56 protein-coding genes, 3 tRNA genes and 1 pseudogene (1 of these 60 only partly in view) are annotated in these 55,773 nt (G+C 68.9%); 31 read left to right on the top strand and 29 right to left on the bottom strand.

The window, feature by feature from the left end:
• Both Ahu01nite_RS15255 and Ahu01nite_RS15250 read right to left on the bottom strand, forming a co-directional pair.
• On the bottom strand, window positions 1-2,442 hold the 5' portion of the coding sequence (locus Ahu01nite_RS15255; RefSeq protein ID WP_203837170.1) for a polynucleotide kinase-phosphatase. 21 nt of this gene lie to the left of the window's left edge; only the first 2,442 of its 2,463 coding nucleotides appear in the window; it begins with the start codon at window positions 2,440-2,442; its stop codon lies off the left edge, out of view.
• Window positions 2,439-3,842, bottom strand: a complete 1,404-nt coding sequence (locus Ahu01nite_RS15250) for a 3' terminal RNA ribose 2'-O-methyltransferase Hen1 (RefSeq protein ID WP_203837169.1) — start codon at window positions 3,840-3,842, stop codon at window positions 2,439-2,441. The genes Ahu01nite_RS15255 and Ahu01nite_RS15250 overlap by 4 nt, the downstream gene beginning before the upstream one ends.
• 97 nt (window positions 3,843-3,939) lie before the next feature.
• On the opposite strand from Ahu01nite_RS15250, the gene Ahu01nite_RS15245 reads away from it, so the two are divergent.
• Entirely contained in the window at window positions 3,940-4,422 is a 483-nt protein-coding gene (locus tag Ahu01nite_RS15245; RefSeq protein ID WP_203837168.1) for a SigE family RNA polymerase sigma factor, read from the top strand.
• Complete coding sequence (locus Ahu01nite_RS15240) at window positions 4,419-5,315, top strand: LCP family protein (RefSeq protein WP_203837167.1); 897 nt, start codon at window positions 4,419-4,421, stop codon at window positions 5,313-5,315. The genes Ahu01nite_RS15245 and Ahu01nite_RS15240 overlap by 4 nt, the downstream gene beginning before the upstream one ends.
• Here Ahu01nite_RS15240 and Ahu01nite_RS15235 read toward each other — a convergent pair.
• Window positions 5,218-6,753, bottom strand: a complete 1,536-nt coding sequence (locus Ahu01nite_RS15235; protein WP_203837166.1) for a COG1361 family protein — start codon at window positions 6,751-6,753, stop codon at window positions 5,218-5,220. The two genes, Ahu01nite_RS15240 and Ahu01nite_RS15235, sit on opposite strands and share 98 nt — an antisense overlap.
• A 131-nt stretch (window positions 6,754-6,884) precedes the next feature.
• Here Ahu01nite_RS15235 and fbaA point away from each other — a divergent pair, with 131 nt between their 5' ends.
• Complete coding sequence (gene fbaA / locus Ahu01nite_RS15230) at window positions 6,885-7,910, top strand: class II fructose-bisphosphate aldolase (RefSeq protein WP_203837165.1); 1,026 nt, start codon at window positions 6,885-6,887, stop codon at window positions 7,908-7,910.
• 80 nt (window positions 7,911-7,990) lie between these two features.
• A complete protein-coding gene (locus Ahu01nite_RS15225) occupies window positions 7,991-8,557 on the top strand; it encodes a hypothetical protein (protein ID WP_239158860.1) in 567 nt (188 codons plus the stop codon).
• On the opposite strand, the gene Ahu01nite_RS15220 is transcribed toward Ahu01nite_RS15225, so the two are convergent.
• Both Ahu01nite_RS15220 and Ahu01nite_RS15215 read right to left on the bottom strand, forming a co-directional pair.
• Window positions 8,554-8,781 carry a hypothetical protein gene (locus Ahu01nite_RS15220; RefSeq protein WP_203837164.1) on the bottom strand — a complete coding sequence of 76 codons (228 nt, stop codon included), beginning with the start codon at window positions 8,779-8,781 and terminating at the stop codon, window positions 8,554-8,556. The genes Ahu01nite_RS15225 and Ahu01nite_RS15220 overlap by 4 nt on opposite strands.
• A 31-nt stretch (window positions 8,782-8,812) precedes the next feature.
• Window positions 8,813-9,991, bottom strand: a complete 1,179-nt coding sequence (locus tag Ahu01nite_RS15215; RefSeq protein ID WP_203837163.1) for an LOG family protein — start codon at window positions 9,989-9,991, stop codon at window positions 8,813-8,815.
• Window positions 9,992-10,009: 18 nt separating this feature from the next.
• Between Ahu01nite_RS15215 and Ahu01nite_RS15210 the strand changes: the two genes are divergently transcribed.
• Window positions 10,010-11,017: an ADP-ribosylglycohydrolase family protein gene (locus tag Ahu01nite_RS15210; RefSeq protein WP_203837162.1), complete on the top strand. Its 1,008-nt coding sequence runs from the start codon at window positions 10,010-10,012 to the stop codon at window positions 11,015-11,017.
• 26 nt (window positions 11,018-11,043) lie between these two features.
• Window positions 11,044-11,466, top strand: coding sequence for a DUF3151 domain-containing protein (locus Ahu01nite_RS15205; protein WP_203837161.1), 423 nt, complete (start codon window positions 11,044-11,046; stop codon window positions 11,464-11,466).
• Window positions 11,467-11,509: 43 nt separating this feature from the next.
• Here Ahu01nite_RS15205 and Ahu01nite_RS52015 read toward each other — a convergent pair.
• From Ahu01nite_RS52015 to Ahu01nite_RS15190, 4 genes and pseudogenes are all read right to left on the bottom strand, one after another.
• Window positions 11,510-12,661: pseudogene (locus tag Ahu01nite_RS52015) on the bottom strand (MinD/ParA family ATP-binding protein); the annotation flags it as partial.
• Window positions 12,662-13,368: 707 nt separating this feature from the next.
• Window positions 13,369-13,656, bottom strand: a complete 288-nt coding sequence (locus Ahu01nite_RS50365) for a hypothetical protein (RefSeq protein ID WP_239158865.1) — start codon at window positions 13,654-13,656, stop codon at window positions 13,369-13,371.
• Between the two features lie 681 nt (window positions 13,657-14,337).
• Window positions 14,338-15,378: a diacylglycerol kinase family protein gene (locus tag Ahu01nite_RS15195; protein WP_203837159.1), complete on the bottom strand. Its 1,041-nt coding sequence runs from the start codon at window positions 15,376-15,378 to the stop codon at window positions 14,338-14,340.
• A gap of 1 nt (window position 15,379) precedes the next feature.
• A complete protein-coding gene (locus tag Ahu01nite_RS15190) occupies window positions 15,380-16,672 on the bottom strand; it encodes an adenylosuccinate synthase (RefSeq protein ID WP_203837158.1) in 1,293 nt (430 codons plus the stop codon).
• A 226-nt stretch (window positions 16,673-16,898) separates the two neighbouring features.
• Between Ahu01nite_RS15190 and purD the strand changes: the two genes are divergently transcribed.
• Window positions 16,899-18,140 (top strand): phosphoribosylamine--glycine ligase, encoded by a 1,242-nt coding sequence (purD, locus tag Ahu01nite_RS15185; RefSeq protein ID WP_203837157.1) that lies wholly within the window; start codon window positions 16,899-16,901, stop codon window positions 18,138-18,140.
• Between the two features lie 45 nt (window positions 18,141-18,185).
• Here the strand turns inward: purD and Ahu01nite_RS15180 are convergent, their stop codons facing one another.
• Window positions 18,186-18,638: an SCP2 sterol-binding domain-containing protein gene (locus Ahu01nite_RS15180; protein ID WP_203837156.1), complete on the bottom strand. Its 453-nt coding sequence runs from the start codon at window positions 18,636-18,638 to the stop codon at window positions 18,186-18,188.
• Between the two features lie 131 nt (window positions 18,639-18,769).
• Here Ahu01nite_RS15180 and Ahu01nite_RS15175 point away from each other — a divergent pair, with 131 nt between their 5' ends.
• The 7 genes from Ahu01nite_RS15175 (at window position 18,770) to Ahu01nite_RS15145 (ending at window position 26,314) form a co-directional block, all read left to right on the top strand.
• Complete coding sequence (locus Ahu01nite_RS15175; protein WP_239158858.1) at window positions 18,770-19,318, top strand: ArsR/SmtB family transcription factor; 549 nt, start codon at window positions 18,770-18,772, stop codon at window positions 19,316-19,318.
• 2 nt (window positions 19,319-19,320) lie between these two features.
• Entirely contained in the window at window positions 19,321-20,583 is a 1,263-nt protein-coding gene (locus Ahu01nite_RS15170; protein WP_239158864.1) for an MFS transporter, read from the top strand.
• A complete protein-coding gene (gene purB / locus Ahu01nite_RS15165) occupies window positions 20,580-22,001 on the top strand; it encodes an adenylosuccinate lyase (RefSeq protein ID WP_203837154.1) in 1,422 nt (473 codons plus the stop codon). Before Ahu01nite_RS15170 ends, purB begins: the two co-directional genes overlap by 4 nt.
• 229 nt (window positions 22,002-22,230) lie before the next feature.
• Window positions 22,231-22,497, top strand: coding sequence for a phosphoribosylformylglycinamidine synthase subunit PurS (purS, locus tag Ahu01nite_RS15160; protein WP_203837153.1), 267 nt, complete (start codon window positions 22,231-22,233; stop codon window positions 22,495-22,497).
• A complete protein-coding gene (gene purQ, locus Ahu01nite_RS15155) occupies window positions 22,494-23,204 on the top strand; it encodes a phosphoribosylformylglycinamidine synthase subunit PurQ (RefSeq protein WP_203837152.1) in 711 nt (236 codons plus the stop codon). The genes purS and purQ overlap by 4 nt, the downstream gene beginning before the upstream one ends.
• A complete protein-coding gene (purL, locus tag Ahu01nite_RS15150) occupies window positions 23,201-25,624 on the top strand; it encodes a phosphoribosylformylglycinamidine synthase subunit PurL (protein ID WP_239158857.1) in 2,424 nt (807 codons plus the stop codon). The genes purQ and purL overlap by 4 nt, the downstream gene beginning before the upstream one ends.
• 69 nt (window positions 25,625-25,693) lie before the next feature.
• Window positions 25,694-26,314 (top strand): class I SAM-dependent methyltransferase, encoded by a 621-nt coding sequence (locus tag Ahu01nite_RS15145; protein WP_203837151.1) that lies wholly within the window; start codon window positions 25,694-25,696, stop codon window positions 26,312-26,314.
• 56 nt (window positions 26,315-26,370) lie between these two features.
• Here the strand turns inward: Ahu01nite_RS15145 and Ahu01nite_RS15140 are convergent, their stop codons facing one another.
• Complete coding sequence (locus Ahu01nite_RS15140) at window positions 26,371-28,449, bottom strand: carboxypeptidase-like regulatory domain-containing protein (RefSeq protein WP_203837150.1); 2,079 nt, start codon at window positions 28,447-28,449, stop codon at window positions 26,371-26,373.
• A gap of 161 nt (window positions 28,450-28,610) precedes the next feature.
• On the opposite strand from Ahu01nite_RS15140, the gene Ahu01nite_RS15135 reads away from it, so the two are divergent.
• From Ahu01nite_RS15135 to amcA, 5 genes are all read left to right on the top strand, one after another.
• Window positions 28,611-28,973 (top strand): sterol carrier family protein, encoded by a 363-nt coding sequence (locus tag Ahu01nite_RS15135; RefSeq protein WP_203837149.1) that lies wholly within the window; start codon window positions 28,611-28,613, stop codon window positions 28,971-28,973.
• Between the two features lie 78 nt (window positions 28,974-29,051).
• Window positions 29,052-30,662, top strand: coding sequence for an amidophosphoribosyltransferase (gene purF, locus Ahu01nite_RS15130; RefSeq protein ID WP_203837148.1), 1,611 nt, complete (start codon window positions 29,052-29,054; stop codon window positions 30,660-30,662).
• Between the two features lie 167 nt (window positions 30,663-30,829).
• Window positions 30,830-31,981: a phosphoribosylformylglycinamidine cyclo-ligase gene (purM, locus tag Ahu01nite_RS15125; RefSeq protein ID WP_203837147.1), complete on the top strand. Its 1,152-nt coding sequence runs from the start codon at window positions 30,830-30,832 to the stop codon at window positions 31,979-31,981.
• Window positions 31,982-32,204: 223 nt separating this feature from the next.
• On the top strand, window positions 32,205-33,308 hold the full coding sequence (gene amcB / locus Ahu01nite_RS15120) for a cyclophane-forming radical SAM peptide maturase AmcB (RefSeq protein ID WP_203837175.1): 1,104 nt from the start codon (window positions 32,205-32,207) through the stop codon (window positions 33,306-33,308).
• The gene (amcA, locus tag Ahu01nite_RS15115; RefSeq protein WP_203837146.1) at window positions 33,277-33,489 is read left to right on the top strand and encodes a multiple cyclophane-containing RiPP AmcA; all 213 of its coding nucleotides are present in this window, start codon (window positions 33,277-33,279) and stop codon (window positions 33,487-33,489) included. Before amcB ends, amcA begins: the two co-directional genes overlap by 32 nt.
• A gap of 351 nt (window positions 33,490-33,840) precedes the next feature.
• Here amcA and Ahu01nite_RS15110 read toward each other — a convergent pair whose 3' ends face one another.
• Together Ahu01nite_RS15110 and Ahu01nite_RS15105 are read right to left on the bottom strand one after the other, a co-directional pair.
• Window positions 33,841-34,062 carry a DUF3073 domain-containing protein gene (locus Ahu01nite_RS15110; RefSeq protein ID WP_203837145.1) on the bottom strand — a complete coding sequence of 74 codons (222 nt, stop codon included), beginning with the start codon at window positions 34,060-34,062 and terminating at the stop codon, window positions 33,841-33,843.
• 179 nt (window positions 34,063-34,241) lie between these two features.
• On the bottom strand, window positions 34,242-35,324 hold the full coding sequence (locus tag Ahu01nite_RS15105; protein ID WP_203837144.1) for a Glu/Leu/Phe/Val family dehydrogenase: 1,083 nt from the start codon (window positions 35,322-35,324) through the stop codon (window positions 34,242-34,244).
• Window positions 35,325-35,485: 161 nt separating this feature from the next.
• Between Ahu01nite_RS15105 and Ahu01nite_RS15100 the strand changes: the two genes are divergently transcribed.
• The 6 genes from Ahu01nite_RS15100 to Ahu01nite_RS15075 all read left to right on the top strand — a co-directional run bounded on the left by Ahu01nite_RS15100 (window position 35,486) and on the right by Ahu01nite_RS15075 (window position 40,031).
• A complete protein-coding gene (locus tag Ahu01nite_RS15100) occupies window positions 35,486-36,325 on the top strand; it encodes a DUF8083 family protein (protein WP_203837143.1) in 840 nt (279 codons plus the stop codon).
• Between the two features lie 292 nt (window positions 36,326-36,617).
• Window positions 36,618-36,827, top strand: coding sequence for a BldC family transcriptional regulator (locus tag Ahu01nite_RS15095; protein WP_067494190.1), 210 nt, complete (start codon window positions 36,618-36,620; stop codon window positions 36,825-36,827).
• Window positions 36,828-36,925: 98 nt separating this feature from the next.
• Window positions 36,926-37,702, top strand: a complete 777-nt coding sequence (locus Ahu01nite_RS15090) for a class I SAM-dependent methyltransferase (protein WP_203837142.1) — start codon at window positions 36,926-36,928, stop codon at window positions 37,700-37,702.
• Window positions 37,699-38,142, top strand: a complete 444-nt coding sequence (locus tag Ahu01nite_RS15085) for an RNA 2'-phosphotransferase (RefSeq protein WP_203837141.1) — start codon at window positions 37,699-37,701, stop codon at window positions 38,140-38,142. The genes Ahu01nite_RS15090 and Ahu01nite_RS15085 overlap by 4 nt, the downstream gene beginning before the upstream one ends.
• A 27-nt stretch (window positions 38,143-38,169) precedes the next feature.
• Window positions 38,170-38,739, top strand: coding sequence for a hypothetical protein (locus Ahu01nite_RS15080; RefSeq protein ID WP_203837140.1), 570 nt, complete (start codon window positions 38,170-38,172; stop codon window positions 38,737-38,739).
• Window positions 38,736-40,031, top strand: a complete 1,296-nt coding sequence (locus Ahu01nite_RS15075) for a PrsW family intramembrane metalloprotease (RefSeq protein WP_203837139.1) — start codon at window positions 38,736-38,738, stop codon at window positions 40,029-40,031. The genes Ahu01nite_RS15080 and Ahu01nite_RS15075 overlap by 4 nt, the downstream gene beginning before the upstream one ends.
• Before the next feature lie 8 nt (window positions 40,032-40,039).
• Here Ahu01nite_RS15075 and Ahu01nite_RS15070 read toward each other — a convergent pair whose 3' ends face one another.
• Window positions 40,040-40,288 (bottom strand): hypothetical protein, encoded by a 249-nt coding sequence (locus Ahu01nite_RS15070; RefSeq protein ID WP_203837138.1) that lies wholly within the window; start codon window positions 40,286-40,288, stop codon window positions 40,040-40,042.
• 128 nt (window positions 40,289-40,416) lie between these two features.
• Here Ahu01nite_RS15070 and Ahu01nite_RS15065 point away from each other — a divergent pair, with 128 nt between their 5' ends.
• The 4 genes from Ahu01nite_RS15065 (at window position 40,417) to Ahu01nite_RS15050 (ending at window position 42,776) form a co-directional block, all read left to right on the top strand.
• The gene (locus Ahu01nite_RS15065) at window positions 40,417-40,836 is read left to right on the top strand and encodes a hotdog fold thioesterase (RefSeq protein WP_239158856.1); all 420 of its coding nucleotides are present in this window, start codon (window positions 40,417-40,419) and stop codon (window positions 40,834-40,836) included.
• A gap of 47 nt (window positions 40,837-40,883) precedes the next feature.
• Window positions 40,884-41,276, top strand: a complete 393-nt coding sequence (locus Ahu01nite_RS15060; protein ID WP_203837137.1) for a hypothetical protein — start codon at window positions 40,884-40,886, stop codon at window positions 41,274-41,276.
• A gap of 12 nt (window positions 41,277-41,288) precedes the next feature.
• Window positions 41,289-41,633, top strand: coding sequence for an HAD family hydrolase (locus Ahu01nite_RS51355; protein WP_203837173.1), 345 nt, complete (start codon window positions 41,289-41,291; stop codon window positions 41,631-41,633).
• Between the two features lie 105 nt (window positions 41,634-41,738).
• A complete protein-coding gene (locus Ahu01nite_RS15050) occupies window positions 41,739-42,776 on the top strand; it encodes an SGNH/GDSL hydrolase family protein (protein ID WP_203837136.1) in 1,038 nt (345 codons plus the stop codon).
• 3 nt (window positions 42,777-42,779) lie between these two features.
• Here Ahu01nite_RS15050 and Ahu01nite_RS15045 read toward each other — a convergent pair whose 3' ends face one another.
• The 11 genes from Ahu01nite_RS15045 to Ahu01nite_RS14995 form a co-directional block, all read right to left on the bottom strand.
• Entirely contained in the window at window positions 42,780-43,103 is a 324-nt protein-coding gene (locus Ahu01nite_RS15045; protein ID WP_203837135.1) for an STAS domain-containing protein, read from the bottom strand.
• 16 nt (window positions 43,104-43,119) lie between these two features.
• The gene (locus tag Ahu01nite_RS15040) at window positions 43,120-43,515 is read right to left on the bottom strand and encodes an ATP-binding protein (RefSeq protein WP_239158855.1); all 396 of its coding nucleotides are present in this window, start codon (window positions 43,513-43,515) and stop codon (window positions 43,120-43,122) included.
• Between the two features lie 451 nt (window positions 43,516-43,966).
• Complete coding sequence (locus tag Ahu01nite_RS15035; protein WP_203837133.1) at window positions 43,967-44,182, bottom strand: type II toxin-antitoxin system HicB family antitoxin; 216 nt, start codon at window positions 44,180-44,182, stop codon at window positions 43,967-43,969.
• Window positions 44,179-44,319: a type II toxin-antitoxin system HicA family toxin gene (locus Ahu01nite_RS15030; RefSeq protein WP_239158862.1), complete on the bottom strand. Its 141-nt coding sequence runs from the start codon at window positions 44,317-44,319 to the stop codon at window positions 44,179-44,181. The genes Ahu01nite_RS15035 and Ahu01nite_RS15030 overlap by 4 nt, the downstream gene beginning before the upstream one ends.
• A gap of 611 nt (window positions 44,320-44,930) precedes the next feature.
• Window positions 44,931-45,007, bottom strand: a tRNA-Phe gene (locus Ahu01nite_RS15025).
• 33 nt (window positions 45,008-45,040) lie between these two features.
• Window positions 45,041-45,117, bottom strand: a tRNA-Asp gene (locus Ahu01nite_RS15020).
• A 69-nt stretch (window positions 45,118-45,186) separates the two neighbouring features.
• Window positions 45,187-45,259: transfer RNA gene (locus tag Ahu01nite_RS15015), tRNA-Glu, on the bottom strand.
• 199 nt (window positions 45,260-45,458) lie between these two features.
• Complete coding sequence (locus Ahu01nite_RS15010; RefSeq protein WP_203837131.1) at window positions 45,459-46,460, bottom strand: MerR family transcriptional regulator; 1,002 nt, start codon at window positions 46,458-46,460, stop codon at window positions 45,459-45,461.
• Window positions 46,450-47,037, bottom strand: coding sequence for an isopentenyl-diphosphate Delta-isomerase (gene idi, locus Ahu01nite_RS15005; RefSeq protein ID WP_203837130.1), 588 nt, complete (start codon window positions 47,035-47,037; stop codon window positions 46,450-46,452). The genes Ahu01nite_RS15010 and idi overlap by 11 nt, the downstream gene beginning before the upstream one ends.
• Window positions 47,034-48,536 carry a phytoene desaturase family protein gene (gene crtI, locus Ahu01nite_RS15000; protein ID WP_203837129.1) on the bottom strand — a complete coding sequence of 501 codons (1,503 nt, stop codon included), beginning with the start codon at window positions 48,534-48,536 and terminating at the stop codon, window positions 47,034-47,036. Before crtI ends, idi begins: the two co-directional genes overlap by 4 nt.
• 18 nt (window positions 48,537-48,554) lie before the next feature.
• The gene (locus Ahu01nite_RS14995; protein ID WP_203837128.1) at window positions 48,555-49,670 is read right to left on the bottom strand and encodes a polyprenyl synthetase family protein; all 1,116 of its coding nucleotides are present in this window, start codon (window positions 49,668-49,670) and stop codon (window positions 48,555-48,557) included.
• An 83-nt stretch (window positions 49,671-49,753) separates the two neighbouring features.
• Between Ahu01nite_RS14995 and Ahu01nite_RS14990 the strand changes: the two genes are divergently transcribed.
• A complete protein-coding gene (locus Ahu01nite_RS14990; protein WP_203837127.1) occupies window positions 49,754-50,659 on the top strand; it encodes a phytoene/squalene synthase family protein in 906 nt (301 codons plus the stop codon).
• 9 nt (window positions 50,660-50,668) lie between these two features.
• Entirely contained in the window at window positions 50,669-52,003 is a 1,335-nt protein-coding gene (locus Ahu01nite_RS14985; protein WP_203837126.1) for a cryptochrome/photolyase family protein, read from the top strand.
• Window positions 52,004-52,159: 156 nt separating this feature from the next.
• On the opposite strand, the gene Ahu01nite_RS14980 is transcribed toward Ahu01nite_RS14985, so the two are convergent.
• The 4 genes from Ahu01nite_RS14980 to Ahu01nite_RS14965 all read right to left on the bottom strand — a co-directional run bounded on the left by Ahu01nite_RS14980 (window position 52,160) and on the right by Ahu01nite_RS14965 (window position 55,280).
• Window positions 52,160-53,020: a hypothetical protein gene (locus Ahu01nite_RS14980; protein ID WP_203837125.1), complete on the bottom strand. Its 861-nt coding sequence runs from the start codon at window positions 53,018-53,020 to the stop codon at window positions 52,160-52,162.
• Window positions 53,021-53,157: 137 nt separating this feature from the next.
• The gene (locus tag Ahu01nite_RS14975; RefSeq protein ID WP_239158854.1) at window positions 53,158-53,955 is read right to left on the bottom strand and encodes a serine hydrolase domain-containing protein; all 798 of its coding nucleotides are present in this window, start codon (window positions 53,953-53,955) and stop codon (window positions 53,158-53,160) included.
• 13 nt (window positions 53,956-53,968) lie between these two features.
• Window positions 53,969-54,448 (bottom strand): ATP-binding protein, encoded by a 480-nt coding sequence (locus tag Ahu01nite_RS14970; protein ID WP_203837124.1) that lies wholly within the window; start codon window positions 54,446-54,448, stop codon window positions 53,969-53,971.
• Complete coding sequence (locus Ahu01nite_RS14965) at window positions 54,435-55,280, bottom strand: MEDS domain-containing protein (protein WP_203837123.1); 846 nt, start codon at window positions 55,278-55,280, stop codon at window positions 54,435-54,437. Before Ahu01nite_RS14965 ends, Ahu01nite_RS14970 begins: the two co-directional genes overlap by 14 nt.
• Window positions 55,281-55,773: the final 493 nt, after the last annotated feature.

Raw genomic sequence — 55,773 nt, 5'->3', positions numbered from 1 at the left:
CTCCGACTCCGCGGCGAGAATGGCGAAGACCAGCTCATGCACCTTCCAGAGCGGCGCCTGCTCGGCGACGCGGTCGAGGGCGGCGAGGCCCAGACCGTGTTCGCGCAGGGCCAGCCCTCGTTTGCGGCCCAGGTTCCGGGCGCGGAGACGTTCGAGCTGCTCGGGGCGGGTGTATTCGGGTCCGTAGATGATCCGCAGGTATTCGCGGCCACGGCATTTGACGCCCGGCTGGACCAGCCGCCCGCGGGTGTCGGTCGCGCCGAGGCCCGCCCACGGCTTGACGACCATCCCCTCGCCGCCCGCTCCGGTCAGCTCGAGCCACCAGTCGGTGGCTGCCCGCTCGGATTCGGGGTCGCTCAGGTCGACCAGCATTCGCCGGGTCGGCGTGAACAGCGCCGGATCGGCGGCGACCAGTTTGTCGGCGATGTCCAGGTGCCAGCCGTGGTCCTTGTCGCTGTGGCTGACGCCCTGGGCGGCGAGAACGGCGAACGGCGCGAGCGTCACCCCGTCCAGGCCGTCGGTGGGTCGCACGTACGCGCGGTAGGCAGCTGAATACCCCGCGATCTCCTCCGCCCGCAGCGCCATCCGCTCCCGCAACGCGGTGACGTCCAGTCCGCGCGCCGCCACCCGGTCCAGCACCGTCAGCGCAGCAGGCAACGCCGCGCGTCCGGCCGCGCCGACCCCGGCGTAACGCTCGCGGATCAGCCCGCCGGCCTTCGCCGACCACGGCAGCAGCTCGGTGTCGAGCAGCATCCAGCCGTCGTCGAGCACTCCCGCCTCGATCGCTGCGGCCCGGACCCGGATGAGCAGGGCCGCGTTCCGCTCGGCGTCGAAGAAGGGCCTGCCGGTACGCGTCCAGATCGCATCCCCCGCCCCCTCCCGCGAGACCCGCACAACGGCACGCGACCCCATGTGCTTCTCCTCGCACACCACGGTGCCGACGCCCGCCGACCGCATGTCCGCGAACGCCGTCGACGGGTGTTCGAGATACCCCTCGACCGTCGCCGTCGAGCAGGGTGCCATCGTCGGCGGCAGCCAGATCAGGGTCTCGGGCGCGAGCGCGAACCTGCTCATGACCTCCAGGGCCGCGGCGGCGTTCTCCGCGGGGATGGTGGTGCGGCCGTAGCCGTAGTCGAGGTGCCGGCGGCCGGTCACGTCCTGCAGGTCGAGTCCCGTATCCGGGCGCTCCACAACCAACGGCCTGGCCGGCTCGTAGTACTCCCGGGCGGCCGCCACGGAGACCAGCTCACGGGTAGGCCAGCGCAGCGCGGTCAGCTTCCCACCGAACACGCAGCCGGTGTCGAGGCAGATCGTGTTGTTGATCCACTCCGGCGTAGGCGTCGGCGTGTGGCCGTAGACGACCGCCGCCGAGCCCCGGTAGTCGCGGGCCCACGGGTAGCGCACCGGGAGCCCGTACTCGTCGGTCTCGCCGGTGGTCTCGCCGTAGAGCGCGAACGACCGCACCCGCCCGGACGCCCGTCCCTGGTATTCCTCCTTGAGTCCCGCGTGCGCGACCACGAGCTTGCCGCCGTCGAGCACGTAATGGCTGACCAGCCCCTCGATGAACGTCCGGACCTCCTGGACGAACTCCGGCGGCTCCTGCTCGAGCTGCGCGAGCGTCTCCGGCAAGCCATGGGTGAGCTGCACCTGACGGCCGTTGAGCTTGCGGGCCAGCTTCTGTTCATGATTTCCGGGTACGCAGATCGCGCTCCCGGCACGCACCATGCCCATGACGCGCCGCAGAACCCCGGGGGAGTCCGGGCCACGGTCCACCAGGTCACCGACGAAGACAGCAGTGCGACCCTCGGGGTGTACGCCCTCCGCGGGGTAACCGAGCTTCTCGAGCAGCAGATCGAGCTCGGCGCGGCAGCCGTGCACGTCGCCGATGATGTCGAACGGCCCGGTGAGTTCACGCCGGTCGTTGTAGAGCTTCTCGTAGCGGATCGTGGCCCCGGCGATCTCGTCGGCGCCCCGCAGCACGTGCACCTTGCGGAATCCCTCGCGGGCGAGCTGCCCGAGCGAACGGCGCAGGTCGCGGTGCATGCGGGTGAGGACCTGCTTGCCGAACGTACGGTCGGGGCGGGTCTGCGTACGCTCCCACGCCACCGACTCCGGCACGTCGAGCACCACGGCGACGGGCAGCACGTCGTGTTCCCGGGCGACCTTGACCAGGCCGGCGCGGGCGTGCGACTGCAGGTTCGTGGCGTCGACGACGGTGAGCCGGCCGGCCTTGAGCCGCTTGGCAGCGACGTAGTGCAGCACGTCGAACGCGTCGGCGGACGCGGACTGGTCGTTCTCGTCGTCGGCGATCAGGCCCCGGAAGTAGTCCGAGGAGAGCACCTGGGTCGGGGCGAAGTTGGCGCGCGCGAAGGTGGATTTGCCGGATCCGGAGATGCCGACGAGGGCCACGAGGGCGAGCTCGGGGATGTCGATCTCGGTCACGACTCGTCCTTCCTGGGCAGCGTGAAGATGGCCATCTGGGTGGACCCGCCGACCGATTTGTCCATATTGCCCACAAAGCTCAGTGCGGCGTTGTAGCCGTAAGTCGTACAAATCCGATCTGTCCAAGCGGCGAAGGATGAACGCCCCCACTCGAAGCGATGGTCACTGTGCCGCATCCCGCTCAACCCCTCGTACAGCACGTTGTACTCAGCATTGGGAGTAGTCACGACCACGGTCCCCGGGCGCGCATGACCGAACACCGAAGCTTCCAGCGCGGGCAACCGCGACAAGTCCAGATGCTCGATGACCTCCATCAACACGGCCGCGTCGAAGCCCTTCAGTCGATCATCGCGATACGTCAACGCCGACTGCCACAACGTCACCCGCCCCGCCTGCCGCGAAGGAACGTTGTCCAGATGCAGCCGCTTGTGAGCCAGGTCGAGCGCCTTTGACGACACGTCAGTCCCGACGATCTCCGTGTAGCGCATGTCCTTGATCAGCCCAGCGAGCAACGCCCCGCCACCGCACCCGAGGTCAAGCACCCGTGACGCGCCTGAAGCTGCCAGCGCAGCGAGCACGGCGTCCCGGCGCTGTTCCGCAAGCGAGGGGTCGCGGGGAGCTGCCGGCGCCGACTCCCCAGACAAATCGCCATCAGCCGACAAATCCGGCGAAAGGCGTTCCAGCGCGCTGAGCATGTAGGAACGGCGATGGGCGAGGTACCGCCGAGCGATCAGCTCCTTCGAGGGATGCGAAGCCAGCCACCCCTCACCCGACCGCAGCAGCTTGTCGATCTCGTCCGGCGCCACCCAGTAGTGCTTCGCGTCGTCCAGCACCGGCAGCAGCACGTACAGATGGTTGAGCGCGTCGGCAAGGCGCAGCGTCCCGGTGAGGGTGAGATCCACATACGCGCTGTCCCCGGCGAGCGGATGCCCCTCCGGCACATCGTCGAGCGGAATCACCCGCGCGGTGACCGTCCACCCCAGCGGCTCGAAGAGCGCAACCGGATCACCCTTGCACCGCAGCACCGGCACATGGATCTCCAACGGGATCGGCGTAGCGGCCAGCGAGGGCCGGTCCTTCGACTCGCCGCGCAGCGCACTGCGGAAGACCTTGGCGAGTGCGCTGGCCAGCAGGCTCGAAGCGGCGTACGGCCGATCGTTGACAAACTGCCCGAGCGTGAACGAATCCGGCGATGCCTGCTGCTTACGACCGCCCCCGAGACGCTGAGGATCGACGTCGAGAAGGAGGGCGACGGTGCACCTGTCCTCGGTCGCCTCCGGGTAGAGCACATGCGCCGTGCCGGTGGGCACGTCGAAGGAATGCGTCCGGTCCGGATGCTTGACCAGCAGGTAACCGAGGTCGGTCGCCGGCCGGTGGGTGGTTGTCACGGTGAGCAGCACGCGCTGATGATCCCAGCGGCCAGGAATGTGAGCGAATGATTTGCGCGCCACCGCAATGATTCGGGGGTCCGATCCCGTCGTAGGTGCGGAGGTGCCCGTGACCTACGAGGAGTTCGCCGACAGCCGGCTGAGCGCGTTGCTGCGCTATGCCACCATGCTGACCGGTGATCCGCACAGCGCCGAGGATCTCGTCCAGGAGACGATGGTCCGCGTCCAGCTGAACTGGAAACGCGTCCAGCGCAGCGACTCGCCCGACGGCTATGTGCGCAGGATGCTCACCAACCAGTTCATCGAGCTGCGCCGCGGTTCCTGGTGGCGCCGTGTCCTGCTGCGGGCCGAGCCCGATCCGAGCGTCCCGGTCCCCTCCGACCACGCCGACCGGTCCGCCGAGCGCGACCGGGTCTGGAGCATGCTCTCCGGCCTCCCGCGTCGTCAGCGTGCGGCGCTGGTGCTGCGTTACTACGAAGACCTTCCCGACCAGGAGATCGCCGACGTGCTCGGCTGCGCGGTCGGGACGGTCCGCTCGTCCATCTCGCGGGCGCTCGCCACGCTCCGCACCGAGCTGGTGGAGGCCAGATGAGCAGGATCGAGGAGGAGCTCCGGGCGGCCTTCGAGCGGCACGAGGATCAGACGCCGGCCACCGGCCCGGTGCGAGACAAGATCAATATCGCGTGGGTACGAGCAAAGCGCCGTCGACTGGTCCTGCGAACAACAGGGGCGGCCGCGGCGGTGGTGCTCGCGGGCGCCGCCCTGCCCGTCGCGTTCCAGCAGTGGCACCAGGGTGCGCAACAAGCGCCGGCCGTCAACGTGCTCAGCAGCATCGGGCCGTCCCAGCCCGCGGTGGCGGGCCCGCTCGACGTCCTCGTGATCGGTAGCGAGAACCGCCTGACTGCGGCATCGGGGGATCCGCATGCAGACACGGTAGTGATGATCCACATCTCGGCCGATCGTTCCCGGGCGTACGCGGTGGGCCTGCCCCGCGCCGAAAGCTCGCTGCGCAACACGCTGGCCCGCGGCGGCCCGGAGAGGACCACGAGCATGGTCTCCGCGTTCACCGGCGTGGAGTTCGCCGCCACGGCGACGGTCGACTACCGGGCGTTCCGCGCGATCACGGGCGCGGTGAACGGCATCGAGGTCTGCCGGTCGAAGCAGTGCGAGCAGCTCGACGCCGACACCGTGACGCCGGTGCTGCGAACCGATCCCGAGCGGGTGCTTCAGGCGCTCGCCACCCGGGTGATAACCGACGGCACGGTCACCGACCCCGCCCGGATCGCCAAGCTGGTCCGAGCGGGCGGCAACGGCGTCACCATGGACGGCGACACTCAGACGCTGCTCGGGGCCGCGGCCACGCTGGCCGACGCCGAGATAGTCGCAGTCAGCTCCCCGAAGGACCCCGAGGATCTCTACGCGGCGGTCCGTTCCGACGGGCTCGCCGACTGGGTGCTGGCCAACCCCGATCACGTCCTGAGATAAAAAGCAGCGCTCCGACCGCGACCAGCAGGCCACCGGGCCACACTGCAGGACCCGTGATCGGCAGCCCGGCGGGGACGGTCAACCGCAGCGTTGTCCTTGCGCTCGACAACGCGCCGACCCAGGCGCCGGTCGACGCGGTGCCCGTCCCACCCGCGAACCTCCGGCCCGCGGTGACGGTGAACGCGAAGCTGACCGCCTCGCCGGGCGCGATCGTGCCCTCGCTGGTCCAGCAGGTGAACGAGCCGGTGGTGCCGTATTCCGCCAGGCACCGCCGGTCCCGGGTGGTGGCTTTTACTCCCTTGGGAAGCTTGATCCGGGTCATCAGCCAGTTGTTGTCGAAGAGGCTGCGCAGCGTGCCGGGGCCGTCGTTACGCACTCCCACCCGGATGGTCGCCTTCTTACCCGGCCGGATCGTCACCGCGGGAGCCGTCACCACCAGCTTCGGCGGGTGCTTACCCGTGACCGTCAGCACGACTCCGGCGTACTGATCGGAATTGACGTCGACCTGCGGCAGACCGGCCGCCGCAGCGGCAGGCACGAGGGTGATCGGATCGCCGGTCCCCGGTTTGCCCGGCAGCCCGTCGAACATTGCCTGCCAGTCCTCCCACGCCGCCGTGGTGAGCCACTGCATCATCAACTCGGCCCGGCTCCCCTGCGCGGAGTCCGCCGGCGGCCGCAGCTCGACCGGCTCCGACAGCGCATAGGACCTGCCGGGCACCAGGTCCCGGTCGAAAACGCAGTAAACCTGCTCCTCGTAGTAACAATTGCTCGCGTCCGTAGCTATCAGCTCGCGCGGCATCTGCAGTGCCAGAACCGTTCCCGTCACGGTGGCTTTCCCGGCGTTGCGAACCCCAGGGCTGATCCTCGCCGTACGCCCCGGAGCTGCGGACACCCGCAGATCTCCCGTAGAAGCCAGGTCCACCGTCTCCCCGATGCGAACCACGGAAGTGCTGACCGTCGCAGGCCCGTCGTCCACCCGCGCGGTGACCTTGATGGTGCCGGAGTCGCCCGGGACAGCCGTGTCCGACGACGTCACCTCGAAGAAACCCAGTTCGAGGACGAAGCCCGCCGATGGGCGTACGCCGGAACGCGCGCACCTGAAGACGGAGCCCTCGAGAGCACAGGGCGACGGTCCGGAGGCGACGATGATGTCGTCCGCGTACCCGCCGAATGTGAGCGTGACCAGGTCATCCACATCGCTCACGTCGATCGTGTAGCGGACCCGGTGCGCCCGCACGGGATCATCGCGCTCGGCCAGCACGCCGGCCAGGTCGGTCGTGAAGTCCTCGGTGCCGGGCGCGATCGTGATCGGACCGAGCATGGTCTTCAGCCGGGGCAGGGCGGGCGCGGCCGATGCTGGGCCGCCGGCTGACATGGGGCCGGCGATCCCGCTCACGGCCATCACCAGCAGCACGAACACCATCCGGTACAGGAGCATCACCGGAGCGTAGGTGCACTATCGATCTAGCACTTGGGTAACGGGGCGATTACCGTGACGGTCCAGCCCTGCGGGATACTTTCTAACCGGAGACAGCCCGGTCCCGTCCCGAAGATCAAGGAGCGCTCCCGATGCCCATCGCTTCCCCTGAGGTCTATGCCGAGATGCTCGATCGCGCCAAGTCAGGCGCGTTCGCGTATCCAGCGATCAACGTAACGTCCTCGCAGACCCTCAACGCGGCCCTGCAGGGGTTCACCGAAGCGGGCAGCGACGGCATCGTCCAGATCTCCACGGGCGGCGCGGAGTACGCCTCCGGCCCGACCGTGAAGAACATGATCACCGGCGCGGTGGCCCTGGCCGAGTTCGCCACCGAGGTCGCCAAGAACTACCCGATCAACATCGCGCTGCACACCGACCACTGCCCGAAGAACAAGCTCGACGGGTACGTCCGACCGTTGCTCGCGATCAGCAAGGAGCGCGTCGGCAAGGGGCTCGCCCCGCTGTTCCAGTCGCACATGTGGGACGGCTCGGCCGTGCCGGTCGACGAGAACCTGCAGATCGCCGAGGAGCTGCTGGCCCAGGCCGCGGCCGCGCACATCATCCTCGAGATCGAGGTCGGCGTGGTCGGTGGCGAGGAGGACGGCGTCTCGGCCGACATCGACGACAAGCTCTACTCGACCGTCGAGGACGGGCTCGCCACCGCCGCCGCGCTGGGCCTGGGCGAGAAGGGCCGCTACATGACGGCCCTGACCTTCGGCAACGTGCACGGCGTCTACAAGCCGGGCAACGTCCAGCTGCGCCCCGAGATCCTCAAGGAGATCCAGGACGCGGTCGGCGCCAAGTACGGCAAGGAGAAGCCGTTCGACCTCGTCTTCCACGGCGGCTCGGGCTCGCTGCTCTCCGAGATCCAGGGCGCCCTGGACTTCGGCGTGGTCAAGATGAACATCGACACCGACACTCAGTACGCCTTCACGCGCCCGGTCGTCGATCATGTGATGAAGAACTACGACGGCGTCCTGAAGATCGACGGCGAGGTCGGCAACAAGAAGGCGTACGACCCCCGGGCCTGGGGCAAGCTGGCCGAGAACGGCCTCGCGCAGCGCGTCGTCGAGGCCTGCGAGCACCTGCGCTCGACGGGCACGAGCCTCTCGAAGTGACTCTGCGGTAACCACACGACAGCGGCCGGTTCCCATCGATGGGGATCGGCCGCTGTTCCGTTGCAGGATCACACTATGCAATGGGTACGATCATCGTCTTCTGTTCCCCGGAGGCGGTGATCTTGCTCGGCATCGAGGGTTACGATCCCGAATGGCAGCACGACGCCGTGGCCCTCGCCGCAGTCCACAGAGCACGGTTCTCGCGGCTCATCGGCAAGAAGATGGTCTCCGGCTGGCTCATGTGGGACCTCGCGGCGCGCGGCTGGTTCGCCGACGGCCCGGTGATCCTCGGCTTCGGTGAGACGAACGTCGAGATAACGCACCGCAAGTTCGACGAGTGCTCGATCTCCTGGGACCAGGTCGACATGAGCGCCCCCGTCGACTGGTACGGCACCGGCATCGAGCTCGACTGGCGCGCCGACCCGCACCCCGCCCTGCGCAAGGTCCGCGGCAAGGCCCTGCGTGAGGTCAACATCATCGAACGCACCACCAACGCGGAGTGGCGCCCCCGGATCCTGCACGCCGTCGAGTTCCTCTTCGACCGCGGCCGCCTCGCGATCTACAACGCCATGGACGAGAACGGCATCGCCGACATCCCTGAACGCGACCTCCCGATCAACAGCTGGCGCCGCGTCCACATCGCCTAAGACCCACTGCCGCCCCCGCCGCCACTGTCCCCGCCGCCCGGCGATCCGCCGCCGTAGTCCGGGGACGGGGAGCCGCCGTACCAACCCGGTGTCGGATTGTCAGTCCCGGTCGGCGGCGGCAAGGACCGCGACGGCGGCAGGTGGACCGGGCGGTCGCGCACGGCCAGCCACACCGCCACAGCGACCGCCACCAGGAAGCCCGTACCGAAAAGAATCGTGCCCATGCCGACAGTGTGCGACGGCCGCGCTACTCAACTACGCCTCGAGTGCCGCCATCGCCTCGTCGATCGAGTCGGTGACCACGATCAGATCCGACTGGTCGCCGTGCGGAGAGCGGGCCAGCAGCGGCTTGAGCAGGTCCACCACGGGCAGCTTCGCCCAGTGCGCCACACCCAGGAAGACGAACGCGCCCGAGGGCCCGTCGGTCCGGTAGAAGGTCTTCGTCGCTGCCTGGAACACCTCCTGCACGGTACCCGCCCACCCCGGCGCGAACACGATGCCGCCCCGGGCCAGCCTCAGGATCGAGTCCTCGCGTACTGCGTTGGAGAAGTACTTGCCGATCTGGCCCGCGAACAGGTTGGCGGGCTCGTGCCCGTACAGCCAGGTCGGCAGCGCCAGACCACCATGCGTGAGCTGCGCGACCACATCGCGTGAGTCCGTGGTCGGCGGCGGGAATTCCGCGCGCACCGCTAGAGCCGCTGCCGTGAACGGATCATGGTCCATGAAGGCCGGTGCCGGCGCGAGCAGGTCGATCGCACGGTCCAGCTCAGCCTTGGCCCGGGTCGCGAAATACGCACCGAGGTTCGCCGCTTCCATCACCCCCGGCCCGCCGCCGGTCACGATCAGCCGTCCGGCCGCGGCCAGCCGATGGGCAAGATCAGCAGCCATCCTGTACGCGTCTGAGCCCCGCGCTTCGGCGTGCCCGCCCATGATCCCGACCGCCCCGCGCGGCCCGTGCGCCTCGAACCAGGCTGCCAGCGCCTTGCCGAGCGCGTTGTCGATGCCGGCGTCGTGCAGCCGTTGCGCGATCGCCTCCCGCAGATCCGGGGCGGCACCGCCGTGCTCGAGGTAGTGCTGGTAGACGCGGGTGTCGTACATGCCCGCGAAGCCGTCCTGGGCGAACCCGAACGACAGGTCCTCCGGCGTGTAGAGATGCGCCGGATGGGTCGGGAACGGCCGCGCGTCGAACGGCGGGATCAGATGCGCGCCCCGCCGGATGAGGTCGATCTCCACCTCGGCGTCCGCCAGCTCGCAGCCGATGAAGAACGTGCCGGTGACGTCTACGCCCGTGAAGTCGGGTGGGTCCTGGTCCAGCCGCAGCCCCAGGACGATCAGGTCGGCGAGCGAACGTTTGGCCAGATGGACCTCGAACTCGGCCCGTGACTCGACCTCGAACTCGGTGGCATCAAAAGGTTGCTGAGGATCCCCGAACATCCCCGTAGGGTAGCCACCGTGCGAAATGCGTCGGGATCGCTGTACGGGCTGGCCTACGGAGACTCGCTGGGCAAGCCGACCGAGTTCCAGGACTACGCGACCATCGTCGCCAGGTATGGCCCGGGCGGCCCCCAGGAGTTGTCGGGGGATCCGGCGCTCGTCACCGACGACACCCAGATGGCGCTGGCGGTCGGCGAGGCCATGCTCGCGGGCCCGGTGACGCCGGACGTCTTCGCGGAGAACCTGCGCCAGGGGTTCCTCGCCTGGGCCATCAGCCCCGACAACAACCGCGCACCCGGAATGACCTGCCTGCGCGCGTGCGGCGAGCTGGCCGACGGCAAACCGTGGCAGCTCGCGTCGCAGATCAACTCGAAGGGGTGCGGCGCGAACATGCGTGTCACCCCGCTCGGCCTGGCTCCGGGGCTGACCGAGGACCAGCTGGCCGGTGGTGCGCAGTTGCAGGCAGGGCTCACCCACGGGCACCCGACCGGGCTGGTGGCGAGTGAGTTGACTGCTTTGAGCGTACGGTGGCTGGCCGATGGTCTTGATCCTCAAGATCTTCTTGCCCGGCTGCGTGCGCGCTGTGCCGCCGAGCGCACCAACTACCGCGGCGATTGGCTCGGCGACCTGTGGCAGCGATCCACGGCAAACAGCCCCGCGGAGTTCATCGCGCTCGGCTGGGACGAAACGGACGCCGCCCTGGCCCGCGTGGAGAGGGCCCTACGCCGCGGTGACTTCGCCGGCGACCCGTGCCTGGCCACCGGCGCCGGCTGGATCGCCGAGGAGGCGCTGGCCACCGCGCTGTACTGCTACCTGATCTCGCCCGACGAGCCGATCGCCGTCCTCGGCCGGGGCGCCGCATCCTCCGGCGACTCCGACTCGATCGCCTGCCTGGCGGGTGCCTTCGCGGGCGCCGCCCTCGGCATGAATGCCTGGCCGGAGCCGTGGTCGACGCGGATCGAATACACCGACCGGCTGCACAAGCTGGGCTCGGAGTGGGATAACAGCGGACCCTCAGGAATGTAGGAGCCGGGTCCGGGTTGAATAGGAACATGCAGAATCTCCTTCCCGAACCCCCGGCCACCCGCCTGCCCGCCGACGAGGCCGCCGACGGTGCCCTCGTCGAGGCGGCGAAGACCGGCACCGACGAGGCATACAAGGAGGTGGCGGCCCGCTTCCCGGCCTTCAGCGGCGGATGGGCGGCGCTCGCCGAGAACGCCCTGGCCGAGAAGCAGCCGGTGACGGCATACGCGTACGCCCGGACCGGCTACCACCGCGGCCTCGACGCCCTGCGCCGCAACGGCTGGAAGGGCCACGGTCCGGTGCCGTGGTCGCACGTGCCCAACCAGGGCTTCCTGCGCGCGCTGCACGCCCTGTCCCAGGCCGCCGCCCAGATCGGCGAGTCCGACGAGGCGGCCCGCTGCGCCCAGTTCCTCCGCGACAGCGACCCGGCTGCGGCCGACGCCCTGTCCTGACCGTGAGTAGAGGGCCGAGCCGACGACGGCCCGGCCCTCTTGCTCAGAGCCCTTCAGCGACCGCGGCTGCGATCTTGAGCCAGGAGTCGCGCGTGTTGGTGGAGAGCTGCCCGTACCGCAGCGGCTCACCCGAGTCGATCAACTTCTCGTAGGGCGCGAGCAGCACCGCCCGGGTCCGCGCCGCGAAGTGCCGCTGGATCGCGGGCAGGTCGATGTCCTTACGCGTCGACGGGATCGACACGACGGTCACCGCCTGCCGGACCAGCCGCTGCCGCCCGCTCTGCTCCAGGTGGTCCAGCATCCGCGCCGCGGTCTCCGCCGAGTCGTTACGCGCCGACATGGTGATCACGAGCTGGTCGGTGGCATCCATCGCCGCCTGCCAGTTCTGCGCCCGCACGTTGTTACCCGTATCCACGAAGATCAGCTTGTAGAACCGGCTGACGATCTCCCGGATCTCGGCGAACGTGGTCGCCGTGAGCATCTCACCCGCCGTCGCGGACTCATCGGACGCGAGCACGTCGAACATGCCCTCGCCCTGCGCCCGCACATACTGCGACAGGTCACCGACGCGCCCGTGCGATCCCCGAAACAGATGCAGATCCCGCATCATGTCGCGAACCGTACGAGCATGGAAGTCCTGCTGCGCCCGCATGCCCAGCGTGCCCTGGGTCTCGTTGTTGTCCCAGGCCAGCACGTAGCCACCGCGCTTCTGCCCGAACGTCATGGCGAGCAGCAGCACCGCCACGGTCTTGCCGGCGCCGCCCTTCGGGTTGACCACGGTCACCTGCCGCAGCCCACCGAAGTTCCGCCGGACCATCTCGACGTCCTGCTTGTATTCCTGCTCCCGCTTACCGGGCGCGAGCCGCACCAGACCCATCGTGGTCTTCTGCAGCATCGCCCGCGGCCCCATGGTCGCGGTCGGATCAACCGGCTTCGCCAACCGCCGCCGCGCGAACTCCTCCGCAGTCGGCGTCCCGTCCGAAACCCAGGGCAGCTGCTGGTACGGGTCTACGGGCGGCTGGCTCGGCTGCTGGTGATCCTGCGACCGCGGCCCGACCGCCCGGGGGTCCACCTGCGGCGGGTACGGCCCGGGCGGCGTCGGCGGCTGCTGCGGCCCGTTCTGCGGCCACTGCTGGTAGGGCCCCGGTTGCTGCGGATAGGGCTGTTGCGGCCCTGCCTGTTGCGGACCCGGCTGTAGCGGCCCCGGCTGTTGTGGCCCTGTTTGTTGTGGCCCAGGCTGTTGTGGCCCGGTCTGGTGCGGCCCGGTCTGGTGCGGCCCGGGATGCTCCGGGTGCGGCTGAGGCGGCATCTGCTGCGGGCCGGGCTGTTGCGGTCCCGGCTGCGGCGGCATAGGCCCCGGCCGTCCCGCAGTTCCCTCGGTACGCCCATCCTGCGCAACCGGCGCCGCCCGGTAAACCGCCCCCGAGTCGTTCGGCTCCGCAACGGGACGCCCCTCGGCCCCGGCCTGCGGTGTCGCAGTCGGGTGATACGTCGGCCCGCCATTCTCCTGAACCGTGGCACTTGCCCCGGACCGAGACGTGTCAGCGCTCGGCGGCACCGGCACAGCAGCCTCTTCCACCACCGGCGCGATAGCCCGCTGCGGCGGCTGCGACCAGGGCGTATCCCCTGACCCGTGCCCCTGCCCGCCGTCCTCGTCCGCCCCGTCCTCATCCCCGGCATCACTCGCCGGGTTCAGCCCGGGCGGCGGATTGTTTCCACCCCGGAAAAGCCGCGAATCCGGCGCAGCCGAAACCGACGCAGCCGGACTGGCCCACGGCCGCCCACTACCTTGCTGGGCCCCCTGCGAAGCACCCTCCTGCGGCGCCGCATCCTGCCCAGCAGCCCCACCGACCGGCACCTCACCACTCCCCGAAGCGCCACTCAAAGACCCACTACCACCGTTCACCTGCCCGCCGCCACCGTTGACCTGCGCGCCGCCGCCGTTGACCTGCGCGCTGCCGCCACCGTGCACCGGCGCAGCCCCGCCTCCGACCACGGACGCCCCGCCTCCGACCACGGGCGCGCCGCCATGAACAGGTGCACCCCCATGCACAGGCGCACCACCATGAACGGGCGATCCACCGTGAACAGGCGCACCGCCATGCACAGCGCCACCACCAAAAACGGGAGCACCGCCATGGACGGGCGGCCCACCATGCATCGGCGCCGCACCATCAGCTCGGTTGCCATCCGTGCCGAACACCGGCCCAGGAGCCGGAGCGCCAAAAGCGGGCCTGGCCTGCTGCGTGCCATGCGGCCCCGGGGCGGGATTGCCCTGCTGCGGCCCGCCCTGCCCGCCGAAGGGCGACCCACCCGCCCGCCCGCCGTAAGCGGGCCCAGCCTGCTGCCCATTACCGGGACCAAACTGTTGACCAGGCCCCGCCTGCTGCCCATTACCGGGGCCGGACTGTTGACCAGGCCCCGCCTGCTGCCCATTACCGTGACCAGACTGTTGACCGGGGCCGGCCTGTTGCCCGTAACCAGGGCCAGGTTGTTGCCCGTAACCAGGGCCAGGTTGTTGCCCGTTACCGGGCCCGGGCTGCTGCCCATAGGCAGGACCGGGAGGCTGCGCGTAGGGGTCCGACGGCTGCGCCCCGCGGTCCATGGGCCGATACACGCCGGAATCGCCCGTTCCCGGAAGGGGCGGGCGTGCCTGCGCCGGGTCCTGCTGCGCCGGCCGGCCGCCATGGGGCGCGACCGGGGCGCTCAGCTCCTCCGGCGGCCAGAACGGTTCGACGTCCCGGTCGGGTGGCGAGCCGTTGGTACCCGGGACGTAGACGCGTTCGGCGTTCTCGTCCTCCACGGATGCGACCTCCCCGTAAAACAGTTTTCGAACCTACGTGCCAGTACCAACCAGCGTCGCACAAACGGTCATGCTGCGTACACCGCCCATGCCCCGGGCTCGGTCCACCAGGAGCGTTTGCGGGTAGTGCTTCCTGCCACACCGTCGTCCAGGAACTGGAGTTCGCCGTCGCGGGGGAGCACCGAGACGGCTCTGCCGCGGGCGCGACGCACCTCGATGCGTACCCGTGGCTTCTTGAACCGTTCTTTGACCACGACCGGGACCGCAACGGCGACCTCGACCCGGCCGTCGGTGGGATCGCCCTCGGCGAGCAGTTGGATTCCGTCGAACTCCGCATATGCCCCGCCGTTGCCGATCGCACACGCGATGACGTGATCGCTGCCGTCGGAGAGCACCGCGTCGTCGACCTCGACCCGTCCCCGCCACGGCACCGCACGCCCGGCCTCGTCGACGCCACCCACCAGGGCGCCGTCCACTGTGACCGAGCCGCCATCGTTGCGCAGCAGGTCAAGGCGGCGAACCGTGCCGTTGAGCACCGCAGCCGCGACCTTGGCCGGGTCGCGGGGCAGCCCGAGCTGGGCGGCCAGGTCACCAGTGTTGGCCGGGTCGAGGGGCAGGATCGCGATCGGCGGCAGGTCGGGAACCGTACGATCCGCGGCCAGATCGGCGGGCCGCTTACTGGGCGGCGGCGCATATCTCCGGACGAGCCGGCGCACGACCGCCCTCAATTGCCCATCGGTCGCGACCGCCACAACCAGCCGAATCTTGCTGTCCGGGTCGGGCCAGACCAATCCGTCCGTACGCGCCGGAGCATCGAATCGCGCGATAACCGCATCGATCTCCGCGTCGGACCCGGCGACCACGGTCTCCACCCGCGCCCCAGCCTCGGTGAACGCCTCAGCACACCGCAACACCGGCACCCGAGGAGCCGCGCACGACGCACACCGCTCCCCATCACTGTGCTCATGCCCACACCCAGCCGTCGCACCGCCGCCAGCCGTCGCGCCGCCAGAGTTTTCCGGGACGCCGCAGGCTCCGCACGCACCGCCGCAGCCACCCGCGCCGGAGCCCCCACCCTCGGCGAGGCTCAGCAGGATCACGTCGTACATGTCAGGCCGCGCTCAGGACCGAGTGACGCTCGATGACCTCTTCGCGACCGGGGCCGACGCCGACGACCGAGATGCGGGCGCCGATGCGGGCCTCGACGTACTCCACGAAGCGCTGGGCGTTCTCGGGCAGCTCGTCGAAGCTGCGGCAGCCGCTGATGTCCTTCTTCCAGCCGGGCAGCGTCTCGTAGACCGGGACGGCGTGGTGGAAGTCGGTCTGGCTGACCGGCATCTCGTCGTGGCGCACGCCGTTGACCTCGTAGGCGACGCAGACCGGGATCTCGTCGAGCCCGTCGTAGTTGTCGAGCTTGGTCAGGACGAAGTCGGTGACGCCGTTGATGCGCTGGGCGTAGCGGCCCATCACCAGGTCGAGCCAGCCGATGCGGCGGGGGCGTCCGGTGGTGGTGCCGTATTCGTGACCGACCTCACGGATGTAGTCGCCGATCTCGTCGTGCAGCTCGGTCGGGAACGGGCCTTCACCCACCCGGCTGGTGAACGCCTTGAGGACCGCCACGACCCGGTCGACCCGCGTCGGCGGGATGCCGGAGCCGGTGCAGGCCCCGCCCGAGGTCGCGTTGGAGCTGGTCACGAACGGGTAGGTGCCGTGGTCGACGTCGAGCAGGGTCGCCTGGCCGGCCTCGCAGAGCACGACCTTGCCCTCGTCGAGGGCCTGGGACAGCTCGAGCGCGGTGTCGCCGACCATCGGGCGCAGCCGCTCGGTGTAGGAGAGGAGCTCCTGGATGACCTCTTCGGCCTTGATCGCGTTCCGGTTGTAGATCTTCGACAGGACCTGGTTCTTGAACGACAGGGCCGCCTCGACCTTCTGCCGCAGGATCGACTCGTCGAAGAGGTCCTGGATGCGTACGCCGAGCCTGTTCATCTTGTCGGCGTAGGTCGGGCCGATGCCGCGGCCGGTGGTGCCGATCCGCCGGGCACCGAGGAACCGCTCGCTGACCTTGTCGAGGGAGCGGTTGTAGGACGCGATGACGTGCGCGTTGGCGCTGATCCGCAGGCGGGAGGTGTCGATGCCGCGGGCCTCGAGACCGTCGAGCTCCTGGAAGAGCACGGCGAGGTCGACCACGACGCCGTTGCCGATCACGGGGGTCACGCCGGGGGTGAGGATGCCGCTGGGCAGCAGGTGCAGGGCGTACTTCTCGCCCTTGATCACCACGGTGTGGCCGGCGTTGTTGCCGCCGTTGAACTTGACCACGTAGTCCAGCCGGTCGCCCAGCAGGTCCGTCGCCTTGCCCTTGCCCTCGTCGCCCCATTGGGCGCCGACCAAAACGATCACCGGCACTTCTGACGCCTTCCGTTGAAACACGTCGTACGCGGAGAGGCCCGGGTACTGCCGAAGTTTACGCGACTCCCCAGCTCACCGCCTCCGGGTTGTCCACAGGTCGGACCAGTTATCCACAGGCCGCCCTACTTATCCACAGGGTGTCATCCGGCTGTCGCACCGCGTGCACTGTGGACCATGTGGACGACCTCGAAGGTGATCACCGGCGGCCCGTAAGATCTGCCCCGTGCGCGTACTTCTGATCGGATCCGGTGGCCGCGAGCACGCTCTCGCGGTCGGCCTCGCTGCCGACCCCTCGGTGGAGCAGCTCATCGCGGCTCCCGGCAACCCGGGCATCGCCGCGGTCGCAACGCTGCGTGATGTCAACGCTACGGACCCTGCGGCGGTCGCCGACCTGGCCGTCGAGGTCGGTGCCGACCTGGTGGTGATCGGGCCCGAGGCGCCCCTGGTCGCGGGTGTCGCCGACGCCGTGCGCGCCAAGGGCATCGCCTGCTTCGGCCCGAGCGCCGCCGCGGCCCAGCTGGAGGGCTCCAAGGCGTTCGCCAAGGACGTCATGGCCGCCGCCGGCGTGCCGACCGGCAGGTCCTTCGCGTGCACGACCGCCGAGGAGGCCGACGCTGCCCTGACCGAGTTCGGCGTGCCCTATGTCGTGAAGAACGACGGGCTCGCGGCCGGCAAGGGTGTGGTGGTCACCGACTCGCTCGCCGTGGCGAAGCAGCACGCCGACGAGTGCGGTCAGGTCGTCATCGAGGAGTTCCTGGACGGCCCCGAGGTCTCGCTCTTCGTGGTGACCGACGGCACGGCTGCGGTGCCGCTCATGCCGGCGCAGGACTTCAAGCGGGCACTCGACAACGACGAGGGCCCCAACACCGGCGGCATGGGTGCCTACGCGCCGCTGCCGTGGGTGCCTGCCGACCTGGTCGAGCGGGTGATGGCCGAGACGGTCGAGCCGACGCTGGCCGAGATGCGCAAGCGCGGCACCCCGTTCGCCGGCCTGCTCTACGTGGGGCTGGCGCTGACGAGGTCCGGCCCCAAGGTCATCGAGTTCAACGCCCGCTTCGGCGACCCGGAGACCCAGGTCGTGCTCGCCATGCTGGACTCGCCGCTCGGCGAGCTGCTGCACGCGGCGGCCGCGGGCACGCTGTCCGACTTCCCGCCGCTGCGCTGGCGCGACGGCTCAGCGGTCACGGTCGTGGTCGCCGGCCACAACTACCCCGGAACCCCTCGCACGGGTGACGTCATCGAGGGTGGCGAGCTCGACGGTGTGATCCACGCCGGCACCGCCCGCCGCGACGACGGCGCCCTGGTCTCCGCCGGCGGCCGGGTGCTGAGCGCCACCGCGACCGGCTCCGACCTGGCGGCGGCCCGCGCGGCCGCATACGAGCTGGTCGGCCGGATCAAGCTCGACGGCTCGCACCACCGCTCCGACATCGCCCTCGCCGCAGTCGAGGGCCGAATCGCGCTTTAATGGGAGACGCCGGCCTTCCCCGAGGGGAAAGCCGGCGTAACCGGATCAGTTCTTCGGGATGTCGAAGAGCTTCGCGACCTGCGCGGCAAGGCCGAGGTCGCCCTTGGCCTTGATCTTGCCGGTCATGAACATCATCATCGGGTTGCCGTCGCCCGAGACGACCTTCAGGAACGTCAGCGGGTCCATGGTCATCGCCAGTTTGGGCTCGCGCACCGGCTGGTTGGTCACCGTGCAGGCACCGTTCTCGATCACCGTCTCGTAGGTGTCGGAGGTGCCGCCGGCGCCGCCCGTGATGATCCAGTGGATGACGGCCTGGGTGCTGCCGGCCCGGTCGGCGCGGAAGAGCGTGGGCATCCGGCCGAATACCTCGTCCAGGATCTTGCCGCGGGTGTCGGAGGACATCACCTCGGCGAGCTTGGCGTCCGGCGTGGACTTCACCAGCTGCGAGAACTCCTTGGGGCCGATCGTCGCGAGAGCTTCGGGGCTGAAATCAGTCATCGGTGGACCTTTCGGGATGAGCGCCAGACCTACTCACGAGTAACCCTAGCGAGAACCTCGTCGTCCTGCAGTCTCTCAACCCCCAAGCAAGTGTTGGACAGTGAGCCCCGCCTCGCCCTAGACTCCCCAACATGTCTTTGGGAGAAGAGCCGGCGCAACGTCAGGCAAGGCTGCGGGCGATGTCCCACCCGGTCCGGTTGCGGATGATGTCCCTGCTCACCGGTGCGGGGATGACTGCCGCCGAGCTCGCCCGGGAGCTCGGCCTGACCCACGCGAACGCCAGCTACCACCTGCGCAGCCTGTTCGCCGTCGGGCTGATCGTTCAGGAGGGCGAGGAGCGGATCCGGGGTGGCGTGGCCAAGCGCTACCGGTACGTGTCGTCCGCCCGCGATCACGAGCGTCCCGCCGAGGGCTTCAAACCCGGCTGGGCCGAGACCCAACGCGGCCTGTTCGGCGCGGTCGCCGACGAGCTGACCCGGCGCACTGGCGAGGGCGACTGGACGGTCGGCGCCTCCATGACCGACGCCGAGCTGTGGGTCGACCCCGACCTCTTCAACAGCATCCGCGACCGCCTCGCTCAACTGAGTCGTGAGCTCCACTCGGCGGCACAGGCGCCGCGCACCCCCGGCACCGTCCGGACCAGCACCACCTTCGCCATGTTCCGCATGGAGGAGTCGTGAGCATGCTCGCGCCGCTGCGCTACGTGCCGTTCCGCTTCCTGGTCGCCGGTCGCACGATCAATGCCCTGGGCAACGCCATCGCCCCGGTCGCGCTGGCGTTCGCGGTGCTCGACCTCACCGGCTCGGCGACCGACCTGGGGCTCGTCGTCGGTGCGCGGATGCTCGCCAACGTGCTCTTCCTGCTGTTCGGCGGTGCGCTCGCCGACCGCGTACCGAAAAACCTGCTGATGGTGGGATCGAGCATCGCGGCAGCGGTCACCCAGGCTGCCGTGGCAGGCATGATTCTTTCCGGTACGGCCACAGTGCCGCTCCTGATCGTCCTGTCCTCGATCAACGGCATGGTCGCCGCGCTGGCCCTGCCCGCCTCGTCGGCGATCCTGCCCCAGCTCCTCCCGGCCGAGCTGCGCCAGCAGGCGAACGCCATCAGCCGGCTCTCGTTCAACGGCGCCATGATCATGGGTGCCCCGGTCGGCGGCATCATCGTGGCCGCCATCAGCCCCGGCTGGGGCATCGCCATCGACGCGGTGACCTTTCTCTGCTCCGCCGCCTGCTTCGCCCTGCTGCGGATCCCACCCGCTCCCACCGTCCCGGCCGAGCGCGCCGGCATCGTCGCCGAGTTGCGAACCGGGTGGACGGAGTTCCGGTCGAGGACGTGGCTGTGGGTGGTGGTCGCGGCGTTCTCCGTGATCAACGCGTGTATCAGCGGCGGCATCAACGTGCTCGGACCGCTGGTCGCGGACGAGACGGTCGGGCGCCGGGCCTGGGGCTTCGTGCTGGCCGCGCAGACCCTCGGGATGCTGCTCGGCGCGCTGATCGCCATGCGTCTGCGGGTCCGCCGGCTGCTCTTCGTCGGCGTGCTGTGCACCGCGTTCGAGGTGCTGCCGGTCCTGACCCTCGGGGTGGCGCCGCACCTCGGCCTGCTGATCGCGGCGACGTTCCTGGCAGGCCTCACCATCGAGGAATTCGGCATCGCGTGGGAGACGACGATGCAGGAGCACGTGCCGGCGGACAAACTCGCGCGGGTGTACTCGTACGACATGGTCGGGTCCTACCTCGCCATCCCCATCGGCCAGGTCGCCACCGGGCCGATCGCGGAAGCCGTGGGGGTGCGGACGACATTGATCGGCGCCGCAGGACTGATCGCCCTCGCAGTCCTGGCCATGGTCTCCAGCAGTGACGTACGCAACTTGCGCCACGAGTTATCCACAGGGTCGCCGACGGAGGGCAGAGCACCCGCGGCGCCCATGGAAGAATTGGCCCCGTGAGCATCCCGAACGTCCTCGCCAGCCGCTACGCCTCCGCCGACCTCGTCGACCTGTGGTCGCCCGAGGAGAAGATCCGGATGGAGCGCCGGCTGTGGCTCGCGGTCCTGCGCGCCCAGCGCGATCTCGGCATCGCCCTGCCCGACGGCGTGGTCGAGGCCTACGAGCGGGTCGTGGACGACGTCGACCTGGCGAGCATCGCGGCGCGCGAGAGGGTCACCCGCCACGACGTCAAGGCGCGGATCGAGGAGTTCAGCTCGCTCGCCGGTCACGAGCACATCCATAAGGGCATGACCTCGCGCGACCTCACCGAGAACGTCGAGCAGTTGCAGATCCGCGCGTCGCTCGAGCTGATCCGGGGTCGCATCGTGACGACCCTGGCCCGGCTGACCGAGCGGGCCGTCGAATACAGCGACCTGGTGCTGACCGGCCGTTCGCACAACGTCGCCGCGCAGGCCACGACGCTGGGCAAGCGGTTCGCGAGCGCTGCCGAGGAGCTGCTCATCGCCTATGACCGCCTCGACGACCTGATCCGCCGCTACCCGCTGCGTGGCATCAAGGGCCCGGTCGGCACGGCCGCCGACCAGCTCGACCTGCTCGACGGCGACGCCGGCAAGCTAGCCGAGCTCGAGCGCAAGGTCGCCGATCACCTCGGCTTCGAGCGCGTCCTGACCAGCGTCGGCCAGGTCTACCCGCGCTCGCTCGACTTCGACGTGGTCTCCGCGCTGGCCCAGGTCACCGCGGCGCCGTCCTCGCTCGCCACCACGATCCGCCTGATGGTCGGCCAGGAGCTGGTGACCGAGGGCTTCAAGGCCGGCCAGGTCGGCTCGTCGGCGATGCCCCACAAGATGAACACCCGCTCCTCCGAGCGCGTCAACGGCCTCGCCGTGATCGTCCGCGGCTACCTCTCCATGGTGGGCGAGCTGGCCGGCGACCAGTGGAACGAGGGCGACGTCTCCTGCTCCGTGGTTCGCCGGGTGGCCCTGCCCGACGCCTTCTTCGCCACCGACGGCCTCTTCCAGACGTTCCTCACCGTCCTGGACGAGTTCGGTGCATACCCGGCGGTCATCGCCCGCGAGCTCGACCGTTTCCTGCCCTTCCTCGCGACCACGAAGATCCTGGTCGCCGCGGTCCGCAAGGGTGTCGGCCGCGAGGTCGCGCATGAGGTCATCAAGGAGCACGCGGTCGGCGTGGCCCTGGCCATGCGCGAGAAGGGCATCGCCGACAACGACCTCTTCGACCGGCTCGCCGCCGACTCCCGCCTGGGTCTCAGCCGCGCCGAGATCGACACCCTGGTCGCTGACCGGGCGGCGTTTGTCGGCGCCGCCCCCTCCCAGGTGCAGGCCGTGGCCGACCGGGTCGCCGAAATCGTGGCCGCGCACCCGGAGGCCGCCAAGTATTCCCCGGCTCCCATTCTCTAGATATCGACGCGCATCACTGTCCGGCGTCTGAGCGTGGCTGAGAGTGATCATTCGGTGCCGCCACTCTGGGGGTGGTGGCTGAGATCACGGTCGAGATGCCCTGCTCAGCGCCGGTTGCGTCGTTCTGCCGACACCGGCCGATGGGTCGACCGGGGGTCGCGCAAGGTAGGCTTTGGCCGCTCGCCCCTTAGAGGGCCACCCAACTGCGAACCTTCAGTCAGGAGTGCCCGTGGCTCGCGTCGTCGTCGACGTCATGCTCAAGCCGGAGATTCTCGATCCGCAGGGCCAGGCGGTGGCAAATGCGCTGCCACGGCTCGGCGTGAGTGCCATCTCCTCCGTACGCATCGGACGCCGGATCGAGATCGAGTTCGACGGTGAACCCGACCTGGACACCGCTCGTGAGATCGCCGACAAGCTGCTCGCCAACCCGGTCATCGAGGACTTCTCGATCCGGGTCGACGAGCAGGCCGGTGACTCCGCCCAAGTGAGCGCGTGACCATGCGGATCGGTGTCGTCACCTTCCCCGGATCCCTCGACGACGGTGACGCCGCTCGCGCGGTGCGCATCGCCGGCGGCGAGGCTGTTCGTCTCTGGCACGGAGACGCCGACATCCACGGCGTCGACGCCGTGGTGCTGCCCGGCGGCTTCTCATACGGCGACGCGCTGCGCTGCGGCGCGATCGCCCGGTTCGCGCCGGTGATGGAGACCATCATCGACGCCGCCCGCGGGGGTCTGCCCGTGCTCGGCATCTGCAACGGCTTCCAGATTCTCTGCGAGGCCCACCTCCTGCCCGGCGCGCTCACCCGCAACCAGCACCTCCACTTCCGCAACCGCGACCAGCACCTGCGGATCGGCGCGACCAACACGGCCTGGACCAACACCTTCACCGAGGGCGAGGAGATCCTCATCCCGGTGAAGAACGGTGAGGGCTGCTTCGTCGCCGACACGCACACGCTCGACGAGCTCGAGGCCGAGGGCCGGGTCGTCGCCCGTTACACCCGGGGCAACCCGAACGGCTCGCAGCGTGACATCGCCGCGATCACCAACGCGGCGGGCAACGTGGTCGGCATCATGCCGCACCCGGAGCACGCCGTGGAGGCGCTGACCGGTCCGTCGCTCGACGGCCTAGGCTTCTTCACCTCCGCCCTGCGACACCTCGCCGGGGTCGCTGGCGGTCAGCTCACAGGGGGAGCGACGCGATGACCACCCAGCCCGATACCGCTCCCGTCTCCAAGACGCCCGAGCAGCCGGCGGCCAAGCTGTCCGCCTCGGCGTTCGCCGCGACCGACGTCCTGGCCAGCGAGTTCGGCTCGGTCGACACCGTCGAGCGCGCCAATGAGACACCGGACGATCTGCAGCCGCACGCCGAGCTCGGCCTCAAGGACGACGAATACGAGCGGATCAAGCAGATCCTCGGCCGTCGTCCGACCGCCTCCGAGCTCGCGATGTATTCGATCATGTGGAGCGAGCACTGCTCCTACAAGTCGAGCAAGGTGCACCTGCGCCAGTTCGGCGAGAAGGCACCGAAGAACACCCGGATGCTCGCCGGCATCGGTGAGAACGCCGGCGTGGTGCAGATCTCCGACGAGCTCGCGGTCACCTTCAAGGTCGAGTCGCACAACCACCCCAGCTACGTCGAGCCCTACCAGGGTGCGGCGACCGGCGTCGGCGGCATCGTGCGCGACATCCTCGCCATGGGTGCCCGCCCGATCGCGGTGATGGACCCGCTGCGCTTCGGTGCCGCGGACCACCCCGACACCGCGCGGGTGCTTCCCGGCGTCGTGGCAGGCATCGGTGGCTACGGCAACTGCCTGGGCCTGCCCAACATCGGTGGCGAGATCGTCTTCGACCCCTGTTACCAGGGCAACCCGCTGGTCAACGCGCTGAGCATCGGCGTGCTGCCGGTCGAGCGGCTGCAGCACAAGGAAGCCGCCGGCGAGGGCAACATCGTCGTGCTGCTCGGTGCGCGCACCGGCCGTGACGGCATCGGCGGTGTCTCGGTGCTGGCGTCGGCGACCTTCGACGAGGGCGCCGAGCAGCGCCGCCCGTCGGTCCAGGTCGGCGACCCCTTCATGGAGAAGCTGCTCATCGAGAGCTGCCTCGAGATGTACGACGCCGGCCTCGTCGCCGGCATCCAGGACCTCGGCGGCGCCGGCCTGACCTGCGCGCTCACCGAGACCGCGGCGGCTGCCGGCACCGGCATGCGGGTCTGGCTCGAGCGGGTGCCGCTGCGTGAGGCGTCGATGTCGCCCACCGAGATCCTGGCCAGCGAGTCGCAGGAGCGCATGCTCCTGATCGTCACGCCGGAGAAGCTCGACCAGGTGCTCGCCGTCGCCGAGAAGTGGGGCGTGTGGGCCACCGCGATCGGTGAGGTCACCGCGAGCGATGCCGCCGGCCACCCCGGGCGCCTGCTGATCAGCTGGAACGACCACGTCGTCGTCGACGTGCCGCCCGGCTCGCTCGCCGACGACGGCCCGGTCTACGCCCGGCCGATCCGTGAGCCCGCCGACCTGATCCTGCTCCAGGCCGACCGCGCCGAGACGCTCCCGCGGCCGACCACGCCCGAGGAGCTCCGCGAGACGGTGCTGCGGATGATCGCCTCGCCCAACCTTTGCGACAAGAGCTGGGTGACCGAGCAGTACGACCGCTACGTCCTCGGCAACACCGTGCTGGCGCAGCCCGAGGACTCCGGTGTGCTGCGCATCGACGAGAAGACCGGCCTGGGTGTCGCGCTCTCCGTCGACGGCAACGGGCGCTACGCGCGGCTCGACCCCTACGAGGGCGCCAAGCTGGCCCTCGCGGAGTCCTACCGCAACGTCGCGATCAGCGGCGCCGAGCCGATCGCCGTCAGCGACTGCCTCAACTTCGGCTCGCCCGAGGACCCGGCCGTCATGTGGCAGTTCGCCGAGGCCGTGCGCGGCATCGCCGACGGCTGCCAGCAGCTGAACATCCCGGTGACCGGCGGCAACGTCAGCTTCTACAACCAGACCGGCGCCGCGGCGATCCACCCGACCCCGGTCATCGGTGTGCTCGGCGTCCTGGAAAACGTCGCCACCCGGGTGCCGATGGGCTTCCCGCCGCCGCCGACCGCGGAGGGCGACCTGCTCTTCCTGCTCGGCAACACCGACTGCGAGCTGTCCGGTTCCGAGTGGGCGTGGGTCACCCACAACCACCTCGGTGGCAAGCCGCCCAAGGTCGACCTCGCCCACGAGGAGCGCCTCGGCCGGCTCATGCGGCAGGCCGCGGAGCGCGAGCACGTCGTCGCGGCCCACGACCTCTCCGACGGCGGCCTCTCCCAGGTCCTCGTCGAGTCCTGCCTGCGCCGCAACGTCGGTGCCCGGGTCACGCTGCCCGAGCACGAGGCGGCCACCACGCCGTTTGTCTGGCTCTTCAGCGAGTCGGCCGGCCGCGCCGTGGTCGCCGTCCCGCGTGGTCACGACAAGGCCTTCACCGCCCTCGCCGCCGAGCACGGCGTGCCCTGCACCCCGATCGGTGTCACCACCGAAGAGCCGGTTCTGGAGATCCACAACCAGTTCTCGCTCGGCCTGGACGAGCTGCGCGAAGCCTTCAGCTCCACCATGCGCAACCTGTTCGGCAGCCCGGCCGAGGTCGCAACCAAGTAATCAGCAGAAGCGAGACGAGGCGTCACGGCTCCGGCCGTGGCGCCTCGTTCTTTTGGCAGGATCACCGGAATGGCATCCACCAAGGACTGGCTGGACTGGCACCTGCCTTACGCCGACGAACAGTCACCCCTGTCCCGGCGACTGCGTCTCATCCAGCACCACCTCACCGAGTGGCTCGACTCGAAGTCCGACGCCGCCACCATCGTCAGCGTCTGCGCAGGCCAGGGCCATGACCTGATCGGCGTGCTGGCCGCCGGCCCGGTTCGGGCTCATCTGATCGAGTTCGATCCCCGCAACGTGGCGGCGGCGCGTGAACGCATCGGCGAGGCGGGACTCGACAATGTCACCGTGATCTGCGCGGACGCGGGCGACCTGACGACCTATCAGGACCTGGGCCGGGCGGATCTGGTGCTGCTGGCCGGCGTCCTGGGCAACATCAGCGACGCCGACGTACGCCGAACGATCGAAAGGGTCCCGCAGTTGTGCACGAAAGGCGCAACGGTCATCTGGACCCGAGCCCGCCGCGCACCCGACCTGACCCCGGCCATCCGCGCCTGGTTCGCCGAGGCTGGCTTCGCGGAACGGGCGTTCCACGCGCCGGAGGACGTGATGTTCACCGTCGGCGTGCACGAGTTCCACGGCGAGCCCCAGCCGCTCGAACCCGCTGGCACGATCTTCCGCTTCTTGTAAAGCGAATGGCCGGTCCCGCCGTGGTGGCGGAACCGGCCATTGCCTACTTCACGAACTCAGTTTTCCCACTGCCGGGTGGCTTCCGGAGGCTGCTGACGCGGGGCGCCGCGCCGGCCGCTCTGCTGCTCGGGCCCGTAGCCGTTGCCGCGCTGGTCGTAGCCGCCGCCCTGCTCCGCATACCCGTCCTGCTCGCCGTATCCGCCGTCCTGCTGCGGGGCCCCGCCGTACTGGCCGCCACCGTACTGGCCGCCGCCCTGAGGCGCGGCGGGCGCGCCACCATAGCCGCCGCCGTACTGGCCGCCCTGGTCGTAGCCCTGGTCGCCGTAGCCACCCTGGTCGCCATAATCGCCGCGCGCAGCACCGTAGGCGCCACCGCTCTGCGGAGCGGCACCAGCGCCGTAAGCGCCACCGCTCTGCGGAGCGGCACCGCCGCCGTAAGCGCCACCGCTCTGCGGAGCACCGCCGCCGTACTGACCGCCACCCTGAGGTGCGCCACCGCCGTACGAGCCGGTGCCACCGTAGTTGCCGCCGTAACCGCCCTGATCGTCCTGATCGGCTCCGTAGCCGCCGTTCTGGTACGAGCCGGCGGGCTGCCCGTAGCCGCCGTCATACGCGGGCTCGGCCTCGGGCCGGTACATGCCGGTGGGCTCGTCGAAACGCTGCTGCTGTTCCGGAGCGACATAGCCGGCGGGCTCGCCGTACCCGTTGTGGTCGTCGTACCCGTCGTAACCGTTCTGGCCCTGCTCTTCGTACCCGTCGTAGCCGTTCTGAGCCGCCGCCGGGGCACCGCCGAACTGGGTTGTGCCGCCGTAAGCGCCGGCCGCACCCGCACCCGCAGCGCCGGCCGCGCCTGCCGCCGCGGTGCCCCAGCCGCCCGGAGCGTTGTACGCACCGTTCTGCGGCAACGGCGCTCCGTAGGGGTCAGGGAATTCCTCGTCGACCGGCGGCGCGACGGGCGTCCGGTGGATCATCGTCGGGGCGTCCGCGATGGACGGTGCTCCAGAGCGCGGCGCGATCATCGTGGCGTCGCTGACCCGGCCGCCACCGACCGGAGCCGACAGGCGGGTCTCGTCAGCACCGGCGTAGCGACCAGCGCCGACCGGCACAGGGCCACCGCCCGGGCCTCCGCCGTTCGGGCCGTTGGGGCCGTCCGGGTCGTCGTCGGCTGCGGCACTCTTGCGGCGCATCATGACCAGCACGATGGCGCCGATGCCCGCGGCGACGAGCAGGCCGCCCAGGATGATGAACAGCGTCGAGCCGGAGCCGTCGCTGTTGTTGGCGGCGTTGGTCGGGGCCGGAGCCGCCTCGTCACTGGCAGCGTCGGTCTCGTCCTCGGTGGCCTCGTCGGTGGCCTCGTCGGTCGGTTCGGTGCTGGTCGTGGCCGAGGGTGACGGCGTGGGTGAGGTGGTCGCCGCGATGAGCGTGAGCGTCAGCGGCACGTTGATCGACTTGCCGTCCGCGCCGGATGCGTTGACCGGGTCGCCCTTGTAGCCGTCCTTGATCGCCCCGACGGAGAGCGAGCCGACCGCGATCGGCTTGGCATCGGTGGAGCGGAAGGAGTAAGCGCCGTTGCTGCCGGAGCTGATCTGGAAGGTCGCGCCGTTGCTGTCGCGCATGCCGACGGTCGCGCCGGCGATTCCCTTGCCGTCCTGGTCCTTGACCTTGCCGCTGACCTGGCGGATCGACTGGGGCTTGTCCGCGCCGCGAACCTTGATGCTCCGATTGGCACTGCCGGGCTGGCCGCCGATCGTCGCGGTGATCACGACGTTGAAGGACTTGGTCTCTCCAGCATCGACAGTGGGCGCGGTCAGCGTCACCGAATACTCACGCGACGTCTGCGTGGGCGCGATCGTCTCGTCGAAGTCGCAATCGCCGCCGCAGTTCATGCCGTTGCTGTTGACAACGATCCGGGCCGACGCGTCGGTGTTCTGGCCGTCGATGAGTTTGTTCGAGTTCTTGACCGTGAACTTCAGCGTGCTTGTGCCACCGGAGGGGATGTCCCCTGACGACAGGCTACTGATAGATACTGTTGGAGCATCCGCGAGTGCTGCCACCGGGGCGGCGAAGATCGCGGCACCCACCAGCGCCAAGAACGCACCGGCCTGGACAGCCCGGGCTCGTAGGTGCGTTGTCACGTCCACCGCCTTCCGGTCGCTCGGTCCCCGGGCCGCCTGATGAAAAGGCCCATGGATCCCGCGCTGAATACACACCGTCGGCCACTATGCCCTGTCGAAGGACGTCCGCGCGACCCAGGGCCGCCGGGTTGTGGCCGAATGCCGGGTCGTATTGTCCCGACGTGTCTGCTGCGCACAATAAATCCGAGTCGGTCGACCAGGCGTTGGACGCGCTGGACGGCGGCGGTGAACCTACCCGCGAAGTTCTTCGTGACGCTGTGCGAGCACTGCTCGCGGAGCTCGCGCGGACCGTCCCCGGCCGATCGGTGGAGGTCCGTATTCCACCTTTCGGTGCGATTCAGTGTGTCGAAGGTCCCCGGCACACCCGTGGCACTCCGCCCAATGTGGTCGAGACCGATCCGATGACCTGGCTGCTGGTTGCTACAGGCCGACTGAGCTGGGGCGATGCGGTCGAATCGGGGCGGATTCGGGCCAGCGGTATACGCACCGATCTCACTCCGTACCTCCCTGTGCACCAGGGCTGATTCCCCGGTGGCTCGCGTACACTGGCTGCTCGGAACAGCCCAGCATTTCCGAGCAGATCAGCATGAGGGAGCAAGCGCGTGCCCCGAGGCGACGGCCGGTTGACCGACGATCTCGACCCCCAGGACCGCGGACCCCAGGATGCCTGCGGCGTCTTCGGTGTCTGGGCCCCGGAGGAAGAGGTCGCCAAACTCACCTATTTCGGCCTCTTCGCATTGCAGCACCGCGGTCAGGAAGCGGCTGGCATCGCTGTCAGTGACGGTTCCGGCGTGGTGGTCTACAAGGATCTCGGCCTGGTCTCCCAGGTCTTCGACGAGCCGACACTGGCGAGCCTGCGCGGCCATCTCGCGATCGGCCACACCCGTTACTCCACCACCGGTGGATCCAACTGGGAAAACGCGCAGCCGACGATCCGGGCCACGACGGCCGGCACCACGATCGCCCTGGCGCACAACGGCAACCTCGTCAACACGGCCGACCTGGCCCGCGAGATCGCCGAGCGCGGTCTCGACGTCGGCGACGCCACCTCGGACACCGCCATGGTGACCACGCTGCTGGCCAGCCGTCCCGACCTCTCGGTCGAGGCCGCGGCCATGGAGGTGCTCCCGCGACTGCGTGGCGCGTTCAGCTTCGTCTTCATGGACGAGAGCACGCTGTACGCAGCTCGCGACGCCCAGGGGGTGCGCCCGCTCGTGCTGGGTCGCATGGAGCGTGGCTGGGCCGTGGCGAGCGAGACCGCCGCGCTCGACATCGTGGGTGCCAGCTTCGTCCGCGAGGTGGAGCCGGGCGAGATCCTCGCGATCGACGAGCACGGCCTGCGCTCGACCCGCTTCGCGACCCCCGAGCCCAAGGGCTGTCTCTTCGAGTACGTCTACCTGGCCCGCCCCGACACGACGATCTCCGGTCGTAATGTCTACGCGGCCCGCGTCGAGGTCGGCCGGCGGCTCGCCAAGGAGCACCCGGTCGAGGCTGACCTGGTGATCGGCGTCCCGGAGTCCGGCATCCCGGCCGCCATCGGCTACGCGGAGGCCTCCGGCATCCCCTACAGCGCCGGCTTCATGAAGAACGCCTACGTCGGCCGCACCTTCATCCAGCCCTCGCAGACGATCCGGCAGCTCGGCATCCGGCTCAAGCTCAACCCGCTGCGCGAGGTCGTCCGGGGCAAGCGGATCGTGGTGATCGACGACTCGATCGTGCGCGGCAACACCCAGCGCGCCCAGATCCGGATGCTGCGCGAGGCCGGTGCCCTGGAGATCCATGTGCGCATCTCCTCCCCGCCGGTGAAGTGGCCCTGTTTCTACGGCATCGACTTCGCCACCCGGGCCGAGCTGATCGCCAACGGCCTGGAGATCGACGGCATCCGCCGCTCGATCGGCGCCGACAGCCTCGGCTACGTCTCGCTGGACGGCCTGATCGGGGCGACGGAGCAGCCCAAGACCCGACTCTGCATGGCCTGCTTCGACGGGCAGTATCCGATCGAGCTGCCGGCCGGGCATCTGATCGGCAAGCATCTGCTGGAGAGCGTCGGCAAACGGGCCGCGATGCCCGCCTCGACGCCGGCAGCGACCAGTGCCGCGGTGGCCGGCCTCGAGCAGCAGTACGAGGACGAGCAGTACACCGAGGGCGAGCGCGCGACGGCCAAACCGCTCGTGGGCAGCCCGGGCGGCGTGGACGCCCTGCACCGCCCGTAAACGGCGATCGTGCGTACCTGACCGGTAGCCCGCCGTAGTGTCGGCAGGCCACCGGTCTTGGGGTCCGAAGGGCCCCGGCCTTAGGGTCGACGAGGCGGTCATCCGTGCCGCCACCGAAAAAGCCCGTCACCGGGCGAAGCTCAGCACCACCATCAAAGGGGAGAACCGTGACGCACGTGTCCGAGCGCAACAGTGCCGGATCCAACGGCGCCGAGGGCGCCGACCGCCAGCCATGGTCGGCTGGGGCGGCCCGTCCCGGACGCAAGCGCACGGCGACGTACGCGGACGCGGGCGTCTCCATCGAAGCCGGCGACCGGGCGGTCGAGCTGCTCAAGTCGAAGGTGAAGCGGGCGAACCGTCCCGAGGTCATGGGTGACCTGGGCGGCTTCGCGGGCCTGTTCAAGCTGAACGCGGCGAAGTACAAGAGCCCGATCCTCGCGTCGTCGACCGACGGTGTCGGCACCAAGCTGGTGATCGCGCAGCAGCTCAACATCCACGACACGATCGGCATCGACCTGGTCGCCATGGTCGTCGACGACCTCGTGGCCTGTGGCGCCGAGCCGCTCTTCATGCTCGACTACATCGCCTGCGGCGAGGTCGTGCCGGACAAGGTTGCCGAGATCGTCGCCGGCATCGCCGACGGCTGCCGTTACGCGGGCTGTTCGCTGCTGGGCGGCGAGACGGCCGAGCACCCCGGCGTCATGCGCCCGGATGAGTACGACGTCTCCGCCACCGGTGTCGGCGTGGTGGAGGAGAGCGAGATCCTCGGCCCGCACAAGGTCGAGCTCGGCGACGCCGTGATCGCGATGCGCTCCTCGGGGCTGCACTCCAACGGCTACTCGCTGGTGCGGCACGTCCTGCTGGGAGCGGGCCGGATGCGCCTCGACACGGTGGTCGACGACTTCGGCGGCCAGCGCACGCTCGGCGAGGAGCTGCTGACCCCCACCAAGATCTACGCCAAGGACTGCCTCGGCCTGATCGAGGAGACCGACGTCCGGGCGTTCTGCCACGTGACCGGCGGCGGCATCCCCGGCAACCTGAACCGGGTCCTTCCCGCGCACCTGGACGCTGTCGTGGACCGCTCCTCGTGGCGCCCGCAGCCGATCTTCGACCTGATCCAGGCGAAGGGCCGCATCGAGGGTGCCGACATGGAGGCCACGTTCAACATGGGCGTCGGCATGTTCGCCATCGTGTCGGCCGATGACGCCGACCGGGCGATGGCCTACCTGACCGGCCGTGGTGTCGAGGCGTGGCAGGTCGGCGAGATCATCGAGGGCTCCGGCCAGGTGCACATGGTCGGCCAGTACACCCGGGGCTGATCCCGTTCGGAAACGTTCCGCCGGCCCGTCCGGTCCGTCACGCTGCGCGATGTACGCGGAGAAAGTCGGACCGGGCGGGCCGGTTTGTTTTCCCGTTGTGCAATGATTTGCGAGCATCGATGTCTTGGAGGATCTGCGGGCGGTTGAACAGGGGTGGACGCCGGGACTTAGCCTGGCCTCAGGTACCAACGGGGAGGTGGCCGTGGGAGAGCGCTGGAATGGGATGCGCGGAATCTCCGAAATTCCCACCTACGTCGTCATGCAGCCCACTACGCTGTGCAATCTAGATTGCTCTTACTGTTACTTGCCGCTGCGCCGGCACGACAAGAAGATGCCGGTCGAGGTGGCCACGGCGGTTGCCGCCGCTGTGAACCCCTGGTCGCGTACGGGCAGGTTCTCGGTCGTCTGGCATGGGGGTGAGCCCCTGGCAGCCGGTCGTGAGCACTTCGCTGAGCTGCTGAAACCCTTCGCCGAGGGCGTCGAGCACCACGTGCAGACCAACGCCACCCTGATCGACGACGCCTGGTGCGAGTTCTTCACCGAGCGGGACATCCGGGTGAGTGTGAGCGTGGACGGACCCGAGGCGCGTAACGGCGAACGGGTCACCCGAGGTGACAAGCCGGCCTACGCGCGGATCATGCGTGGGGTGGAGGCGCTGCGCCGTCACGACATCCCGTTCTCGGCGCTCTGCGTGGTGGGCCGCCCGGTCCCTGGGCTGGCTACGGAGCTCTACGGATACTTCCTCGAGCTGGGCTGCGAGGTGCTCGGCATCAACGTCGAGGAGCTCGAAGGCGTCAACACCCGCACCAACCGGCACCCGGAGCAGGACGTCAAGGCCTTCTGGGCCGAGCTGGTCACCGCCTGGCGCAAGAATCCCAGCATCCACCTGCGAGAGATCGAATGGTCCCTCCGGTACGCCGCCGCGGTCCTGGACGGCACCGCCGACGAGCTCCTGCCCCGCCGCCTCGATCCCATCCCCACCGTGGCCCAGGACGGCAGTGTGGTCTTGCTCTCACCCGAGCTGGCCGGCTTCTCCGACCCCCGCTACGGCGACTTCAGCAGCGGCAACGTGCTGACGACCCCGCTGGCGGAGATCTTGAGCCGGGCCACCGGCACCCCCTGGATCCGCGAATTCCTGGAGGGGGTCGAGGCCTGCCGCACGCAATGCCCCTACTTCGGCTTCTGCGGCGGAGCCCACGCGGCCAACCGCTACTTCGAGCACGGGCGGTTCGACGTGACAACGACGGACCACTGCCGCAACAGCAAGATTCGCCTACTCGAGGGAGTGCTGGACCATGCCCGAGACCACCAGCCCACGGCCGTCTGACACCGACCCGGTCACGGCACGGGTCCGCGAGACCAGCGAGGGCCTGGCCAGCCTGCTGGCAGAGGCCGAAGAGGCTCGCAAACAGCGCGCGGAAACACCGGCCGACGGCTCAGCGGTCTGCGCCTGGAACCACTTCGAAAACATCCCGACGTTCTACAACTGGAACAACCGCCCCCGCTGAAGCACCTGAACCAGCCGCCCCCGCTGAAGCAGCTCGAACGGCCGGCCCCGGCTGAAGCGACGGGAGTGGGGCACAAAACGAGCAGGGCACAGCACTAAGCGCACCGTGAGTAACTCACGGTGCGCTTAGTGCGCATGGCAACAAAGCTCATCACCTTGCGCACGCGAACAGCCGAGCATCCCGATAACTCGGCGGAGTCATCAAGATGTGCGTCGGGGAAGTGGGACCGCCGCGGTCAGTCCATGACACCCACGAGGTCTCCCCTGTGGGCATCATGGTCATTCCGGAGCGACCGCGACAAACGGGAGCATGCGGCGTGCCGCATGCTCTGCGTCGTCGGGGTCGCGCGGGTCAACGCCTTGGTGAAGGCGACCAGCGGTCCTGCTCGTCGTCAGCGTCATCCTCATCATCGTCATCGACCAACTCATCGTTGTCGTCGTCGAAACGGTGATCGGGATTACTACCGGCACCCGCTAGTTCGCGCTGCAAGGCGGTGAGGTCGGTGTTCGGGGAGTGGTACTTCAACTCCCGGGCCACCTTTGTCTGCTTGGCCTTAGCACGGCCGCGCCCCATGGCTCGACCCCCTCGCACAGAATTCGGGGCAGCCCGAAGGCGGGCCCCGATGACGTCAGGCATCTCTCGTGGGTCTTACGGTACATGGACGATGCCGCCTTCGGCACCTCGGGTTACGTGTACCACCGTCGCGCGTCGTGGCGTGCCCGCCAAAGGACGCGCGACGGCGTACAAAAGCCTCAACCCAGGTAGATGCTGCGGAGTCGGCCCACTTCGGCCATCCGGCGCTCCGCGAGGCGATCGGCCGCGACCGCGGGCGGTACCCCGTCGTCATCCGCGAGCCGCAGGATCTGGCTCGTGGTGTCGAAGATCTTCGTGGCGCGCAGCTTGGCCCGCTCGAAGTTGAAGCCCTCGATCTCGTCGGCCACCTGGATCACGCCGCCCGCGTTCACCACGTAGTCGGGCGTGTAGAGGATGCCCCGCTCCTCCAGCAGCTTCTCGATACCCGGGTGGGCGAGCTGGTTGTTCGCGGCACCCGTGACGATCTTGGCGCGCAGGACGGCGACCGTGTCGTCGTTCAAGGCTCCACCGAGGGCGCAGGGGGCGTAGACGTCGAGGTCGCTCGTGATGAGTGCCTGGGCGTCGTCGACGAGGTCGATCTGCGGGTGGGTGGTTCGCGCCCATTCCTGGGCCGCCGGGCTGACGTCGGTGGCGACCACCGCGGCGCCGTCCTCGATCAGGTGACCCGCGAGGTACTTGCCGACCTTGCCTAGCCCGGCGATACCGACCCGGCGGCCGGAGAGCGTCGGACGGCCCCACGTGTGCTCAGCCGCGGCGCGCATCCCCTGGAAGACGCCCCAGGCGGTGAGGACCGAGGAGTCGCCGGCGCCGCCGTGCTCCACGCTGCGGCCGGTCACGTAGCGGGTCTCGCGGGCGATGACGTCCATGTCGGGTACATAGGTGCCCACGTCGCACGCGGTGTAGTAGCGCCCGTTCAGGGACTCGACGAAGCGGCCGTACGCCCGCAGCAGCGCCTCGGACTTGTCCAGCGCCGGGTCGCCCCAGATAACGGCCTTGCCGCCGCCCAGGTCAAGCCCAGCAAGTGCGTTCTTGTAGGCCATCCCGCGAGACAGGTTCAGCGCGTCGGTGACGGCCGCTTCCTCGCTCTCGTACGGGTAGAACCGGGTGCCACCCAGCGCGGGGCCCAGGGCCGTCGAGTAGATGCTGATGATCGCCTTCAGACCGGTGTGCCGGTCCTGGCAGAAGACGACCTGCTCGTGCCCGGCGGCCTCGATGCCGTCGCTGCTTACGAACACGCCCATTGCTGCTCTCCTGAGTGTCGGTGGTGTGGCCCTTGTGGGGCGCTCTCAACCTGTCCGCCGGGGTATGCCGGACATCACGAAGAGCTTAGGGCCCCAGCGTGGGCGCCGATTGACGCAGCGGGGGAAGTCAATCGGCGGCGATTTCGTGAAAGGATCGCGCCGTGCCGTCACTGTTCGCGTCGTACCTGCGGGTTTACGAGCCACTGACCGCCTTCGACCGTGAGCGCCAGATATTTTGGCGGCGCTACGCGCGCGAGGGCCGTGCCCTCGGACCGGTCGAGGGCCCGGTCCGGCAGCGCACCGCGGTGCTGGAGGCGCTGGGGGCCGGCTGGACCCGGCTGCCCGATCTGCCCGACGAGGCGTACGTCATGGAGTGGGGTGACACGCTGCTCGTCTGCCCCTGGAATCTGCGCCTGCGGGTCGCCGAGGCCGCGTTGAACGCCCGTGACGGCGTGCCCAGCGTGCTGGCGGACGCGTTCGTGCCGCCGGTGCTGGCCGGGCAGGCCAAGGCCGTCGTGGACGACTGGCGCAGCGGCGCGAAGGTGCTGGAGCACGGCGTTCCCCGGGTGCATGAGCAGGTCGCCACGTGGGGTGTGCCGCTGCGGTGGTTCGTCTTCGTCGACCTGGACGAGCGGGAGATCAACCTGTCCGGGGGCCGGCGCACGCTGCGCTACCGCACGGAGATCTCCAAGGCTCGCCGCCGGGCGCACCGGGGGGTCTCGGTGCTGCGCAAGTCGCTGGGGGACGCGCCGATCACCGAGGCGGTGGAGGAGGGCACCCGCTGGCTGGAGGAGTTCCACCCGCGGTCGATCGTCGAGCTCGACTACGGCGGCCTGACGGGGTTGCTCAAGGACGATGACCTGCAGGCGGACGATTCCCCCGGACTGGTGGCGGCCGGGCTCTCCGCGCTGTCGCGGGGCGATGCCGATGCCGCCACGGAGGCGTACGAGAAGATCGTCGACCGATGGCGCGCCGTGCAGCTGCTGGAGCGGTGCAACTGAGAACCATTCATGCCGCTCTGACCAGCTGAAATAGGACGGAACGGCGCAGATGGAAGCGCTCCCAAGGTGAACACTCTTCGTAACGGCCACCCCCCGAAGCGTGATTTTAGGTCCAAACAAGACACTTTCTGGCGTAGAAAACCCGCATAAATCGGTCATGCTTCAACCGTCTATCTAGGGACCTTCGGCCGTTCGGCCCATGTCGGACATCGGGGACTAGCCGGACCATGAAACACACACCGGCCGGCGGGACCCCGGCCGATGTCTTTAGGTACCTGTGGAGGAGTGACCGATGGCATCGCGTACGCACGATCCTGAGCCGCTACTAACGCCGGCCGAGGTGGCGTCGATGTTCCGAGTCGACCCGAAGACCGTCACCCGGTGGGCAAAGGCGGGCAAGCTCAGCGCAATTCGCACACTGGGCGGGCACCGTCGCTACCGGGAGTCGGAGGTTCGTGCCCTGCTGCAGGGACAGATTCCCTCGCAGCGTCAGGGCGACTGACGAACCGCGCAGTCGAGTCGGGCTGGGACCGATAAAAGGGGCGAACGCCGGGGAAGGCGATCGCCCCTTAATCGTTTCCAGGCGGCAGAGTAGTGCCAATGGAACAACCCCCGATCGGTGACGTCTTCGGCGAGCTGGTCCGCGACGCGTACGCCGTACGGTCCGGTATCGGCCCCCGCCCCCTGGCCGGCGGTCGCGTGCCCCGTCCGGTCATCGAGATCATCGAGCGTGACGACGGCCTGATCAACGGCGCTCCCGCCGACCAGTACGTAGCCGAGCCGGACGAGTGGCAGCCGCACGACCACCGGGCGCTGCGCATGTGCCGTGGCGCGGTGCTCGACATCGGCTGTGGCGCCGGCCGCACGGCGCTGGAGCTCCAGCGCCGCAGCATGGCCGTGACCGGCCTGGACATCTCTGCCGGTGCGATCGAGGTCGCCCGCAAGCGTGGCCTGCGCGACACAGTGATCGCCCCGGTCGACGAGTACGCCCGCACGACCACCCGCTACGACACGTTCCTGCTGCTGGGTAACAATGTGGGGCTGCTCGAGGGCCGCGATCGCGCGCCGGTCTTCCTCGCCGCGCTCGCCGCCCTGGCCCGTCCCGGCGCCCGGATCATCGCGCAGGGCACCGACCCCTACGGCACGACCGACCCGGTCCACGTGGGTTATCACGAGCGCAACCGCGAGCGCGGCCGGTTCGGGGGCCAACTGCGACTCCGGTTGCGTTACCGGCTGCATGCCACGAACTGGTTCGACTACCTGTTCTGCTCGGTGGCGGAGCTGGAAGAACTGCTCCAGGGCACCCCGTGGCGCCTGAAATCGGTCGACGAGCAGGACCGTCCTTACTACCTTGCGGTCATGGAGCTACATACATGACCGAACTCACCAGGGAGCAGGTCAAGACGAGCCGCCGCATCGCCGTGACGACCGGGCCGGACGGCGTCGAGCGGATCCGGGCCAGCCAGGGTCACTCCCGCCGGGTCGACATCGACCTCGGGCTCGCCCCGGCCGACCCGCCCGCGACGCTTTTCCACGGCACGGCACGGCAGAACCTCGCCTCGATCATGCGGGACGGGTTGCGGCCGGGGAGCCGTCACCACGTGCATCTGTCGCCCGACCGGCGAACGGCGCTGGCCGTCGGTCGCCGGCACTCCCCGGACGTCGTGATCTTCGTGGTCGACACCGCCGCCATGGCCGCTGCGGGGCATGTCTTCCACCGCAGCGAGAACGGTGTCTGGCTGATCGCGGCGGTGCCTTCTTCCTATCTCCACGAACATTCGGAACAAAAGGACAAATCGTTCTCCATCGAGAGGTAGCCGCCACGGGCGGTTAGCGTATGGGGGATGAGGAGGGTTACTCGGCGTCAGCTGACGAATCTCCTCGGTGCATGTGGGGTGGTCGCCGCGCTCGGCGGTCTCGCCTTCGGGCTCCCCGCGCTGAACCACGCGCTGCCCTCCGAACGTCCGGTGCGGTCCGATCGCCCTTTTGAGATCGGGGGTGGGGTGTTCGTGACACCGCCACCCGGCGCCAGCATCGATCTCACCGTGACCAGGCCCGCGGAGGACACCGGGAAGGTGCTCTTCCGGCTCGGGACGGTCCGCTACCTGATCACCGTCGAGCCCTATGACGGGTCGCTGTCGGCCGCGGTGGCCCGGCTCCGCCAGCGCATCATCGGAAACTCCGGATACCAGGTCACCGGGCCCGACCTCATGGTCGCGACCATCGGCGGCCTGCAGGGTCTGCAGGGCGGATACAGCGGTCCCGGTCGTGGCGGCCGGTACGCCGTCTTCGTCGCCGACGGCCACACCATCGAGGTCACGGTGAGCGGCGCCGACCTGGATCTGGGACCCACCCTGTCAGCCATCGAGAAGAGCACCCGCACGCTGGAGTACCACGCGGAGCCGCCCGGATGACCGCGGAACCGAGGCTGCGCAGCGAACGCACCGCCCCCGTCCAGCCCGGGGCCGAACCGGGTCTGGGACTGATCCGCCGCCCCGCGTTCTGGATCGTGGTCGCGCTGCTGGCCGCCGGCGGCGTACGCATGGCATTGATCGCAGCGCACTATGCCGCGACCTTTCCGATCGCCCTGCTCACCGCGACCCTGCTCTTCGCCCTGCTCGCCGTGCCGTTCTCGTTCGTGGTCGCCGAGCTCGACTTCCTCGAACGGGAGCCCCCGGTGCTCCTGGCCGTGGCGTTCGCGTGGGGTGGCCTGGTCGCCACCTCCGTCTCGATCCCCGGCAGCGGCGCCCTCGACGACATCATCGCCAAGCTCGGCTCACCCGGCCTGGCCGCCGACTGGGGTGCCGCGCTGGCCGGCCCGACGGTCGAGGAGATCGCCAAGACCCTCGGCGTGGTCGCGATCGTGCTGATCGCCCGCGCTCAGGTCAACAGCGTGCTCGACGGAGTGGTCTATGGCGCGGTGGTCGGCCTGGGCTTCCAGATCATCGAAGACATCGTGTACGCGATGAGCGCCGTAGCCCTGGCCGGCCGCGGCGACACCGTGGAACCGGTGTTCACGACGTTCCTGCTGCGCGGCTTCCTCTCCGGAGTCTGGAGCCACACGCTGTTCGGCGCGCTCGCCGGCGCGGGCATCGGCTACCTGGTCGTTCGTGGAGAGCGCCCCAGGCGTACCCGGATAGGGGCCGCAACCCTGGCGGTCCTCGGAGCCTGGGCGTCGCACGTCCTGTGGAATTCCCCGCTCCTGCGCGACGGCCTCGGCAACGGCGCGGTGGCCCTGCTCGCGGTCCTGGTGCTCAAGGGCCTGCCGCCGCTCGTGCTGATCTGGCTGCTCGTGCGTTCGGCCCACGACCGCGAGGCCGACTACTACGCAGCGATTCTGGTCGAGCTGAACGACCCCGAGTTGATCACGCCGTCGGAGGTGGAGGCGCTCAAGACCGGGTCGCGCCGGGCCAGCGCCCGTTCCCACGCCCGCGCCCGGGCCGGCTGGCGCGCCCGTGGAGCCGTCCGCCGGTTGCAGCACGCCCAGGCCCGCCTCGCGGTCGAGCTGAGCCGCGGCACGACGGACCTCACCCGCTGGCACCACGAGGTACGCCGCCAGCGTCACCTGCTCGTGAACCTGGGCCACCCGGAGGCGCTCGTACCCGAAGGAAAAGGACCGTGGCGACGCACCGCATCGGCGGTGTTCTCCACGGCCCTCGCCGTAGCAGTCCTCTGGGCCCTGATCAGCAGCCTCGGCGGCGCCTGAGCAGAAGGTCAGACAACCGGAGGGTGTCCGCCGTCGCCGTCCACGATCGTGTCCGGGGTGCCGTCCTCATCAAGGTCGACCATCGTGATGTCGACCTTGCCGTCGCCGTCCGTGTCGAACTGGAACAGGTCGGGCTTGCCGTCGCCATCGGTGTCGGACACCCACACGTCGGGCTTGCCGTCACCGTTGGTGTCGCTAGCGAGCAGATCGACGCGGTCGTCCCCGCGGGTCTCCACGATCTCCTGGGGGTCGCTCATTGCTGTCTCCTCGCTGGGGGGGTCGCCTTGGGTCGCTCCCAAGGTAGGTGCCCTGAACCAGTACCGCACCCCTGAGTTGTGACAGAAGTCGCTGGAATCCAGGAAACTCACCGGTAACGTAGGCCGACGTGAATACCGCGGCGGACGGCATGCAGGCCCTTTTCGGTAACGGGAGCGTCGGCTCCCTCGCCGAGCGGATGGGCATCCACATCACCGAGTCGACCGCCGAAAGAGTGGTCGCGACAATGCCGGTGGAGGGAAACACCCAGCCCTACGGCCTGCTGCACGGCGGCGCCTCCTGCGTGCTGGCCGAAACCCTGGGCTCGGTGGGCGCGGTCCTGCACGGCGCCACGGTCGACCGCCCGTTCGCGGTGGGCGTGGACATCAACGCCACCCACCACAAGGGCGTCCGCTCCGGCACCGTCACGGGTGTCGCCACGCCGGTGCATCGGGGCCGCACGGCGGTCACATACGAGATCGTCATCACCGACGAGGACGGCGACCGCGTCTGCACAGCCCGCCTCACCTGCCTGCTCCGCGGCGCGTAGTCGCTCTGGCCCGGCGTTTCTTGACGGATCCGCGTACCTTTCTTGACGTGACCGATGTACCACAGCACGCATTCGACGACGCTGCGCAGGTGCTGGACTGCGCGCTCAGCGGCGACAGCGACGCGGTGGTCGGCACCTTCGACGCGGTCGTCGACCGTTCGGGAGTCGTCGGTGCCTGGGACGTCGCATGGTGTCTCGCAGCAACCATGGTCGGACAGAACATCCCCATGGGCGGCGGCTGGACCCTCGACTTCCCCGGAATCGACGACGCCCGCTACGACAAACGCTGGGTAGCCCGCTTCGTCAGCGCCTACGTCAACGGCGACGTCCCCACCGGCGAAGCCCTCTTCGGCGCCGCCATCGCCGACGGCCAACTCCCCGACTGCCTCCTCGCCCTCGCCGGCTCCACGGTCGCCACCCTCCGCCACCGCGCGGCCTGAGCGATGCCGTAACTGGCGGCCAGGATTCAGGCCAGGCTCAATCGGCCGACGACGTTCTCACCCAGCTGCGGTCGGGCGTGGGGCTCACGTGCGCTTCGACCCGGCGGTGGGTGCGGCGCAGGCGTCCGCAAGCCCGACCGCCGCATCTTCGAGCTCGGCGCCGAGGCAGCGGGCCGTTCCCTGGCCGACGGCGGCTGGATGATCGGCGACCACCCGGAGTACGACATCGCCGGGGGAGCCGCAGCCGGGCTCCGGACGGTGTGGCTGCGCCGCGGCCGCCCGTGGCCGGAGTCCCTGCCGATTCGCCCCACCCGCACGGCCGACGACTGCGCGACCGCGATCCTGGATCTGCTCTGAGAACACCCGCACCTTGATCACAACCCACGGCTACCAACTGGTGATCGTCCGTCCCTGCTCCGGGCCGAACTTCAGAACGTCTGAGGTGATCGGGAGGGGCTTGTCGTGGGAGTTCGTGAGCAGGGTAAGAGCGGCGTCCGGCGGCTGGGTCTGCTGGCGCTGACCGGTGTGCTGGCGACGGGTGCGGCGACTTTTGTCGGGGCCCCGCAGATCGCCGCCGCCGTCGTGGCACCCGCGGTGGCCCCGGCGGTGGCAGCAGCCCCGGCGCCTGCCACCTCGTGGATGGCGGGAGCCCAGTCGTACGAGGCCACCCGGGTCATGCCGCTCGGCGACTCGATCACCCGCGGCACCGGTTCGCCGACGCGGTCCTCGTACCGGATGGATCTTGCCGACCGTCTCATCAAGGGCGGCATGGAGATCAACTACGTGGGTTCGCAGACCGACGGCACGGGCACCAACATCAGCCACGAGGGGCACGGTGGCTGGACGATCGACGAGCTCTCCGCGAACCTGGATTCCTGGCTGAGCACCTACCGCCCGGACGTGGTCCTGGTGCACGCCGGAACCAACAACATCACCCAGGGCGAGGGCCCGTACACAACCGCCCGCAAGCTGTCCGCGCTGATCGACCAGATCCGCGCCGACCGCCCCGAGGCTCAGCTCTTCGTCGCGCAGATCATCATGTCCCGCGTGCCCCACGAGGCAGCCCAGGACCGCATCTACAACAGCCTCATCCCGGGGGTCGTCGCGAGCAAGCACGACGACCGGATCACGGTGGTCGACCAGTCCTCGGTCGGCGGCATCGACCTGCACGACCTCCACCACCCGAACGACTTCGGCTACTCCAAGATGGCGTGGAACTGGTACCAGGCGATGTCCCGGGTTTTCTACACCTCCGGCAACACCGGCGCCAACCCGTACCGGATGAGCATCACCAAGCGCTGCCTCGCCACGAAGGTCGCGGGCTCCCACCGCACCGACTGCCGCACCTGGGTCCTGCGTCCCACGGGCAGCGGAAGCCGGGCATGGCAGACACTTCGAGAAACAAAGCGGACCTATCGCGTACGCGTAAACGGCAAGCTCCACACCCGCCAGCGCATCATCCGCCGCTGGGCCGGCCCCGGCAACCTGCTGAACGTCTAGCGGTCAGTCGAAGAGCGCGAGCACCCCGGACACGTCAAGCACCCGCAACACGATGCCGTGGGCGTTGACGATCGACATCTTCACCCCGGCGGCCCGGCCGGCGTTGAACCCGTCGATCAGCGCGCCCAAGGCCTCACTGTCCATGAATTCGGCCGCCGCGAAGTCAACGACGACTCCCGCGGCACCGTCCTCCCGGACGGCTCCCTCAAGCGCTTCCCGCAGGTCATCGCGGGCATTGATGTCAAAATCGCCGGAGAGCCGAACACGGCTCGCCTCCCTGGCAATCTGGTAGCTGGGCTCAGTCACGAACACCTCTGAAGTGGTCAACTCCCGCGATCCTAAATCAGCCCGGCAGCGGGAACTCAGCCCACACATGCTTCGTATCTGATTCGACATACCAACCGATATCAAGCGCGAACTGCTTCGCCAACTGCAACCCCAGCCCCCCAGCCCCGAGCGCCCGCCCCTCGCTGTACTCAGGCACAACCTCCGGAGCATGATCGGTCACATCCAGCACAAACCGATCCCCGTTCCGCCCCAGCCGCGTCGTGGTAGGCGGCAACCCGTGCCGCAACGCATTGGTCGCCAGCTCCGTAGCAACCAGCACCATCTTCTCGGGAATCTCATCCAGCACAGCCCCCACCGGCAGCACCTGCCCGGTAATAGCCTCATGCAACGCAGCCCGCAAAATCTTCAGCTGCGCGGGACTGTCGAGCACCCACCGCCGAATCTCAGTCATGGCGGGAGGACTCTGCGCTTTCAAGTAGGCCATTACCCACTACTGCCCGTTAACCAGGCCGTTCACGCTCTCCTCTGGGTTGGGAATCAGGTCCGTCAGCCCAGTTCGCGAGGCAGCTTGCTACGAGACCCCGCAGCGGGTAGCCAACACACTCAACGCAAACTCTGGATGATCCACTCATGGTGATCGGCGGCGCAACGCCCGAGATGTCGGTCAAGAAAGCCGGCCCAGGCCGAAAATCTGATGTGGACTTCCCTGTTCAGTGCTCACCGCCCACGCCCATGGAAATCGCCCCGCCCGTGGTAGCTATCTGCGACGTGGTCCTCGCCCGCCCCTGTTCGGGATGGCAGGCGGCGGCGAGCCACGGGCTTACCTGAGGGCGGGTGACGGTGGCGTTTGCTTCGTCGAGCCTGTAACCGCCGTCCGAGTCGCCAGCGTGGCTTGTCGTGCGTCAGGCCGCGAACAGATCCACAGCTTCGGCGGTCGGCGTCGGCACCGGCTCACCGGCCTCCCGTAAACCGTCCAGGTGGAAAGCGATGGCCTCGCGCATCTCGGCTAACGCGTCCTCGCGAGAGTCGCCCAGCGCAACACAACCAGGAAGGTCTGGCGACCAGGCACCGAACCCGCCGTCCTCGGCACGCTCGATGATCACTGCGTATGCGCTCACTGATTGCCCCCTGTCAGACCAGCTTGTCTCAGGATGCTTCGCTCCAGGCCCGGCGGCAAGTCCCGGCTTGGTTTTCCGGCGATGGTGACTCGTCCAGGTTTGATCGGGTGTTTGTACTGCCGGTGGCTTCCCCGCATGCCCACCAACTCCCAGCCGTCTGTTTCGATCGCTCGGATGATCTCGCGCACCTTTAACGGCATACCATCTCTCACCCTTCACCGGGGAACCAACGGGGAAGACGTGCAGCGTGAGCACGCGCGTCGCCGGCGTAGACGGGGCTGAACGGCCCTCTGGTCGCAGCGATCCAAGGCGTGCAAATGTCTGTCGCCAATAAAAAGCGAATCGTTCAAGACAGGTTGCTCTGAAGCGCACATATGTTCTCATGCCACCTGGTCTCATGACAACCCATGGGCGCAGTCTGTGCAAGCCGACGATGTCGCGAAATGTAGTGCAGCCTTTGAGGACCTTGCGTCATCCGGCCAAGGGTGGAGGCTTCTGGCGTCCTCGTGCCCAGAATCTTTTCTGCGACGGGCGACTGCTGCGGCCGCGGCGGGCGACTGCTGCGGCCGCGGCGGGCGACTGCTGCGGCCGCGGCGCTGAGTTGGCTGACAACGCAGTGACGGCGGGCGCCTAGGAACGTGACCACAGGAGACCTGTGTCGACAGGAAGTGCGGTCGGCAGTCTGGACAGCAAAACGCCCACCCGGCGTTTCCGCAGGTGGGCGATGCTCAAAGCCCGGCGAGAGGCTTGGTGGCCAGGGGCGGGGTCGAACCGCCGACCTTCCGATTTTCAGTCGGACGCTCGTACCAACTGAGCTACCTGGCCGTTGCCGCTCGATGGTGATTGCGGCTGGCTTTATGGCGGTCCTGACGGGACTTGAACCCGCGACCTCCGCCTTGACAGGGCGGCGAGCACTCCAACTGCTCCACAGGACCTTGCTACTACTTTTTACTGCTCGGTGTTGCTGGTACTCATTCTTGCACATGCTGACCGTTGCCGGTCCGTACCCCCAACGGGATTCGAACCCGTGCTACCGCCTTGAAAGGGCGGCGTCCTAGGCCACTAGACGATGAGGGCAACTTCGCCATCATTGCACATTCGCAACTGCTGCGGCGTAAGCCCCAACCGGGCGGCCCCGCTTGAGGCTCCAAAAGCATACGTGATGGCTGCCCTGTCATCCAAACCGGTATCGCAGGCTCCTTGGCAAGCGTCCTGAACTGCATAAACACCGCCTGCCCGGGGCGCGTGAGACGCAGAGTGTGCCCGGCGCCACACGTCAATGTGTGGCAGCGGCCGCGGAGACCATACGCACGCCCTCAGCCAGCGTGCCCAGCCGCACCACCCCATCAGGAAGCTCGGCAGGCCACCCGGGCCCAGCAGCCGCGACCAGCAAAGGGCTGTGTCTACCCGTGAGAAGGTGCTCCCACTGAGAGACATCCCCCGTCTGCGGCAGCTGCGACCAGAGAACGACCGCAACCGGTCCGGTCCGGGCCACAGCCTCAGCCAGCGCCCGTGGAGGCACCCGCGGTCCCAGGAACCGACAAGGCACCCCCGTCTCAGCGAGAGCCGCAGCCAGCGCCTCCAACGGCAACGTGTGCTGTTCCTCATCAGCCGCCGCGAGCATCACGCGAGGCACGAGGTTGCTCGCGGGCCGGCTCACCATGCTCAAGACTTCGGTGACGGTACGTGAGACCAGGTGCTCGACTTCGATGTAGCGGTCGGTCGCCTCATAGCGTTCGCCGACGCCGATCAGGATCGGTGTGATGACCTCGTCCCAGGTGGCGATGACACCATGGTTGGCCACGTTCATCTCGAGAATGTCGCGCAGGGCCGGGGCGTCGAGTCGCATGGCCGCGCGGGCCGCTCCCCGGGCGACCGGCCCAGCTCTACCCGTACGAATCGTATGCCCGCCCCCATCACGGGCAGTGACCCTCAGCCCATCAGCAACCTCGGGCCAAGCGACCTCAGGCGAGACCGAAGCCGGGACCGAAGCCGGGACCGAAGCCGGCACCAAAGACGGCTCAGAAACCGGCCCGGGGTCCAGGGGTATGGGAACGCGCCTTGCCCATGCAGCGGCCTCAGCCGGCGCCACGCCCTGCCCGGTGAGCCGCCGCATCACCTGGAGGCGTTCAAGGTCCTCGGGGGTGTAGCGCCGGTGCTGGCCAGGGACGTGATGGCTGGGGCCCAGGCCGTAGCGCTGGTGCCAGGTACGCAGAGTGGTGACGGCGACGCCCAAACGGCGGGCGACTGCTCCGGCCGTCAGGGCCTCATCGGCCACCTGACCACTCCGCGGTGTCGTCGGCTTCGAGGAAGCGTTGGAGTCGCTCGGTGACGCCGGGCAGCCAGGGGGCGTGGGCCCGGGGGTCGTTCATGATCGCTGTGGTGAGCTCGTCGAGGGAGACCCAGCGCAGGTCTGCCACCTCGTCGGGATCGGCGACGACGCCCTCGTCGAAGGCGGTGGGAACGTGACCGAGCAGGACGTGGTCGTACTCGTACTCCACCCGGCCGGTTGTCGGATCCTCCGCGTAATAGGAGTACACGCCGACCTCGGACAGCGAGACGCCCGAAAGGCCGATCTCCTCGTGCAGGCGACGTTCAGCGGCCACCGGGAGGGCCTCGCCGGGCAGTGGGTGCCCGCAGCACGTGTTGGCCCAGCGCAGCGGGAAGCGGGTCTTGGTTGCCGCCCGCTGCTGGACCAGCACGCGGCCCTCGGGGTCGAGCAGGAAGACGGAGAAGGCCCGGTGCAGCCGGCCCGGAGCGCGGTGTGCCTCGTCGACCGTGGTCTGTCCGACGGCGAGACCGTCCGGGTCGACGAGCTCGACGAGGTGCCCCTCCCGTGCGAGCGGGACACTCACAGCCGGACCCCTTCCCCTTGCAGTGGACCGACCACGCGGCTCGCTGCCAGCTTTCCAGAGATCAATACCATGGGTACGCCCACACCCGGCTGCGTCCCAGAACCCGTGAACACCACATTGGGCAGTGTCGGGTGGAGATTGCCGGGGCGGAACGGTCCGGTCTGCGCGAACGTGTGTGACGAGGCGAACGGGGTGCCCGCCGCCATGCCCTGCTCGGCCCAGTCGTCCGGGGTGACGATCCGTTCCACCTCAACACCGTCCCGGAAGCCGATGTAGCCGCGCTGTTCGAGGACGCCCAGCAGCTCATCCGCGTACCGCCGGCCGAGCCCGCCCTTCCAGTCGAAGGGTGCCTTGTCGAGGTTGGGGGTGGGGGCCAGCACGTAGTAGGTCTGCCGGCCTTCCGGGGCGACGCCGGGGTCGGTGCGGCTCGGGTTGGTGACCAGCAGGGACGGGTCACTCATGAGCAGCCCCTGATGGATGACCTCGTCGAACGTGCCCTTCCACGCGGATCCGAAGTGGATGTTGTGGTGGGCGATCTTCGAGTAGGTGCGGTCCGACCCGATGTGCAGCACCACGCACGACGGCGAGTAGACGAGCTTGCGCGTCCGCTTCGTCTCCGGGAGCAGATCGCGGTAGGCGATCGGGAGGTCCGGGTTGAGCACGACCACGTCGGCCGGGATGCGCTCGCCCGTGTTGGTGATCACACCCGTGGCGCGCCCGTTGGAGATGTCGACGCGGGTCACGGTGGTGTCGTAGCGGAACTGCACGCCGTGCTTCTCGGCCGCGCCCGCCAGTGCCCGGGGCACCGCGTGCATGCCGCCCTTCGGGAAGTACACCCCGGCGACGGAGTCGAGATACGCGATGACCGCGTAGATCGCGAGGGCGTCGTGCGGCGCCAGGCCTGCGTACATGGCCTGGAAGGAGAAGATCCGTTGGGTACGCGGATCGCGGAAGTACTGGTTGATCTTCGGCTGGAGCCGCCGGAACGCCCCCATGCCCAGCAGTTTGACGACGTTGAGGTTCATCAGGTCGACGGGGCTGTCGAGGTTCCGGTCGATGAAGTTGTCCCGCTCGAGCTTCCACAGCTGCCGGGCGAACTCCACGAACCGCAGGTATCCGTCGGCCTCGCGGGGTCCGCAGACGCGGGAGATCTCGGCGGCCATCCGGACGGTGTCGGTGAGCACGTCCAGCGTGGATCCGTCGGGGTAGTACGCGCGGTACGCGGGGTCGACCGGCGTCAACTCCAGCCAGTCCGACAGCTTCTCGCCGACGGCGGCCAGCGGCTCCTCGATCAGCTCCGGCATGGTCAGCACCGTGGGTCCGGTGTCGAACTGATAGCCGTCGACGGCGAGCCGCCCGTTTCGGCCGCCCGGGACGGACTCGCGTTCGACGACGGTGACCTGTCGCCCGGCCGCGGCCAGGTGCAGCGCGCATGCCAGTCCGCCGAGTCCGGCCCCGACCACGACCACGTGATCGGTAGCTCCGGTTACTTTTCGCACGTCAACAGCTCCAGGGGGTCATGCCGGTCGGTGGGTTGCCGTGACGGCGAGTTCGGTGAGCGCGGCCCGCGCGTCGTCGTGGATGGGAGCGCCGGCCAGCGCGGCGACCCCCTGCTCGACACGTTGCAGAATCAGTGATTCGACCTGGGCGACGGCCCCGGTCTCGACGATGATCTCGGCCTGATGCTCGAGTTGATCAGCCGTCGCCGGTGTTTCCAGGTCGAAGGACGCGCCCAGTTGCTGGGCGATCATCAGAAGAGCGGTGGGCTTCCCGGTACGCAGATCGTCGCTGGCCGGTTTGCCGGTGACCGCCGGGTCGCCGTAGACCCCGAGCAGATCGTCGCGGAGCTGGAACGCCTCGCCCACCGCGATCCCGTAGCGGTGGTAGGCCTCGTCGATCGCGCCGGTCTCGTCGCGCGACCGCCCGGCGAGCGCGAGGCCGAACTGCAACGGACGCTGCACCGTGTAGCTCGCGGTCTTGTAGCGAGCCACGAGCAGAGCCTGGTCGAGTGACCACTGCGCGGGCTGGTTCTCGCCGAGCACGTCGAGATACTGCCCCGCGACGGCCTCGATACGCATCCGGTCGTAGCAGGCACGGACCGCGAAGAGCGTCGCCGTGGTCAGGGCGGTCTGGGCAAGCAGCTGGTCGGCCCAGACGAGGCAGAGGTCGCCGACGAGGATCGCCGAGGAGGCCCCGAAGCGCGTCGCGTCGCCGATCCGCCCGGCGTCGCGGTGCTGCGCTGCGAAGAGCCGATGAGCGGTGGGCCGGCCGCGACGGGTCACCGACTCGTCCATCACGTCGTCGTGGACCAGGGCGAAGGTGTGCATCAGCTCGAGGGCGCCGAGGGCCGGCAGGACCTGGCCGATGGGCTCGTTGGTGCCGATGACACCGCGCCAGCCCCAGTAGGCGAACGTCGGCCGGAGCCGCTTGCCGCCGGCGAGCACGAGATCCCGGGTGGTGCGGGCGAACCCGCCCAGGTCGGGGTCGACCTCGTCGAGCGCCGTGACCTGGTGGGCGAGGAAGTCCTCCAGCGTGCCCTCGACAGCCTTCAGCAACCCCTCCGCGGCGAGCGCCGGGAGCGGTTGACGAGGTATTCCACCCCGGGATTTTCCGGCGAGGATGTCGTTGGCCACGCGCCGAGATTACCGTAGGCTGCCTGTTGCGTCGATTGCTGAGTCGATTTAAATGCTGAGTCGATACAACTGAGGGTGGGAACGTGGAGACGGACCTTGAAGCCGCCTACGAACGGTGCCGCCAGCTGCACCGCAGCCACGGCCGCACCTACTACCTGGCCACCCGCCTACTACCCGCATGGAAGCGCCGTCATGTCCACGCTCTGTACGGGTTCACGCGCTACGCCGACGAGATCGTCGACCGCACCGAAGAGCTGCCGCCCGCCGAACGGGCCGCACTGCTGACCGAGTGGTCCGACCGGTTCGTTGCCGGCCTGCGTGGCGAGCGCGGCGACGACCCGCTGCTGCCCGCGGTGCTGCACACGATCGCGGTCTTCGACCTGAGCGTCGACGACTTCGACTCGTTTCTGCACAGCATGGCGATGGATCTCACAGTGACGTCCTACGCCACCTACGATGACCTGCTCGAATACATGGAGGGCTCCGCGGCGGTCATCGGCACGATGATGCTGCCGATCCTCGGCTCGAGCGACCCGGCCGCGGCCCGTGAGCCCGCCCGGCAGCTCGGCATCGCGTTCCAGCTGACCAACTTCATCCGCGACGTCGGCGAGGACCTCGACCGTGGTCGCACCTACCTGCCCGACGAGCACCTCGCCGAGTTCGGGGTGACGCGCGACGACCTGCTCGCGGCCCGCGCCGCTGGCCGCTCGACACCCGCGATCAAGGCTCTGATCAAGGCCGAAGTGGCCCGCGCCGACGAGCACTACGCGGCCGCGGCGCCCGGCATCCCGCTGCTCCTGCCCGGGTCGCAGGCCTGCATGCGGACGGCGTACCAGCTCTATGCGGGCATCCTCGACGAGGTTGTCGCCGCCGACTACGACGTCTTCGTGCGCCGCGCCACGGTTCCCAACCAGACCCGGGCCCGGGTGGCGGCCCGCTCACTGCTGACCAGGTCCGGGACCCCGCTGCCCGCTCTGGTGCGAGGCTGAGAGGCAGATATGCGTACGGCAATCGTGCTCTTCACCCGTGACCTGCGCATCCACGACAACCCGGCACTCGCCTCGGCCTGCGCCAACGCCGAGACCATCGTGCCGCTGTTTGTGCTGGACCCGAAGTTGCAGCAGCTCTCGCCCAACCGGGCCCGTTTCCTGCACCAGAGCCTGGCCGACCTGCGCGAGAGCCTCCGGGCGCGCGGCGGCGACCTGGTCATCCGCGAGGGTGACCCGGTCGCCGAGACGATCCGCCTGGCCGGCGAGGTCGAGGCCGACGGTGTCGCGCTCACCCAGGACGTCAGCGCCTACGCGCGGCGTCGCGAGCAGCAGTTGCAGGAGGAGTGCGAGCGGCACCGCATCTCGCTCAAGCTCTTCCCGGGCACCAATGTCCTGGCTCCCGGCGACGTACGCCCCGGCGGTGGCGGCGCCTACTACAAAGTCTTCTCGCCGTACTACCGCTCCTGGGAGTCGGCGAAGTGGCGCGATGAGGTGGCCACCCCCCGCAAGATCACGCTCCCGGCTGACGTGAACGCCGGGAAGCTGCCGCCGCCACCGGCCGGGGAATCGCCGGAGGCGGTCGACGGCGGTGAGACCGAGGGGCGTCGACGGCTCAAGAACTGGCTGGGGCACCTCGGCCCGTACGACGAGCTGCACGATGACATGCCCGCGGACGGAACTTCGCGGCTCAGCGCGTACCTCCGTTTCGGTTGTCTGTCTCCCCTGGCCGTGGCGAACGCCGCGCGGGAGAAGGACGGTCCCGGATCCGCTGCCTTTGTCCGGCAGCTCTGCTGGCGTGATTTCTACTATCAGGTGACCTACTCGTTCCCCAGGATCTCGACGACCGCCTACCGCGAGTCGGGCGATCGCGAGTGGCGCAACGACCCGGACGCGTTGCAGCACTGGAAGGACGGGCTGACCGGGGTGCCCGTGGTCGACGCCGGGATGCGCCAGCTGATGGCCGAGGGCTGGATGCACAACCGCGCCCGGCTGATCACGGCCGCGTTCCTGACCAAGCACCTCGACCTCGACTGGCGCGAGGGCGTGAAATGGTTCTTCCGCTGGCTCAACGACGGCGACGTGGCCAACAATTCGGGCAACTGGCAGTGGGTCGCCGGCACCGGCAACGACACCAAGCCCTACCGGCGTTTCAATCCCATCCGTCAGGGGGAGCGCTTCGACCCTGACGGCGAGTACGTTCGTCGCTACGTGCCGGAGTTGAAGTCGGTTCGGGGTAAGGCTGTGCACCAGCCCTGGCGTCTGCCCGATACGGTGCGTTCAGGCCTCGACTACCCGGGACCGCTGGAATCGCATCGCGACGAGGCGGTCTGGTTGCGGCCGTGAGGTTTCCACTTCGGTTCGCCGGAGCGGAAAGCGGGTCCTGCCGACTTGTTGCGTTCGTCCGTTGATGGCCGGTAGGACCCGCGACAACCTGCCCGCCGGATGGCGGTCGAAAACCTCTCCCGGCAAAATTCGGGAGCGCTTCCACGGACGTGTATATCAGGCCGGGAGCGCGCGCCAGGTCCCATATCGGTGTACGGCGATTCCCGCGAACGCCGCCGTTCTGCGCGTCGCCGCATCCACCTTGGCCAGCTCCTCCCGCAACCTGCCGGCACCCTCCTCGGCGAATGTGCAGTGCGGGCAGTCCGGGAGCGATTCGGTCTCCGCGCCCAACCGCACGCGCTTACCCGCCGCCTTACCGCGGGTCAGCCAGTCCTGACTGATCTCCACGATCGAGTTCGGGCCGGTGCCGGTGTCGCGATAACTCATCACGGTGACCGCGTTGACCCGCTTCAGCACCTCATCGGCGAGGTTCCTGTTACCGACCTTGTACTCACCGAACCAGAAAGGCACATCCGCCTCGAGCGGAAGGGTGCTCGCCGCCCGCATTCTGGCGAGCAGTTTCAGGTACGCCGTGAGCGTCCCGTTCAGATCATCAGTCCAACCATCCGTGAGGTACGGCTCCACGTCCAGGTGAATGCCGGCGAAGAGCCCGGTCGACACCACGGTTCGCTGCCAGGACAACGCGGCCGCCTGATTGCTGACCCACGCGGGGTCGCCACCGAGCGCCCGAAGCTTGATCCGCAGCGGGTCGGCCCGCTCCTTCATCTCCTGCATGCGCTCGAGATCGCCGTTGGTGAGCACGTCGGGCGCCACATAGACGAAGATCTCCGACACCCGCTGAGCCGCCGCCCACTGCACGATCTCGGCTGACGGCTGATTTCCCCAGACCCACATGGCCCGGGTGCCGGCCGGTGCGGCGGTAAGACCGGCGCTGCCCGCGGACGAAGCCCCGGGCAGCGCCAGAGCAGCGGCCATGAGGATGGCAGCCACCAGCCCTGTCTGCCATCGCCCCCTCATGACCGCCCCCTTTACCTTGGTGATTCCTCTTCCGCGGGGGTTCAGAATCGGTCAGGTGGCGGGCCAGATGAGAAGTCACAACGACTGGATCGCGGTCTCGATCGCGTCAACCCGGGCGAAGTCGTCCAGACACCGGGTCACGAAGCCGATCGCCAGGCCGCGGCCCGGGTCCGCCCACGCAGCACTGCCACCGAGACCGCCCATGCCCCAGGTCCCGTCACTCTCGATCTGCACCCCGAGACCCCAGGTCGTCTCGCGGCCGATATAGCGGTCCACTCCCCGGAATTGGGGCGAGACCATTTCGTCGACGAGGGAGCTGCTGAGCAGACGACGGCCGTCGAGGATTTACCCCACACCAGTTCAGCGCACCGATCCGAATCGGCCGCACCGAGCCCGAAGCCGAAATCGAGCCGCCACGGCCGGGCGATCTCCGCGCTGACGAACTCGCCGGGGTCGCGTCCGGTGACCCGGCGCACGAGCTCACCGAGCAGATGCCCGTACGTCAGCGCGTGCTCCGCGGCGACCGTCCCCGGTGGCCACTCCTGCTCGGCGTCGGCAAGATCGGCGCAGAGCAGCTCCCAGTCACTCCATGCGGACGAATCCCGGGTCTTGGGGAACGTCACCAGGCCGGACGTGTGGGTCAGCACCTGGCGTACCGAAACCTCGGCCTTGAAATCCGCCCAGTGCCGCGCCATCGGATCGTCCAGACCGATCAGGCCGCGTTCCACCAGCAACAGAACCGCCAGGGCGATCACCGGCTTGCCCACGGAGTAGACGTTGACCAGCGTCCGCGCATCCCACGGCCGGGTGCGCGCGGCATCGCGCCGGCCCTCGTGCAGGTCCACGACGACCTCGCCGTCCCGGAGAACGCACAACGCCGAACCGTCACTCGGATGCGCCGCGAACGCCTCACGTACCGAGTCGAATCCCGTCACTGGAGTCCGACCGTCACCGCAGCGCGATCGTCGCCGTGACGGTGGTGCCGGAGTCATCCGAGACGATGCGCAGATCCGACATCTTGCGCGCGATCCACAGCCCGCGACCCCCGGGCAGCGACGGCGCCGGCAGGGCCTGGCCCACCAGCCCCGGCTGCGCGAACCCCGGGCCACTGTCGCTGATCTCGCAGTGCAGCGCGCCCCCGGCAACCCAGACCTGCAGCCGCCCGGAGCCACCGCCGTGCCGGACAGCGTTGCTGCACAGCTCATGGACGATCAGAACGACATCCTCAGCCGTACGCTCGTCCGCGACCTGGGTCACGTGCGCGCCGACCGCGCTGCGCAGGGCGTACAGATCATTGCGGTTGAAGGTCTGGTCGATCAGCCGGCGCGGAACCTCCGAGCGGGACCGACTTCTGGGTTGGGCGGCTCGGGGTGGGGGATTCGGTGTGTTCCGGCCCGGCACGGAGCCGGTCCTCTCAGTGTTCACCATGGCGAACCAGCATCCGTAGCGCAGGGACTTCTGCGGCGCCGGCGATCGTCAGCGTCCGTTCGATCGGTTCACCGCAGACCACCACCATCCGGCGCTGGTCGGGGAGCCCGGCGGCGGTGCGCAGGATGACCGCGGCAGCGCCGGCGTCGATGAACGCCAGCTGGTTGAGGTTCAGATGGATGTCACGGTCAAGGCGGACCGCTTCGGCCAGGGCATCGGTCAGAGCCTGCGCCCGCGTGTAATCCAGCTCCCCAGCCACACGTACGCCCGGAGGCACGTGCTGTCTGCAGATCCGCAGCACCGCGTCCTCGTGATAAACCGTCGCCGCCACCGTCCGCGGATGTACGCGTGCCGCGTATCCCAGGGTCACCGGGTCGAAGCTCTCCCGGTCGTACTCGCAGATCGCCGTGAACCGGCCGCCCTCGAAAAGCCCGCCGACCGCGGACTCGAAGACGAGCAGCTGTTCGGCGTTCGCCTGTGGACGCGACGCCCAGCACATGTCCGCGGTGATACTCAGCCCTCGGTGCCCGTCACGGATCGCCGCCCGGAGCTCCCGCGCGAGCAGCTCAACCATCGTCTCGGCGTCCGGGGCTTTCCGCGCACCCCAGAGCTGATCCACCGGTGTGACGGCGAACCCCTCGTCCACGCCGCGGTCCAGCAGGGCGGCCCGGAGCTCGTCGGCCTTCTCCGAGAAGCAGACCGTACGGTCGCCACGTGCTCTGGCAGCGGTGATGAACGCGGCGAGGATGTCCAGCCGCTCCTCGGTGTCCGAGTAGGTCAGGCACGCATGATCGCCCGGTGCGAGCCGATCCACCGGTGTGGTGGCAACCATGAGTCCTCCCTCATCAGGTCCCTACTTCCTACCCTCTGGCCACAACGCTCACGCACCGGCCCGGTCCGGCGCTTACGCTGCGTACCCGTATTTGAGACGCCGCGTCGCCGGCCGCGTCGACCCGATTCGCGTCTTCCCAGGTCAAAACCCTGCAGCTGGAAACCCGGGGGGCCGATTTGGAGCCCAGGAAACCAACGGGTAATGTTTTGCGAGCCGGAAGGGAAACGGGCGAGGCAAGCGAAGCGAACTGAGACGGAAAACTGGGAAGCCAGTGACCGGGTCAGGGAGATCAGCTACCGGCCGTCCTTCCAAATCCTTCGAACTTCGAGATCGTAGCGATGCTGCCCTGCGCAGCCCGTGACGAGCTCGGGACGAAGGGTGCGCTAGGTACGAACGGCACCAACCGGGAGAAACCGGTTGACACGGCCAGGAAGACCTAGTAAAGTTGAACGAGTGCCCCGGGAGCGGGTCGCCTAGCTGGGCGGCAAGTTTT

It is taken from the genome of Winogradskya humida, assembly GCF_016862215.1.
Taxonomy (GTDB): domain Bacteria; phylum Actinomycetota; class Actinomycetes; order Mycobacteriales; family Micromonosporaceae; genus Actinoplanes; species Actinoplanes humidus.
This window is presented reverse-complemented; position numbering and strand designations above follow the sequence as displayed.

Excerpts from the sequence above, each read along its gene's own strand:
- Ahu01nite_RS15240 (WP_203837167.1), top strand. The coding sequence starts at position 4,419 with ATGAGCAGGATCGAGGAGGAGCTCCGGGCGGCCTTCGAGCGGCACGAG.
- Ahu01nite_RS15235 (WP_203837166.1), bottom strand. The coding sequence starts at position 6,753 with ATGCTCCTGTACCGGATGGTGTTCGTGCTGCTGGTGATGGCCGTGAGC.
- fbaA (WP_203837165.1), top strand. The coding sequence starts at position 6,885 with ATGCCCATCGCTTCCCCTGAGGTCTATGCCGAGATGCTCGATCGCGCC.
- Ahu01nite_RS15225 (WP_239158860.1), top strand. The coding sequence starts at position 7,991 with ATGGGTACGATCATCGTCTTCTGTTCCCCGGAGGCGGTGATCTTGCTC.
- Ahu01nite_RS15220 (WP_203837164.1), bottom strand. The coding sequence starts at position 8,781 with ATGGGCACGATTCTTTTCGGTACGGGCTTCCTGGTGGCGGTCGCTGTG.
- Ahu01nite_RS15215 (WP_203837163.1), bottom strand. The coding sequence starts at position 9,991 with ATGTTCGGGGATCCTCAGCAACCTTTTGATGCCACCGAGTTCGAGGTC.
- Ahu01nite_RS15205 (WP_203837161.1), top strand. The coding sequence starts at position 11,044 with ATGCAGAATCTCCTTCCCGAACCCCCGGCCACCCGCCTGCCCGCCGAC.
- Ahu01nite_RS50365 (WP_239158865.1), bottom strand. The coding sequence starts at position 13,656 with ATGGCAACCGAGCTGATGGTGCGGCGCCGATGCATGGTGGGCCGCCCG.
- Ahu01nite_RS15195 (WP_203837159.1), bottom strand. The coding sequence starts at position 15,378 with ATGTACGACGTGATCCTGCTGAGCCTCGCCGAGGGTGGGGGCTCCGGC.
- Ahu01nite_RS15180 (WP_203837156.1), bottom strand. The coding sequence starts at position 18,638 with ATGACTGATTTCAGCCCCGAAGCTCTCGCGACGATCGGCCCCAAGGAG.
- Ahu01nite_RS15175 (WP_239158858.1), top strand. The coding sequence starts at position 18,770 with ATGTCTTTGGGAGAAGAGCCGGCGCAACGTCAGGCAAGGCTGCGGGCG.
- Ahu01nite_RS15170 (WP_239158864.1), top strand. The coding sequence starts at position 19,321 with ATGCTCGCGCCGCTGCGCTACGTGCCGTTCCGCTTCCTGGTCGCCGGT.
- purL (WP_239158857.1), top strand. The coding sequence starts at position 23,201 with ATGACCACCCAGCCCGATACCGCTCCCGTCTCCAAGACGCCCGAGCAG.
- Ahu01nite_RS15145 (WP_203837151.1), top strand. The coding sequence starts at position 25,694 with ATGGCATCCACCAAGGACTGGCTGGACTGGCACCTGCCTTACGCCGAC.
- amcB (WP_203837175.1), top strand. The coding sequence starts at position 32,205 with ATGCGCGGAATCTCCGAAATTCCCACCTACGTCGTCATGCAGCCCACT.
- amcA (WP_203837146.1), top strand. The coding sequence starts at position 33,277 with ATGCCCGAGACCACCAGCCCACGGCCGTCTGACACCGACCCGGTCACG.
- Ahu01nite_RS15110 (WP_203837145.1), bottom strand. The coding sequence starts at position 34,062 with ATGGGGCGCGGCCGTGCTAAGGCCAAGCAGACAAAGGTGGCCCGGGAG.
- Ahu01nite_RS15105 (WP_203837144.1), bottom strand. The coding sequence starts at position 35,324 with ATGGGCGTGTTCGTAAGCAGCGACGGCATCGAGGCCGCCGGGCACGAG.
- Ahu01nite_RS15095 (WP_067494190.1), top strand. The coding sequence starts at position 36,618 with ATGGCATCGCGTACGCACGATCCTGAGCCGCTACTAACGCCGGCCGAG.
- Ahu01nite_RS15090 (WP_203837142.1), top strand. The coding sequence starts at position 36,926 with ATGGAACAACCCCCGATCGGTGACGTCTTCGGCGAGCTGGTCCGCGAC.
- Ahu01nite_RS15085 (WP_203837141.1), top strand. The coding sequence starts at position 37,699 with ATGACCGAACTCACCAGGGAGCAGGTCAAGACGAGCCGCCGCATCGCC.
- Ahu01nite_RS15080 (WP_203837140.1), top strand. The coding sequence starts at position 38,170 with ATGAGGAGGGTTACTCGGCGTCAGCTGACGAATCTCCTCGGTGCATGT.
- Ahu01nite_RS15075 (WP_203837139.1), top strand. The coding sequence starts at position 38,736 with ATGACCGCGGAACCGAGGCTGCGCAGCGAACGCACCGCCCCCGTCCAG.
- Ahu01nite_RS15070 (WP_203837138.1), bottom strand. The coding sequence starts at position 40,288 with ATGAGCGACCCCCAGGAGATCGTGGAGACCCGCGGGGACGACCGCGTC.
- Ahu01nite_RS15040 (WP_239158855.1), bottom strand. The coding sequence starts at position 43,515 with ATGACTGAGATTCGGCGGTGGGTGCTCGACAGTCCCGCGCAGCTGAAG.
- Ahu01nite_RS15030 (WP_239158862.1), bottom strand. The coding sequence starts at position 44,319 with ATGCGGGGAAGCCACCGGCAGTACAAACACCCGATCAAACCTGGACGA.
- Ahu01nite_RS14985 (WP_203837126.1), top strand. The coding sequence starts at position 50,669 with ATGCGTACGGCAATCGTGCTCTTCACCCGTGACCTGCGCATCCACGAC.
- Ahu01nite_RS14980 (WP_203837125.1), bottom strand. The coding sequence starts at position 53,020 with ATGAGGGGGCGATGGCAGACAGGGCTGGTGGCTGCCATCCTCATGGCC.
- Ahu01nite_RS14970 (WP_203837124.1), bottom strand. The coding sequence starts at position 54,448 with ATGGTGAACACTGAGAGGACCGGCTCCGTGCCGGGCCGGAACACACCG.
- Ahu01nite_RS14965 (WP_203837123.1), bottom strand. The coding sequence starts at position 55,280 with ATGGTTGCCACCACACCGGTGGATCGGCTCGCACCGGGCGATCATGCG.